Annotated in this window: 57 protein-coding genes (2 of these 57 cut by a window edge); 25 read left to right on the top strand and 32 right to left on the bottom strand. The window is 45.4% G+C overall.

Features of this window, described 5'->3' with window-relative positions:
* Positions 1–246, bottom strand: partial view of an aminotransferase class I/II-fold pyridoxal phosphate-dependent enzyme gene (locus tag AC1DFM_RS23295; protein WP_477079164.1) — the 5' end (the start) only. It extends 870 nt beyond the left edge of the window; 246 of the gene's 1,116 nt are visible here — the first part of the coding sequence; the start codon lies at positions 244–246; its stop codon lies off the left edge, out of view.
* A 78-nt stretch (positions 247–324) separates the two neighbouring features.
* Between AC1DFM_RS23295 and AC1DFM_RS23300 the strand changes: the two genes are divergently transcribed.
* Entirely contained in the window at positions 325–921 is a 597-nt protein-coding gene (locus AC1DFM_RS23300) for a MiaE family protein (RefSeq protein WP_291919000.1), read from the top strand.
* A gap of 137 nt (positions 922–1,058) precedes the next feature.
* Here AC1DFM_RS23300 and AC1DFM_RS23305 read toward each other — a convergent pair whose 3' ends face one another.
* Positions 1,059–3,329 (bottom strand): patatin-like phospholipase family protein, encoded by a 2,271-nt coding sequence (locus tag AC1DFM_RS23305; protein WP_477079165.1) that lies wholly within the window; start codon positions 3,327–3,329, stop codon positions 1,059–1,061.
* Positions 3,330–3,551: 222 nt separating this feature from the next.
* On the opposite strand from AC1DFM_RS23305, the gene AC1DFM_RS23310 reads away from it, so the two are divergent.
* Entirely contained in the window at positions 3,552–5,021 is a 1,470-nt protein-coding gene (locus AC1DFM_RS23310; RefSeq protein ID WP_477079166.1) for an MFS transporter, read from the top strand.
* Positions 5,022–5,132: 111 nt separating this feature from the next.
* Here the strand turns inward: AC1DFM_RS23310 and AC1DFM_RS23315 are convergent, their stop codons facing one another.
* From AC1DFM_RS23315 to AC1DFM_RS23365, 11 genes are all read right to left on the bottom strand, one after another.
* Positions 5,133–6,104, bottom strand: a complete 972-nt coding sequence (locus AC1DFM_RS23315) for a GSCFA domain-containing protein (protein ID WP_477079167.1) — start codon at positions 6,102–6,104, stop codon at positions 5,133–5,135.
* 9 nt (positions 6,105–6,113) lie between these two features.
* A complete protein-coding gene (locus AC1DFM_RS23320) occupies positions 6,114–6,965 on the bottom strand; it encodes a hydroxymethylglutaryl-CoA lyase (protein WP_477079168.1) in 852 nt (283 codons plus the stop codon).
* 128 nt (positions 6,966–7,093) lie between these two features.
* Positions 7,094–7,915 (bottom strand): 23S rRNA (guanosine(2251)-2'-O)-methyltransferase RlmB, encoded by an 822-nt coding sequence (gene rlmB, locus AC1DFM_RS23325; RefSeq protein WP_477079169.1) that lies wholly within the window; start codon positions 7,913–7,915, stop codon positions 7,094–7,096.
* A gap of 20 nt (positions 7,916–7,935) precedes the next feature.
* Entirely contained in the window at positions 7,936–8,499 is a 564-nt protein-coding gene (locus AC1DFM_RS23330) for an NUDIX domain-containing protein (protein ID WP_477079170.1), read from the bottom strand.
* Positions 8,500–8,560: 61 nt separating this feature from the next.
* Positions 8,561–9,001: an N-acetyltransferase family protein gene (locus tag AC1DFM_RS23335; RefSeq protein WP_477079171.1), complete on the bottom strand. Its 441-nt coding sequence runs from the start codon at positions 8,999–9,001 to the stop codon at positions 8,561–8,563.
* A 128-nt stretch (positions 9,002–9,129) separates the two neighbouring features.
* Positions 9,130–10,050 (bottom strand): DMT family transporter, encoded by a 921-nt coding sequence (locus tag AC1DFM_RS23340; protein ID WP_477079172.1) that lies wholly within the window; start codon positions 10,048–10,050, stop codon positions 9,130–9,132.
* Positions 10,043–11,458: a pyridoxal phosphate-dependent decarboxylase family protein gene (locus tag AC1DFM_RS23345; protein ID WP_477079173.1), complete on the bottom strand. Its 1,416-nt coding sequence runs from the start codon at positions 11,456–11,458 to the stop codon at positions 10,043–10,045. The genes AC1DFM_RS23340 and AC1DFM_RS23345 overlap by 8 nt, the downstream gene beginning before the upstream one ends.
* Before the next feature lie 220 nt (positions 11,459–11,678).
* Positions 11,679–12,164, bottom strand: coding sequence for a methylated-DNA--[protein]-cysteine S-methyltransferase (locus AC1DFM_RS23350; protein ID WP_477079174.1), 486 nt, complete (start codon positions 12,162–12,164; stop codon positions 11,679–11,681).
* Positions 12,165–12,173: 9 nt separating this feature from the next.
* Positions 12,174–13,082, bottom strand: a complete 909-nt coding sequence (locus AC1DFM_RS23355; protein WP_477079175.1) for a DNA-3-methyladenine glycosylase family protein — start codon at positions 13,080–13,082, stop codon at positions 12,174–12,176.
* A 56-nt stretch (positions 13,083–13,138) separates the two neighbouring features.
* Positions 13,139–13,579 carry a carboxymuconolactone decarboxylase family protein gene (locus AC1DFM_RS23360; RefSeq protein ID WP_477079176.1) on the bottom strand — a complete coding sequence of 147 codons (441 nt, stop codon included), beginning with the start codon at positions 13,577–13,579 and terminating at the stop codon, positions 13,139–13,141.
* A gap of 40 nt (positions 13,580–13,619) precedes the next feature.
* Positions 13,620–13,967, bottom strand: a complete 348-nt coding sequence (locus tag AC1DFM_RS23365; protein WP_477079177.1) for a SnoaL-like domain-containing protein — start codon at positions 13,965–13,967, stop codon at positions 13,620–13,622.
* A 96-nt stretch (positions 13,968–14,063) separates the two neighbouring features.
* Between AC1DFM_RS23365 and AC1DFM_RS23370 the strand changes: the two genes are divergently transcribed.
* Positions 14,064–15,494 (top strand): aminotransferase-like domain-containing protein, encoded by a 1,431-nt coding sequence (locus AC1DFM_RS23370; RefSeq protein WP_477079178.1) that lies wholly within the window; start codon positions 14,064–14,066, stop codon positions 15,492–15,494.
* 71 nt (positions 15,495–15,565) lie between these two features.
* Complete coding sequence (locus AC1DFM_RS23375; RefSeq protein WP_477079179.1) at positions 15,566–16,996, top strand: aminotransferase-like domain-containing protein; 1,431 nt, start codon at positions 15,566–15,568, stop codon at positions 16,994–16,996.
* A 240-nt stretch (positions 16,997–17,236) separates the two neighbouring features.
* Here AC1DFM_RS23375 and AC1DFM_RS23380 read toward each other — a convergent pair whose 3' ends face one another.
* The 3 genes from AC1DFM_RS23380 to AC1DFM_RS23390 form a co-directional block, all read right to left on the bottom strand.
* Positions 17,237–17,986, bottom strand: coding sequence for an SDR family oxidoreductase (locus AC1DFM_RS23380; RefSeq protein WP_477079180.1), 750 nt, complete (start codon positions 17,984–17,986; stop codon positions 17,237–17,239).
* A gap of 19 nt (positions 17,987–18,005) precedes the next feature.
* The gene (locus AC1DFM_RS23385) at positions 18,006–18,761 is read right to left on the bottom strand and encodes a glucose 1-dehydrogenase (protein ID WP_477079181.1); all 756 of its coding nucleotides are present in this window, start codon (positions 18,759–18,761) and stop codon (positions 18,006–18,008) included.
* A gap of 137 nt (positions 18,762–18,898) precedes the next feature.
* Complete coding sequence (locus AC1DFM_RS23390; protein WP_145673940.1) at positions 18,899–19,168, bottom strand: ArsR/SmtB family transcription factor; 270 nt, start codon at positions 19,166–19,168, stop codon at positions 18,899–18,901.
* A gap of 287 nt (positions 19,169–19,455) precedes the next feature.
* Here AC1DFM_RS23390 and AC1DFM_RS23395 point away from each other — a divergent pair, with 287 nt between their 5' ends.
* The gene (locus tag AC1DFM_RS23395) at positions 19,456–19,932 is read left to right on the top strand and encodes a hypothetical protein (RefSeq protein ID WP_477079182.1); all 477 of its coding nucleotides are present in this window, start codon (positions 19,456–19,458) and stop codon (positions 19,930–19,932) included.
* 116 nt (positions 19,933–20,048) lie between these two features.
* Here the strand turns inward: AC1DFM_RS23395 and AC1DFM_RS23400 are convergent, their stop codons facing one another.
* From AC1DFM_RS23400 to bla, 4 genes are all read right to left on the bottom strand, one after another.
* Positions 20,049–20,732, bottom strand: a complete 684-nt coding sequence (locus tag AC1DFM_RS23400; RefSeq protein ID WP_477079183.1) for a hypothetical protein — start codon at positions 20,730–20,732, stop codon at positions 20,049–20,051.
* A gap of 22 nt (positions 20,733–20,754) precedes the next feature.
* Entirely contained in the window at positions 20,755–21,084 is a 330-nt protein-coding gene (locus AC1DFM_RS23405) for a hypothetical protein (protein ID WP_477079184.1), read from the bottom strand.
* An 8-nt stretch (positions 21,085–21,092) separates the two neighbouring features.
* A complete protein-coding gene (locus tag AC1DFM_RS23410) occupies positions 21,093–21,830 on the bottom strand; it encodes a hypothetical protein (protein ID WP_477079185.1) in 738 nt (245 codons plus the stop codon).
* 149 nt (positions 21,831–21,979) lie between these two features.
* A complete protein-coding gene (gene bla / locus AC1DFM_RS23415; protein ID WP_477079186.1) occupies positions 21,980–22,912 on the bottom strand; it encodes a class A beta-lactamase in 933 nt (310 codons plus the stop codon).
* 76 nt (positions 22,913–22,988) lie between these two features.
* Here bla and proB point away from each other — a divergent pair, with 76 nt between their 5' ends.
* The 3 genes from proB (at position 22,989) to AC1DFM_RS23430 (ending at position 26,996) form a co-directional block, all read left to right on the top strand.
* A complete protein-coding gene (gene proB, locus AC1DFM_RS23420) occupies positions 22,989–24,035 on the top strand; it encodes a glutamate 5-kinase (protein WP_477079187.1) in 1,047 nt (348 codons plus the stop codon).
* 19 nt (positions 24,036–24,054) lie between these two features.
* Complete coding sequence (locus AC1DFM_RS23425; protein ID WP_477079188.1) at positions 24,055–25,305, top strand: glutamate-5-semialdehyde dehydrogenase; 1,251 nt, start codon at positions 24,055–24,057, stop codon at positions 25,303–25,305.
* A gap of 395 nt (positions 25,306–25,700) precedes the next feature.
* Positions 25,701–26,996 carry a hypothetical protein gene (locus AC1DFM_RS23430; protein ID WP_477079189.1) on the top strand — a complete coding sequence of 432 codons (1,296 nt, stop codon included), beginning with the start codon at positions 25,701–25,703 and terminating at the stop codon, positions 26,994–26,996.
* 165 nt (positions 26,997–27,161) lie between these two features.
* Here AC1DFM_RS23430 and AC1DFM_RS23435 read toward each other — a convergent pair whose 3' ends face one another.
* Together AC1DFM_RS23435 and AC1DFM_RS23440 are read right to left on the bottom strand one after the other, a co-directional pair.
* Complete coding sequence (locus tag AC1DFM_RS23435; protein WP_477079190.1) at positions 27,162–28,235, bottom strand: class I fructose-bisphosphate aldolase; 1,074 nt, start codon at positions 28,233–28,235, stop codon at positions 27,162–27,164.
* Positions 28,236–28,308: 73 nt separating this feature from the next.
* Positions 28,309–28,476, bottom strand: coding sequence for a hypothetical protein (locus AC1DFM_RS23440; RefSeq protein ID WP_477079191.1), 168 nt, complete (start codon positions 28,474–28,476; stop codon positions 28,309–28,311).
* Between the two features lie 287 nt (positions 28,477–28,763).
* On the opposite strand from AC1DFM_RS23440, the gene AC1DFM_RS23445 reads away from it, so the two are divergent.
* Complete coding sequence (locus AC1DFM_RS23445) at positions 28,764–30,485, top strand: hybrid sensor histidine kinase/response regulator (protein ID WP_477079192.1); 1,722 nt, start codon at positions 28,764–28,766, stop codon at positions 30,483–30,485.
* Here AC1DFM_RS23445 and AC1DFM_RS23450 read toward each other — a convergent pair.
* Positions 30,482–31,444: a terpene synthase family protein gene (locus AC1DFM_RS23450; protein WP_477079193.1), complete on the bottom strand. Its 963-nt coding sequence runs from the start codon at positions 31,442–31,444 to the stop codon at positions 30,482–30,484. The two genes, AC1DFM_RS23445 and AC1DFM_RS23450, sit on opposite strands and share 4 nt — an antisense overlap.
* A 186-nt stretch (positions 31,445–31,630) precedes the next feature.
* Between AC1DFM_RS23450 and AC1DFM_RS23455 the strand changes: the two genes are divergently transcribed.
* From AC1DFM_RS23455 to AC1DFM_RS23475, 5 genes are all read left to right on the top strand, one after another.
* On the top strand, positions 31,631–32,206 hold the full coding sequence (locus AC1DFM_RS23455; protein WP_477079194.1) for a histidine phosphatase family protein: 576 nt from the start codon (positions 31,631–31,633) through the stop codon (positions 32,204–32,206).
* Positions 32,207–32,275: 69 nt separating this feature from the next.
* Positions 32,276–32,992 (top strand): response regulator transcription factor, encoded by a 717-nt coding sequence (locus AC1DFM_RS23460; protein ID WP_477079195.1) that lies wholly within the window; start codon positions 32,276–32,278, stop codon positions 32,990–32,992.
* Entirely contained in the window at positions 32,976–34,334 is a 1,359-nt protein-coding gene (locus AC1DFM_RS23465) for a sensor histidine kinase (RefSeq protein ID WP_477079196.1), read from the top strand. The genes AC1DFM_RS23460 and AC1DFM_RS23465 overlap by 17 nt, the downstream gene beginning before the upstream one ends.
* A 109-nt stretch (positions 34,335–34,443) precedes the next feature.
* Positions 34,444–34,929, top strand: coding sequence for a hypothetical protein (locus AC1DFM_RS23470; protein ID WP_477079197.1), 486 nt, complete (start codon positions 34,444–34,446; stop codon positions 34,927–34,929).
* A 10-nt stretch (positions 34,930–34,939) separates the two neighbouring features.
* Complete coding sequence (locus tag AC1DFM_RS23475; protein WP_477079198.1) at positions 34,940–35,854, top strand: bestrophin family protein; 915 nt, start codon at positions 34,940–34,942, stop codon at positions 35,852–35,854.
* 185 nt (positions 35,855–36,039) lie between these two features.
* Here the strand turns inward: AC1DFM_RS23475 and AC1DFM_RS23480 are convergent, their stop codons facing one another.
* On the bottom strand, positions 36,040–36,738 hold the full coding sequence (locus AC1DFM_RS23480; protein WP_477079199.1) for a tetratricopeptide repeat protein: 699 nt from the start codon (positions 36,736–36,738) through the stop codon (positions 36,040–36,042).
* 132 nt (positions 36,739–36,870) lie between these two features.
* Between AC1DFM_RS23480 and AC1DFM_RS23485 the strand changes: the two genes are divergently transcribed.
* Complete coding sequence (locus AC1DFM_RS23485) at positions 36,871–37,545, top strand: TIGR02117 family protein (RefSeq protein ID WP_477079200.1); 675 nt, start codon at positions 36,871–36,873, stop codon at positions 37,543–37,545.
* A 364-nt stretch (positions 37,546–37,909) separates the two neighbouring features.
* Positions 37,910–39,676: a hybrid sensor histidine kinase/response regulator gene (locus AC1DFM_RS23490; protein ID WP_477079201.1), complete on the top strand. Its 1,767-nt coding sequence runs from the start codon at positions 37,910–37,912 to the stop codon at positions 39,674–39,676.
* Here the strand turns inward: AC1DFM_RS23490 and AC1DFM_RS23495 are convergent.
* Positions 39,661–40,605 (bottom strand): terpene synthase family protein, encoded by a 945-nt coding sequence (locus tag AC1DFM_RS23495; protein ID WP_477079202.1) that lies wholly within the window; start codon positions 40,603–40,605, stop codon positions 39,661–39,663. The two genes, AC1DFM_RS23490 and AC1DFM_RS23495, sit on opposite strands and share 16 nt — an antisense overlap.
* Positions 40,606–41,171: 566 nt before the next feature.
* Between AC1DFM_RS23495 and AC1DFM_RS23500 the strand changes: the two genes are divergently transcribed.
* On the top strand, positions 41,172–42,695 hold the full coding sequence (locus tag AC1DFM_RS23500) for a glycoside hydrolase family 43 protein (protein WP_477079203.1): 1,524 nt from the start codon (positions 41,172–41,174) through the stop codon (positions 42,693–42,695).
* A gap of 1 nt (position 42,696) precedes the next feature.
* Here the strand turns inward: AC1DFM_RS23500 and AC1DFM_RS23505 are convergent, their stop codons facing one another.
* On the bottom strand, positions 42,697–43,494 hold the full coding sequence (locus AC1DFM_RS23505; protein WP_477079204.1) for a hypothetical protein: 798 nt from the start codon (positions 43,492–43,494) through the stop codon (positions 42,697–42,699).
* Positions 43,495–43,770: 276 nt separating this feature from the next.
* On the opposite strand from AC1DFM_RS23505, the gene AC1DFM_RS23510 reads away from it, so the two are divergent.
* Both AC1DFM_RS23510 and AC1DFM_RS23515 read left to right on the top strand, forming a co-directional pair.
* The gene (locus AC1DFM_RS23510) at positions 43,771–44,304 is read left to right on the top strand and encodes a hypothetical protein (RefSeq protein WP_477079205.1); all 534 of its coding nucleotides are present in this window, start codon (positions 43,771–43,773) and stop codon (positions 44,302–44,304) included.
* Between the two features lie 129 nt (positions 44,305–44,433).
* Positions 44,434–44,847 (top strand): pyridoxamine 5'-phosphate oxidase family protein, encoded by a 414-nt coding sequence (locus AC1DFM_RS23515; protein WP_477079206.1) that lies wholly within the window; start codon positions 44,434–44,436, stop codon positions 44,845–44,847.
* An 85-nt stretch (positions 44,848–44,932) separates the two neighbouring features.
* Here the strand turns inward: AC1DFM_RS23515 and AC1DFM_RS23520 are convergent, their stop codons facing one another.
* From AC1DFM_RS23520 to AC1DFM_RS23545, 6 genes are all read right to left on the bottom strand, one after another.
* Positions 44,933–46,024 carry a redoxin domain-containing protein gene (locus AC1DFM_RS23520; RefSeq protein WP_477079207.1) on the bottom strand — a complete coding sequence of 364 codons (1,092 nt, stop codon included), beginning with the start codon at positions 46,022–46,024 and terminating at the stop codon, positions 44,933–44,935.
* Positions 46,025–46,072: 48 nt separating this feature from the next.
* The gene (locus AC1DFM_RS23525) at positions 46,073–47,533 is read right to left on the bottom strand and encodes a RagB/SusD family nutrient uptake outer membrane protein (RefSeq protein WP_477079208.1); all 1,461 of its coding nucleotides are present in this window, start codon (positions 47,531–47,533) and stop codon (positions 46,073–46,075) included.
* A gap of 11 nt (positions 47,534–47,544) precedes the next feature.
* A complete protein-coding gene (locus AC1DFM_RS23530; protein ID WP_477079209.1) occupies positions 47,545–50,961 on the bottom strand; it encodes a SusC/RagA family TonB-linked outer membrane protein in 3,417 nt (1,138 codons plus the stop codon).
* Between the two features lie 53 nt (positions 50,962–51,014).
* Complete coding sequence (locus AC1DFM_RS23535) at positions 51,015–52,022, bottom strand: FecR family protein (RefSeq protein WP_477079210.1); 1,008 nt, start codon at positions 52,020–52,022, stop codon at positions 51,015–51,017.
* 80 nt (positions 52,023–52,102) lie between these two features.
* On the bottom strand, positions 52,103–52,726 hold the full coding sequence (locus AC1DFM_RS23540) for an RNA polymerase sigma factor (protein ID WP_477079211.1): 624 nt from the start codon (positions 52,724–52,726) through the stop codon (positions 52,103–52,105).
* 72 nt (positions 52,727–52,798) lie between these two features.
* Positions 52,799–53,200, bottom strand: coding sequence for a DoxX family protein (locus tag AC1DFM_RS23545; RefSeq protein ID WP_477079212.1), 402 nt, complete (start codon positions 53,198–53,200; stop codon positions 52,799–52,801).
* Positions 53,201–53,384: 184 nt separating this feature from the next.
* Here AC1DFM_RS23545 and AC1DFM_RS23550 point away from each other — a divergent pair, with 184 nt between their 5' ends.
* From AC1DFM_RS23550 to AC1DFM_RS23575, 6 genes are all read left to right on the top strand, one after another.
* The gene (locus AC1DFM_RS23550; RefSeq protein WP_477079213.1) at positions 53,385–53,957 is read left to right on the top strand and encodes a Crp/Fnr family transcriptional regulator; all 573 of its coding nucleotides are present in this window, start codon (positions 53,385–53,387) and stop codon (positions 53,955–53,957) included.
* Between the two features lie 62 nt (positions 53,958–54,019).
* Positions 54,020–54,856 carry an SGNH/GDSL hydrolase family protein gene (locus AC1DFM_RS23555; RefSeq protein ID WP_477079214.1) on the top strand — a complete coding sequence of 279 codons (837 nt, stop codon included), beginning with the start codon at positions 54,020–54,022 and terminating at the stop codon, positions 54,854–54,856.
* 229 nt (positions 54,857–55,085) lie between these two features.
* Positions 55,086–55,640: a DUF6934 family protein gene (locus tag AC1DFM_RS23560; RefSeq protein WP_477079215.1), complete on the top strand. Its 555-nt coding sequence runs from the start codon at positions 55,086–55,088 to the stop codon at positions 55,638–55,640.
* Positions 55,637–55,798, top strand: a complete 162-nt coding sequence (locus AC1DFM_RS23565; RefSeq protein WP_477079216.1) for a hypothetical protein — start codon at positions 55,637–55,639, stop codon at positions 55,796–55,798. The genes AC1DFM_RS23560 and AC1DFM_RS23565 overlap by 4 nt, the downstream gene beginning before the upstream one ends.
* Before the next feature lie 139 nt (positions 55,799–55,937).
* Entirely contained in the window at positions 55,938–56,534 is a 597-nt protein-coding gene (locus AC1DFM_RS23570) for a DUF4304 domain-containing protein (protein WP_477079217.1), read from the top strand.
* 159 nt (positions 56,535–56,693) lie between these two features.
* Positions 56,694–57,671, top strand: partial view of an ankyrin repeat domain-containing protein gene (locus AC1DFM_RS23575; RefSeq protein ID WP_477079218.1) — the 5' portion only. It continues 213 nt past the right edge of the window; 978 of the gene's 1,191 nt are visible here — the first part of the coding sequence; it begins with the start codon at positions 56,694–56,696; its stop codon lies off the right edge, out of view.

Genomic DNA, 57,671 nt, shown 5'->3' on the forward strand with positions numbered 1-57,671 from the left:
TTCTACAGACATCACCCACTCATAATTTCCTGCCAGCAAACGCGATCCGGTGCTGCCATGCGCTGGATGCCGTTCTTCCATCAACCGGTGAATATCGGCGCGGACAGCGGCATTCCGGGTCAGACCGAGGTAGTCATTGGAACAAAAATCCACGTTACCTGCGGACAGGCGCAGCTCACGAAACGACTGCTGCACGCGGCGTTCATCCAGCAATGGTGTTAAAAAAGAGGCATCATCCTTACGCATAGATCTGCTTTTAGCGATGCACAATTTAAACTTTGCCGTTATCTTCGCAAAAAAGCGACCCGCTAACAGCTATTTCAAATGAGCAAAGTATCTATACTCGGACTAAAATTACCTACTGACCCACGATGGGTAAATCTGGCGGCTATTTCACTGCAGGACATTCTTACAGATCACGCCTATTGTGAACAAAAAGCTGCCTCTTCTGCCATTTCCCTGATCCAGCGCAACCCGGAAAGAACCCGGATGGTAGAGGAACTGGCGCCTATTGTTACGGAAGAATGGGGCCATTTCCGGCAGGTACTGGCAGAAATGAAAAAACGCGGCTTATCACTGGGCCGCCAGCGGAAAGATGACTACGTGAATGCACTGATGGAACGCCGCGTTAAAGGAGGTCACGCAGACGATAGCTTCCTGGACGCCCTCTTAATATTTGCCCTCATCGAAGCCCGCAGCTGCGAACGTTTCCGTTTGTTGAGTGAAGGTTTGGAAGATGAATACATGAGAGAGTTCTACCGCAAATTCATGATCTCGGAAGCGGGGCACTACCGACTCTTTATCGATCTCGCCAACGAATATTTCCCCGAAGAAAAAGTAAGAAACCGCTGGCAGGAATGGCTGAAAATGGAAGCAGATATCCTGGAGAATATTGAAGTACGCGGAGATAGAATGCACTGATAATTCTGAGCATAAAGCATAAAGCTGAAAGCAAAAAGCCATTGAAGCAAATGATCAAAGCGAGTAACCATTGCGGATATTATCCGCTTTGATCATTTGCTTCAATGGCTTTTTGCTTTCAGCTTTATGCTTTATGCTCAAAAGTTAAATCCCATATTTACGTAGAACTTCAGCCTCGCTGGCTGATCACTGTACATCACAGTTGCTTCAATAGGCCCCAAGCGGCTACTATAGCCTGCTCCCAGCCCATAGCCGGTCAGGTATTTATAACGGTTGCCTCCCGTTAACTCACCATCATACACAGCAGTACCTACTCTCGGAATCGCAAATAAATTACGGATAAATTCATATTGCCACGCTACCTGTACTGCTGCTATTTTCGGAGTAATCACTTCTCCTTCGTACAACCCTACAAAAGGCACCTGATTACGCATCACATTATTCATCCCTCCCACTACATAGCCGTTTACAACAGACTCTTTATAATGCAGATTGTAGCCGATGTTACCATCCAGCTCCAGCGCAGATTTACGCCCCATCGGAATATAATACTTCATATTCAGTACAAACCGCTGGTAGTCATCGAAGCGAACGCCTAAGCTATCCAATGGTAACTCCTGACCTCCAGAACTGAGTTTAATACCTGAATGCTGATTATAAACATACCCGGCCTCAAAATCCAGCTGCAAGCCCTTGGTAGGGTAAATTTTCTGATTCAGGGAATTAATGCCAAACGAAATATAGGTATTCAGCTGATTAGTGCTGCCACGTATATCTGTGAAATTGGAATACTGCGGTTTAAATTTAATATACTCCCAGCGGGTACCTGCACCAATAGACATGTCCCGGTTGATCATATATTGCAGATCCATATTCGCATTAGCGTATTTGCTGCGGTACGGCTGCAGCCGCGCGAACTCATCATCATAGAAGGTGAGACCATTATTCTCGTAATAGGTACTTAGTCCAAATCCAAAATCACGGCTACGTCCCAGATATTTGAAATATTGGGCTTCCAGTCGCGGATTTTCACTGATGGCCACTCTTACAAAAGAACGGGAGTTGGGCACAATAAAATTCCGTTGCGTCAGGTTCACAATGGCATTGGCGCCGGTCAGCGTATTATAGTTCAGGGCTACCTTCACATAAGTAAGCGGATTCTCTTCTACTGTAATATCCATGCGGCTTCTCCCATATCCCTCTGGCACCAGGTTGTAGGTAATCAGTTTATAAAAACGGGTGCCATATACATTCAGAATAGCATTTCTCAGTTGGGCAGCTGTATAACAGCCACCGGGCTTGAGGTGCAGCCGTTGTAGAAAAAATTTCTGATCGGAGTGTACCAATCCGCTTACATGAATGCTGCTCAAATCTATATCTGCCGCGAAAGGTAAGCGCTCGGCCACAAAGGATTCCTGGGGATACAAGGCATTGAGTGAATCGGCCAGATGCTTAAAAACCGGATATAACTCGTGTCCTTTTCGCTTCCCGGCTTCAATGATAGAATCTACACTTCCGAAGCTGGCAGCGGAGTAATTCTCCAGTTCTTTATTTATGGGAATATAAATATCACATTTTTTGATCGCTTTTTTAAAGTCATCCGCATCTTTATAAAACCCAAGCTGGTAAAGGATATCAAAGGGTGTCACCAATTGATCTTCTTTGCGCAAACCACCGCTTACATTGGCTCCTATCACAATATCGGCACCCATATCTTTGGCAGTGATCACGGGAAAGTTGCGTACCACGCCCCCATCTACCAGTTTGCGATTACCGATTTTAACGGCGGTAAAAATGGACGGGATGGCCATGCTGGCACGAAGGCTCGTTACAATTTCTCCGCTGTCGAGCGTTACTATTTCACCGGTGGCTACGTCGGTGGCAATACATTTAAAAGGGATGCTGAAGTCTTCGAATCTTTTTATATCTTTTACCGGCCAGCAAAGTTTTGCTAACTCTAACCACAACGCCTCTCCGGAGATAACACCGGAAGCCAGTTTAGGCTTGCCATATTCAAAAGGAATTTCTATAATATACCGGGCGTATTCTCTTTTTTCTTCGTAAGAAATATCATTGAGTACGGGTTGGTTGGTAAACAAACTATTCCAGTTGAGTTTGCGGGCGGCGGTTTCAATTTGTTTACCGGAATATCCCATGGCATAGAGGCCGCCGATAATACTGCCCATGCTGGTACCGGTAAGTAGATCTACTTTGAGTCCGGCGCTGTCAATGGCTTCGAGGATACCAATATGTGCCAGGCCGCGGGCGCCACCGCCGCTAAGCGTTACGCCTACTTTTGGTCTGCTACTGATAGTTTGCTGAGCCTCCACAGTATAGTGGCAAAGGATAGTAGCTAACAGACCTAAACATATTGCCTTGCTGATGTAAACGGATAGTCCCTGCTTCATGGTAAATTATTGGCCCTTAATTAAAGATAAGGCATTATCGACATTAAAGATGGGGCAACACCATAGTTTTTTACCCTAACATTTGTTCCCGACACAAATATTCATTATCTTATTCCCCTTTAATACAAAAGACATCTCTAACAGTCTATCATCCAAAAGCTAATAACAAAAAAGTAAGACTAAAAGCTTATAGCTAAAGGCTAGCAGCTACAATTAACACGTATGAAAAACGCTCTCCCCTCGCAAAACATCTGGCAGGTGATCATGGCCTCGTCAGCAGGCACACTCATTKAATGGTACGATTTCTACATCTTTGGCAGTTTATCCGCTATCATTGCCGAAAAGTTCTTTCCTCCCAGCAATCCACAACTGGCGTATATCGCCACGCTGGCTACCTTTGCAGTGGGATTTATTGTACGCCCTTTTGGCGCCATCGTATTTGGACGCCTGGGAGATATGGTAGGCCGTAAATACACGTTTCTGCTCACCCTCCTCATTATGGGCGGATCTACCTTCGCTATTGGCCTTATTCCCAGCTACCATACCATCGGCATGTTAGCGCCCATACTGGTGCTCCTGCTCCGTCTGGCGCAAGGGCTGGCACTGGGTGGTGAATACGGTGGTGCGGCCACTTATGTGGCAGAACACTCGCCCGATAACAGGCGGGGTTATTACACCAGCTTCATTCAAACCACGGCTACGCTTGGGCTCTTTGTATCACTGGGCGTCATCCTGGTAACCCGCATGCTCATGTCGCCGGACGATTTTAATAACTACGGCTGGCGTATTCCTTTCCTGCTATCTGTATTACTGGTGATCATGTCGTATTATATACGGATACGCCTGCACGAATCCCCTTTGTTTGCGCAAATGAAAAAGGAAGGTAAAACCTCCAGCAATCCTATTAAGGAGAGCTTTGCCAACAAAGAAAACCTGAAACTGGTGGCCATCGCCTTATTTGGCGCCGCTATGGGTCAGGGCGTTGTTTGGTACACCGGTCAGTTCTATGCGTTGTCCTTCTTACAAAAAACAATGAACATAGAATTTGTGCAATCCAATGTGATCATTGCCATTGCACTGTTGTTAGGCACCCCGTTTTTTATTTATTTCGGATCACTATCCGATCGCATCGGGCGTAAAAAAATCATGCTCACCGGCATGCTGGTGGCGGCATTGGCTTACTTCCCCATTTATCGCGCCATGGACAACATCGGCAATGTGAAACTGAAAACGGAACAAACGGAACTGTTTAAAATTGAAAGTAATACCGCCAGGAATGACGCAGGAGAATTGATCACCAAAACTACCCGCGTTCACAGCTACTCCGATGGCAGCACCCTGAAAGAAACCGGCGATAAAAAAGAATTGACGGTGAGTAATTTCAATGTGGCCTGTCTGGTATTGCTCATCTTCATACAAGTTATTTTTGTGACTATGGTATACGCGCCTATCGCGGCTTTCCTGGTAGAACTGTTTCCTACCCGTATCCGGTACACGTCTATGTCGCTGCCTTACCATATCGGGAATGGCGTATTCGGGGGCTTATTGCCTACCATCTCCACCATTCTGGTCACCAATACCAACAACCACCTGGCTGGATTGATTTATCCGATTGGTATTGCGCTCATCTGTTTTGTAGTAGGGATCATTTATCTGAAAGATAAAAGAGGAATACCGTTGGGAGAAGCATAAGGCAGAAAGCAGAAAGCAAAAAGCTATTGTAGCGAATGATCATTGCGTATGTAATATTCGCAAAGATCATTCGCTACAATAGCTTTTTGCTTTCTGCTTTCTGCTTTCTGCTCAACGAAAATGTTCCAACAAATCATCCAGTTTCAACTCCGGATGTGCGCCCATCAATGCATTGACTCTGGCAGCATAGGTACGCATAAACTGCTGATGCTGGCTGCTTTCCCGGATAAAAGGCCGGTGTGCGGCCGCCCGGTTAATATCTGCAATCTGGTGCAATAATGCCTGACTATCTTCACTGATACAAGCTTTCACTACCCGTTCCCATACATAGTTGATGGCCAGTTCGTTGGGGTGTACGAGGTCTTCTTTATAAAAACGGTAATCGCGTAAATCATCTATCACCAGCTCATATGCCGGGAAATAAAATAAGCGGTTAAATTTATTAACAAGATGATGTACTGCCTGGAGCAGCACCGCCTTACTCAGATTGTTTTCCACTACTCCATCGCGGATATATCTTACCGGACTAACGGTAAAGAGTATATTCACTTTCTTATTGCGGAAAAACAGGCGGTGCATCACGTTATCGAGCGCAGTCACCACCTCATCTACCGTGAGCAACCGTTTGTAGAAATTGCCCGCAGGTACTTTATGGCAGTTGCCCACCATGCGGCTGTTTTCTTTCAACACATAAGCATGCGCAGACCCCAGCGTTAAAATGAGCCAGTCGGTGGTTTCGATCGACTTTACCGCGGCCGCCTGCATACCATTGATATTTTCCAAGGTAGCTTCCGGGGTAAGACCAGAAAAACGACTATGATGATCCCAGCTATGCCAGGTATCGTTATGTTGAAATAAATCAGCGGTGGTGTACACTTTGCCATCCAGGTAGCTGGTCAGGGCGTTGGTAATACTGAGTGGGTTATATAGAATACCATGTGGATTGATCAGGGTATTAAACCGGTGCTCCTGCAGCTTCTCTCCTATTTCTTCTGCAAAACAGGAACCCATTAGCAACAACTCCTGCTGGTACTGTATATCAGTAGACAGGGGGGCCACCGGAAAATTCAAATGAAATTGCATGTATGACAATTAATCTTTAAAAACGGCATCTGCCAGTCGCTCGGCATCCACAAAGGAATGCATCGACAAGTTCACTGGTTCTTTGTGTTTTGAGCAAAAAGCCAGCATGTTTTCCGTGGCCAGGTTGCCTACCAGTTCATCTTTGGCCATCGGACAACCGCCAATGCCTCTGATAGAGCTATCGAAGCGTTTACAGCCTTCTGCATAGGCAGCGGCTACCTTCTCTTCCCAGTTATAAGGAGCCGCGTGAAAATGTGCTCCAAACTCTACCTGCGGATAGGCTGGTATCAGGTGTTTAAACAACCCGGTAATAGTAGCAGGATCTGCTACGCCTACCGTATCAGCGAGGGAAATAATGCCGATATCCATCTTCACCAGTTCTGACACCCATTGTAATACAATTTCCGGGCTGTATGGGTCCCCATAAGGGTTGCCGAATCCCATGGAAATGTATACCACCAGTTCTTTCCGGTTTTTGATACAGAGCTCCTGCATGGAATGCACCTGCTCAATAGATTCCGCAATGGTTTTATTGGTATTCCTTAATTGAAAAGTTTCTGATACGGAGAAGGGATAGCCCAGGTAGCTGATTTCATCAAATACCACCGCTTCCTCTGCTCCCCGTAAATTGGCTACAATGGCCAGCAGCTTGCTATAAGTGCCGGATAAATCAAGCCGGGATATCACCTCTTTTGTATCTGCCATTTGAGGAATGGCTTTGGGAGATACAAAACTTCCAAAATCAATCGTATCAAAACCAACTTTTAATAAAGCGTTCAGGTACTCCACCTTCTCATCTGTGCTGATCATCCGGTGCCATCCCTGCATCGCATCGCGCGGGCATTCAATTAATTTTAGCATAACAAACCATTTGCGCGAAACCTGTCTTATCCAGGATTAAACTGATTAAACTGATTTTTACTTTTATGATTTTTAAAGAAAATAAAAAATCAGTTTAATCAGTTTAATCCCGGACAAGACAAAATCCGCTATACATTTACTGTTCTTTGTTTCAGTGCTTCATACAAGATAATGCCTGCCGCTACAGATACGTTAAATGATTCGAAATTACCGGCCATAGGTATGCGGAACAGTACATCGGAAGCCTTTATCAGCGCGGGGAATACGCCCTTGTCTTCCGATCCCATGATCACCGCTACTGGTTCTTTCAGATCGCAGTCGTACAGCTTAATCTCGGTTTCCATTTCACTCGCCATTACTTTGATACCGTTGAGATGCAGGGTATCAATGGCTTTATTCAGGCTATTTACACGGCAAACGGAAATTTTTTCCAGGGCGCCGGCAGAAGATTTCATCGCTTCTTCATTCAGGGCAGCAATACCTTTGTCCGGAATGATGATGGCTTGTGCACCACAACATACCGCACTACGGGCAATAGCGCCAATATTACGTACATCGGTAATCCCATCCAGGATCAGGAACAACGGCGTTTCGCCCCGGTCAATTACATGAGAAATCACATCCTGTAAATCCAGGTAGGTAACATTTCCTGCAATCCCCACCACTCCCTGGTGATTGGCCTGTGTCAGGGCATTCAGCTTTTCTACCGGTACATAATTCACCGGAATATTGTTGGTTTGCGCCAATTCCCTTATCTGTGGGATATTTTCGCCTGTGGCAGTGCGCAGCATATAGATGCGCTCTACAGACCTGCCGGAGTTCAAAGCCTCCAGCATAGGCTGCCGGCCAATAATCATAGACGATTGCTTCGGCCGCTGTGTTGCATATTTTTTAGGGCCACCGTGGCCATCTCTTCTTTCACCTTTGAAAGCGTTAAATTTCCTTTCCATGTGCTGCAAAGGTAACGGGTTTATTTATTTAATAAGCCCTCATAGCTCATGAGCTTCACTTTTTGTATAGCCGCTACAGATAAGGAATCCGTGATTTCAAAGTCTTTCACCATCTGGTAGGCTTCCTCAAAAGGTACTTTTTTTATATATAACTGCTCGGTTTCCTCTGGCTCCGCTTCCCGCTGTTCCAGCCCCCTGGCTAAAAACACCACCCCTTCCTCGTCAGATACGGAGTTAGAAAGATCTATCCGCGTAATCACTTCCCAATGCGCCGCTACTAACCCCGTTTCTTCCAGCAACTCCCTTTTAGCGCCCTCCAACGGATCTTCTCCATGTGGTCCACCCCCTTCCGGGATTTCCCAGCTAAAACGCTGCAATGGGAAACGGTACTGTCCTACCAGGTAGATGTTCATATCATCATCCAGCGCCACCACGCCTATTGCCAGGTTTTTAAAATGTACCACCCCGTAGATACCGGGACCTCCTGCAGGATTCAACACATCATGATGCCAAACGCTGATCCAGTTGTTATCGTATCTCGTTTCCCTGGAATGAATGGTCCAGGGGTTTTTCGTTGTATCCATGCTGTATAATTGCGAGGAAGGGAAAGACTGCCGGCCTTTCCCTTCCTCTTCTGATTATTTTTTAAAGCGACTTATAATAATAGAAAGAATTCGTATCCTTTATAAACCCTTCTCTTTCATAAAGCGCCTGCGCATTTGTATTGGCGATATAAGTTTGTAACATCAGCCAGGCGGCATCTGTTTTTTTACCGTGCGCAGCTGCCGCAGCTATCAGGGCTTTGCCTGCGCCCTTACCACGGTGTTCATCCAGTACATATAAATCGTTCAACAGCCAGCCCCGCTTCATGCCGATAGAAGTGAAGATGGGATATAATTGCGTGAAACCCACAATTTCATCTCCTTCCAATACCACAAATATTTCGCTGTCTTTTTTTGCGATTCTTTCTGTAATAAAATCAAGTGCACCTTTGAAATCCGGGGCCTGGTCATAGTAACTGCGGTAGGCATCAAACAAAACCGCCACTTCATTGAGGTGTAACTCCGTTGCCTTAATAACTTCCATAAAAATATTTTATTAAATGCCTCCTCAATGTAACGCATTTCCCTAAAAAAAGAAAAGATGCCCGTTCCGGTAAACACCGGGGTGAACATCTGACTATTAACTTCTACCTTAAAAAAATATAGCTATTACTATTTTGTAGTCATGGCAAGACTTTCCTTATTCTTACTAATGGCGTTATTCACGAGGTAAACGCCGCCAACCGTGATCAGCGAACAGATACCGGTTAACCAGGTGAGTTGTTCATGCAAAATCAGCCATCCCAGCAACACCGCTACTATCGGGTTGATGTACGCATAAATGGATACCTGCGCCGGCGGCAGATTATTCAACGCAAACACATAGGCGGAATAAGAAAATACGGAACCCACCAACACCAGGTACAGCAGGCTTTCCCACAGGTCTGTGGTAAAAGTGCTGATCTCAATACGCTGCCCCAGGAAAAACGTGGCCACCAGCAACATAATAACACCGCTGAAAAACATCTGAAAACCGGCGCCATACAGGTAGTTCACCCCCAGTGCCCATTTTGCGGTGAGCACAGATCCCAATGCCCAGAAAATACAAGACACAAAGGCGATGAGGATACCAAACTGGAAGTCCGGATTCATTAAACTCGACAGGTAATTATAAAAGATACCTGCCACTCCGCCGAAGCCGAGGATCATACCAATGATCAGCTGTAAACTAAGCCGGGTACGTTGTACCAGGAAATAGCTGGTAATGGTAATCCAGATGGGAATGGTAGCCGCAATGATGGCGCCTAATCCACTGGGAATATATTTCATGGCCCAGGTAAGTAAGCCATTGCCACCACAAAGCATGAGGGTACCAATGATAAACAGCTTCGACAACACCATTTTCTCGGGCAACTTATACCCGCGCAATAAGAAGAATCCGGTTAATAACAATCCGGCGGTCCCTTGTCTTATGCCTGCCAGCATCACGCCGTGCATGTGCCTCACCCCTACACTGGATGCCAGGTAGGTGGTTCCCCAAAAAATACTTACAATGGCAAGCGCGATGTAAGCATTTGTCCTTGATTTACGCATAAGTATATTTATTCACTATTGTTTCTGCCAGCGCACGCATCGTGTTATACACGAGGGTCACATCTTTTTCACTTGTTCTCCAGTTCACCAACGCCGCGCGAATGGCCTGCCGCCCATCGTAAGTGGTGGCCGTCATACATGCTACACCAGAGGCATTCAGGAGATCCAGGTATTCTTTTACGGCTGCTGCTTCATCTGCCGCAGCTACGTTCAGGGTAAAACAAACCACACAGAGTCTTACCGGCGACAACAATACAAAGTTCGCGTCTTCCTCCAGCAGACTCCCCAACTGTTGGGCGAGTGCAATATTGTTTTCCACCAGCCACCGATACCCTTCTTTACCGTAGGCCATCAATGTAAACCAGGCCGGTAAGGCACGTTGCCGCCGCGAGTTTTCGGGTACATAATTGATGAAATTAAATTGTGCCGAAGGATCACCCAGGTAAGCGGCGCCGGCATTCTGAAACACCATGGATTGCAACTGCGGATGCCGGCAAAAAATCATGGCCGCATCATAAGGTACATTCAACCATTTATGTGCATCAATGGTGATACTATCTGCCTGCTCCCAGCCATTCAGCAAGTGCTTCCACTCATCGCTGCAGGCGGCAAAGCCACCGAAGGCGGCGTCTACATGCAGCCAGAAGTTATATTTATCCCGCAGCTTCACCAATGCGGCGATATCATCAAAGTCAACGGTATTCACCGTGCCGGCATTAGCTACATAAATAAAAGGACCTTTGTTTTCCTGCAGATACGTTTCCAATGCGGCGATGTCCACACTTTCCCGGCATTCGGGAACGGCTATACGAACCAGGTTATTCCGGCCCATGCCCAGCATAGACATGGCTTTGCTGATACTGGAGTGCGGCGTGCCGGACAATACTTTGATGCTCCCCAATGCTCCCAGGCCGTCTGCGGCAACGTCTACCCCCAGCTGTTGTCCCAGCCATTGCCGGGCTACTCCCAATCCGGTAAAGTTCGACATGGTAGCTCCTGTCGTAAAGCAGCCCAGGAATACGTCAGGTAACCCAAATAATTCTTTTAGTAAAGCGATGGTTTCCGTTTCCACATAAAAAGCGGCGGAACTTTTATCTGATGAATTCAAATCCATGGCAGCCGTGAGCCAGTCGCCCATCAATGAAGCAGGTGTAACCCCACCGGTCACAAAGCCCCAGTAGCGCGGCCCTGCGGCTGCAGTGATACTGTTGCCGTACTGTTGCCGGAACACTTCCAGGGTAGCAGCGCCTCCTAATCCCTTGCCGGGCAAGGACAAACGATTGCTGATGGTCACCTCTTTATCGGCGGCCAGCTTATCGATAGAAGACAAAAATTTGCTGCTGAAATCTTTGGTTAACTGTAAAAGCTGATCTGTATGTTTCAGATCATCCTGCAATTTCAAATCCATGGTTACGCGACGTTGATATGTGATCGGTTGTAATTCAGGATCAAAATTGAGACAATTATCAATGCCAAAACAGATGCAGTTTTGTAAATTTGGAGGATATCAGATGCGGAGGAGCGGAAAGCAAAAAGCAGAAAGCAAAAAGCGATTATAGCGAGTGCTTAAAGCGTATTATCATCCGCGACAATAGCTTTTTGCTTTCTGCTTTTTGCTTTCTGCTTATTCAAAGCAACCCTGTAAACAAATCCATCCGCTCATGCTCTATCAGCCAGCGTTTGCGCCATATGCCGCCGGCATAACCTGTGAGTGTTCCATTGGCGCCAATCACCCGGTGACAGGGCACAATAATGGCGAGCTGGTTTTTACCATTGGTAGTACCTACTGCACGAATACTTTTAGGATTGTGAATACGACGGGCCAGTTGCTGATAAGAAATGGTTTGTCCGAATGGAATGGCTAACAGCTGTTGCCACACGGATTGCTGGAAGTCGGTGCCGTCCTGGAAAAGTGGTAAATCAAACACTTTTCGCTCACCGGCGAAATATTCGTACAACTGCTGTGCACAATCAAGCAGCAGCGCAGGGGCCTGCGGGAAATCCACCGCAGGTTCTTCCGTAAAAGATACGGCGTTGATATGTTTAGTAGTGCCGCTAATCAACAGCGGCCCAACGGGAGTGTCTATACGTAAATGATATAATTCTTCTTCCATGCTGATAGTCTATTGGGGTAATAAGGACCTCCACAAATAAAAAGTGGCATATGCCGCATGTTCCTTCCAGGGCCGGGTGTATTCCTTTAAGGCGGTCATGGAAGGTTTACTTTCCAAATTTAATCTATTTTTTATAGCATTCTGCAAACCAACATCTTCCAACAGTACAGATTGTGGAAAACGCCGGTATTTCATCAGCGCATAATTGGCCGACCAGTTACCAATTCCTTTGATAGACACCAGTCGCTCCAAGGCTGCTTCATAACTCATCGCATCTAAAATAGCTTCGCTCAGATAACCGTTGACCATCTGCCGGGCTGTTTCCACCAGATATTTTGCTTTGCTACGGGAAAACTGCATGGGGGCTAATACTTCCGGCTCCAACGCCGCAATAACGGCTGGCTGCGGGTACAGATAAAAGTCGGTGTCATTTACCACTGCATGATAGCCAAAATGAGTAATAAAGCGCTGACGCAGTGTATACGCAAAAGCCAGGTTAATTTGCTGGCCAATAATAGGCCAGGTAATGGCTTCAAACAAATCGGGCATACCGATGAGTCGCAGGCCATGATATTCCTGCGCAAGTCCTTTCAATAATGGATCTGTAGCTGTGTAATCATAGAAAGGCTGCAAACTGGCATCCAGATGCAACCAATGGGTAATAAATTGTTTAATCGGTTCTTCGGCTACGGCTTCGTCTACCGGCGCCAGCACCGTTACTTCGAGGTATTCCGGCTTGGCCGCAGGTGCTATTTCCACTACCACCGGGGTACCTTCTGATAATAACATCCGTTGCACTTTTCCCTGTTGTATATAGTGCAAACATTCTCTATCCGATCTTCCCAGGAACCGCAAACATTCTTCGAAAGAAAAATGTTGCGGTTCATGAATGGGAATCCATATTTTTTGCAAAGCCATACGCAAAGTTACGCAACGCCCGCTTGCGATAACTGCGATTTCTTGCTGTTTTTTTATTATCCCAGTGGTTGGCTCCGGGAAGTGACTGCTACCCGGTTCCAGGCATTAATCACCACAATAGCCAGGGTGATTTGCGCTACTTCCTGTGGCGTAAATACCGCCAGGGCTGCATTGTACACATCATCTGGTACATGTGTGGAGCTTACCAGGGTAACCGCTTCTGTGAGCGCCAGTGCTGCACGTTCTTTGTCGGTGTAGTAAGGCGCTTCATGCCATGCATTCAGCCCATAGATACGTTGTTCGGTTTCCCCCATTTTACGGGCATCTTTGGTGTGCATATTTAAACAAAAAGCACAGCCATTGATCTGAGAAGCCCTGATTTTAACCAGCTCAGACAACGTTTTATCCAGGCCCATTCCATTCGTAAATTCCTGTAATGCCAGTAAGGCATTCAATGAACCTGGTACCAGTTTATAAATGTCCATTCTTGCTTCCATAATTGTATTTTTTTAGTTTAAAATATTGTTGTTAATGATTTTAGTAGAAGAATTGTTCACGGATAATTTTACCTTCTTTTAAATGATAGATACATAACTCATTTCTCGTTCGCCGTCCCAGCCCCTTTATCGTTACATCCATCAGCAGCTGTATGGCAAAGTAATCGTCGGCCACAATGGGATCGGATATTTCGAGCAGGTGCCGCTCCTCAATATTATCCAGAAACAGGCGCTCCTTAGCCATGATGGCAGGCAGTCCTGTGGCAATGCGGCCATCTGGCTCTACGTTTACGGCGTCTTCATGGAAAAGGGCGGCCTGTGCTTCCGGGAATTTCCACTCGCGGCATAGTTGTACTAAGGTGTGCGCCACTTGTTTTACGACTGTCATACTAGTGATTTGTGGATACAAAATAACAGCAAATACCACCACCAAAACAGATACAGAATAACGAATATTAAAGCATAACAGATTATCTTTGGTGAGATGAAAAAAAATAACGGGTTTCTATATCTGCAATTAGCGGAAAAAATCCAGCAAATGATTGGTGGTGGCTCGTATGCAGTGGGCGACAAGCTTCCGTCCGTGCGTACCCTGCATCTGGAGCATGGCATCAGTATCAGCACGGCATTACAGGTATACACCCATCTCGAAAAAACAGGTTGGGTAGAAGCGAGGGAAAAGTCGGGTTACTTTGTACGGTACTCACATAACCTCCGGCCTGCATTACCACCGGTATCTAATCCACTGCCAACGGCCTGCCAGGTGCAGGTCAATGAAAAACTGGCGATGTTCAACAAAACCAGCAGATCACAAAAAACTATTTCGCTGATAGGCGCTTCGCCGGAAACTTCCCTGCTGCCATCTGCCAAATTAAAGAGAGCCTTACAACTCTGTGCCCGTGAGCTGGATACTTCGTATATCCCTTATGGTGATATTTCCGGGTATGAACCTTTTCGCCGGCATATTGCCAAACATTGCCTCAACTGGGGACGGGCGGTATTGCCAAATGAAATTATTGTCACCAACGGCGCCATAGAAGCCGCGGTACTTTGTCTCCGCGCCGTAGCCAAAGCCGGCGACACGATCGCTATTGAATCGCCCACTTTTTTTGGATTGTTGCTGGGCATCGAAAGCTTAGGTATGAAAGCGCTGGAAATCCCTACTGATCCGGTAACAGGTATTAGTCTTGATGCACTCGAAGCCGCCTTCAAACAAAAGAAAGTACAGGCCTGCCTGTTCGTGACCAATTATAACAATCCCCTGGGTAGCTGCATGCCCGATAATCGCAAAGAGCAGCTGGCAAAGCTACTGGCGCAATACCAGGTGCCGCTGATAGAAGATGATGTATATGGCGATCTGCATTTTGCGCCGGAGCGTCCCCGCACGGTGAAATCCTATGATGAAGAAGGACTGGTCATGTATTGTTCCTCCTGGTCTAAATCCATTGCCGCGGGCCTTCGCATCGGCTGGGTAATTGGAGGCCGCTATCATGAAAGAATTGCGCAGCTGAAATTCATGACTTCTGCGGCGACGGGCATGTTGCCACAGCTGGTGCTCACCAAATTCCTGGACCAGCAACGACTGGATTTACATTTGAAATACCTACGGCAACAGCTCAGCCAGCAAACGATGCAGATGACGAGAGCGATACAGGAATATTTTCCGGCGGATACGCAGCTGACACGCCCTAATGGCGGCATCAGCTTATGGGTGGTGCTGCCGCAGCAGGTAAATACCTGGCGACTGCATGAAGCCGCCGTAGCGCAAGGCATTACGTTTACACCGGGCTCGCTGTTTTCCAGCCAGGACCGCTATCATAACTGTATCCGGCTTACTAATGCCAATCCCTGGGATGAAGACCAGGAATGGGCCGTGCAAACGCTCGGACGGCTAAGTAGTCAACAATTAAAATGATATCTCCCGAAAAAATAAAAATAAAACAGATGGCAAAATTGTAAATTTGACCAGATCAGATTTGCATTGCCATGATAAAAACCGCCGACCACCTGTATCTGCAGGTAGCTGATAACATAGAACAGCTGATAGAAAAAGATGTCATGAAAATCGGGGAAAAACTCCCGTCTGTGCGCATGCTCAGCAAGCAACAAGGGATCAGTTTAACCACTGCTTTCCAGGCTTATTATCACCTTGAATCAAAAGGATTAATTGAATCCAGGCCTAAGTCGGGCTACTATATCCGGTTTACGTCCAAACGTATGCCGGCCATGCCCTCTACCTGTGCGCCGGTAAAGAAAGCCAGTGAAGCTACGGTCAGCGATATGGTGATGGAAGTATTTAGCCAGATCCGCAACCCTAATTTTTTGAATTTCTCAGTAGCCACTCCGCCGCCGGAAGTATTGCCTGCGGCTAAAATGGCGAAGGCCGTCGTACATGCGTTGCGTACGCTGCCTAACAATGGTATTGGCTACGAGCCACTGCCGGGMAATGAGCTGCTGCGCGGACAGATAGCGCGGATGTCGCTCAGCTGGGGCAGCGCCTACACTGCAGATGATGTGGTGACGACCAGTGGCTGCATGGATGCGCTCACACTGTGCCTCACAGCTATCACACAACCAGGCGATACTATTGCGATTGAAAGTCCGGCTTATTATGGATCTATGCAGCTGGCGGAAAGTTTGGGATTAAGGGTGCTGGAAGTGCCTACTCATCCGGTATCCGGCGTAGACCTGGCCTACCTCGACAAAGCTATTCCCCGTCATAAAATCAAGGCCTGTCTTTTTGTGACTAATTACAATAACCCGCTGGGGTCTTGTATGCCGGATAAAAATAAAAAGGAGCTGGTAGACATGATGGTGAAGTATGATATAGCGCTGATAGAAGATGATATTTACGGCGATCTGTACTTCTCCAAACAACGCCCGGTCAACTGCAAAACCTTTGATAAATACGGGCATGTGCTGCTCTGCAATTCTTTTTCAAAATCGCTGGCGCCGGGCTATCGTGTTGGCTGGACGATGCCGGGCAAATACAAGGAAAAAGTGCTGATGATGAAACAGAATCACTCTATCGCGTGCGCATCGCTACCACAGGCGGCGGTAGGGCATTTTCTGGAAATTGGCCGTTACGAATTCCATTTACGGAATCTGCGAAAAATGCTGCATACACAGTGTTTACGGTATTCGCAGGCGATCAGCGAATACTTCCCGGAAGGCACCCGCATTTCGCGGCCACAGGGTGGCTGTGTGCTGTGGGTAGAGCTGGATGAATCCATCAATACATTTGAATTATTCCAACAGGCCCTCAAACACAGGATCAGCTTCTGTCCCGGCAGAATTTTTTCCCTGCAGAACAAATACAACAACTGTATGCGTATCAGTTTCGGTAACCCGTGGAATAAGCAGGTAGATGATGGATTGAAGACATTAGGTAAACTGATTAAAAAAATGAGTGCATAAAAAAGATAAAGACCGGAATAAGACTATTCCGGCCCTTTTAACTTACAACTTATTATATTTTGCACACTATTACAAGTTGCAGTCAGATGCTTGTATAGCAAGCAGCATCTGACTTGCAACCAATGGGATTAACATCCAAACAACCGTTAACTGTAATCAACAAAGAAAATCTTTTTGATGTCCCTGCTGCTGGTGCAGCATTTGCACAATGCTGCACACCGCAATGCCCAGGATCATTTATTAAGCGATCAACGGGTGTACCATCAGGCCACCGTCTACATTATATTCCGCACCTGTAATAAAGGACGCTTCGTCTGAAGCGAGGAAAGTGACCATGTTCGCAATATCTTCCGCCTTTCCTAATCTGCCTATAGGTGTGATGTTGCCGAGGTGTGTTTTGAAAACATCCGGCAGGCCTACCTTTTCCAGTAAGGGAGTATCAATGATACCCGGATTCACTACATTCACGCGTATTTTACGGCTGGATAGTTCTCTTGACAAGGTTCTGCCCAGGGAGTTCAATGCGGCTTTGCTGGCCGACAACGCCGAGGCGTTAACAGAACCTGAATAAGCATTCAGGGCCGACAGCAACGTAATAGAACCGCCGTCATTCAGGAGTGGTAATAATGCCTGTATGGTGAAAAAGGCGCCTTTGAAATTAACATTCATTAATTCATCGTATAAGTCTGGTGTAACCGTTTCAAACGGTGCCAGTTTCGCCACACCTGCATTTATAAACAAGGCATCAATCTTTCCAAATCTTCCCTGTACATATTCCGCTAACCGCTTTGCATCGCCTAAATCCRCCTGATCTGCTTTAAAACCTTCTGCAGGATGTCCGAGTGAGCGAACAGCTTCCTGTATCGCCGTCGGATTACGACCTGTTATCAATACCTTTGCGCCCTTTGCTAAAAATGATTGAGCGGTTGCGTAACCTATGCCGCTGTTACCTCCTGTGATAACAACGATTTTATCTTTTAATGATGACATGAATAATTGATTTGAGAAATTAGGCGATTAATGGGTGTACTGTCAGACCACCGTCTACATTGTATTCGGCGCCGGTGATAAAAGAGGCATCATCTGAAGCAAGGAAGGATACCAGTTTAGCTACTTCCTCCGGCTGTCCGATTCTGCCCAGCGGTATCTTCGTTGCCAGCATATCATGATTCAGGGCTTCTTTGGGTACACCCGCCTTTTCAAGAATAGGCGTATCAATAGGTCCCGGATTCACGATGTTCACTCTGATTTTTCTACCTGCCAGTTCTCTGGATAAAGTACGACCCAGTGAGTTCAAGCCGGCTTTGCTGGCGCTGTATACTACTGATCCTGGCATACCGGCGTATGCGTTAACAGAGGATAACAGGATAATAGTACCACCATCATTCAATAAGGGGAGTAAGTGCTGGACCGTGAAAAATGCGCCTTTCAGATTGGTGTCCATCATACTGTCGAATAATTCTTCCGTTACGTCGGCAAAGTTCCCAAATTTGCCGCCACCTGCATTTACAAACAGGATATCTATCTTTCCATAACGGTCACGCACATACTCCGCTAATTTTGCTGCGTCTTCTACCTTTCCCTGGTCTGCAATAAAACTATCAATTCCGTTGCCAAGTGCATCCACTGCCTGCTGTACGGCATCTGGTCTGCGTCCTGTGATTAATACCTTTGCGCCCTTCTCCAGAAAATCTGCTGCTGTTGCATATCCTATGCCGCTGTTACCGCCCGTGATAATAGCAGTCTTATTTTGTAACTGTGCCATCCTATTGATTTATTTAAGTTTATCAATGTAATAGTTTCAAAAAAAAGAGAATTTTCTTCTCTTTATACAAATTGATTCAAAAACTTCAATGTATTAATCTATAAAAAAAGCTGTTGGTAAACCCGCCCGGTAGTCCCTCAGCTTAATTGTAAAAAGAACATCGACAGTTGCTTCATCATCTCTTTATTGAGCGTTAACTCCACAATTCTGCCATTTTTTGAAGAATTCAGCACACCACTATCCACCAGGATCTTCACGTGATGCGACACCGTAGGTTGCGATAAACACGTAAACTCACATACATCACCACAAATCAGCTTGCCCTTCTTAACAACTTCCATTATAATAGATAATCGATGTTTGTCGGCGATGGCATTTGCTGCTTTTTCTATAACTGCTAAATCCATGCAACAAAAGTAAAACATTTTTCCAAATATCGAAATATTTCAATGGATTTTTTTTGACCTGATTTTTGCTTTTTCTTCACAATACAGTTAATAGCCGCCATGGAAGGGACATACAGCAGACCAGCAGCCACTAAAAAAATAAGTCGCCCCCCGGCGCTGAGGGATTTTGTCCCCTTTTCCGGCCACTGCTTAATAGTTGCACCCGGTATATTTTTACCTTATCTTGCGATTACCTGTGCCGGACCACCCGCAACAGGGCTATCAAAATATGCCAAACAACTATTGCTATGAAAACCATGAAAAAGCACCTCTTATTACCTGTAGCACTATTTACGCTTGCCGCCTGCCATGAGAGTAAAGTCGCCGAAGAACAAACCGCTACCGCCGCTGCACCGCCATCATCATCCGACGTACCAGCTGGTGCTGAAAGAATTTCACAACCTTGCGCCGTATTATATGCTCCTGACAGCATCCAACTTGAAAAGTTAAAGAAAGAAAATGGAGAAGAAGCCTTCTACACCATGGCGGATGATAACCAGAACTACATGGCAGATGCCCGTATCTTTCTGGAAGGGAAAGGCATAAAGGTGATGGCTCCCAATGGAGGAAAACTTCATTTCGAATCCAAATCAGGACACGCCACCACCCTCGATTTAAATGATCCTAAATACAATTGGGAAGCCTGGCTCTATGATGGCAATAAAGTGAATAAAATTGATCTGACAGATATTGAGAATGAGTATCTCAAGTATATGAAGAAATAGCCGAAAGCAGAAAGCAAAAAGCTATTAAAGCGAATGACCTGAGCGAGTATTTAATTTACTCATTTGCTCAGGTCATTCGCTTTAATAGCTTTTTGCTTTCTGCTTTCCGCTTTCGGCTATTCTTCAGCATATCTCATCGCCTCTACAGGCGGTTTGCCGGAAAAAATAAATTGATGATCCTTATTCGTAACGCTTATCAGCTTGTCTTTAAAAATCAGGAAGGCTTCCCGGTTAAACTGTAATCTCCCTAATCCTTCTCCTGGCGCAATCGTTAACTTATTGGCTTCTGGTGGTACCGGAAAATCAAAAAACGTTGTATCGTACATACTGTGAAGTACCTTCAAATGCCGGTAAACTGGTTGGTCCGCCAGTGCTTCAAATCCATTGGCATGTTCTTTTAACACCATCAGTGAATCCATAGATGGATGTGCAGAAAATTGACAKACAATGTAAGGGGCATGTTGATAGTTAAACGCAAACACTAACAATATCTTACCTGGTGGCACTGCTTTATCCTGCGCTGCCGTTATGTTAAACTTAGGCGCAGGCTTATCTGAATTCAGGTAAAGGGTATCGCCTTGTTGTTGCCAAACGCCTTTCGTAAACTGATCCGCGGCACCATAACTCATCGAATAAAGAAACCTGTGGTTATCGAAAATGCACAGCTCTTCTGCCATTTCCATCTGGCTGGCGGTGTAGCATCCAGTGGTGAGTAGGGTGTCCATATTTTTTGTTTGCGCAAACATCGGGGTGGCCGGTATGAGCAGCCAACACAACAACATGATTTGGGGATATTTCATATACCTGATTTAGCAGGAGGCATTAGTCTTGCAGCAGCCGCTTCCTCCTTAAATACTGTCTGATTCCTAAAGCCAGTACTATTGTAGCAAATATGCCTATCAATACAGGAAATAACCAAACGCCGCCTATATCATAGCAGAGCTTTTCGGTGCTGGTCATCCGGATGCGGCCGCCGGCGGCCTCCCAGGCCGATAATTCCCGAAACCTCATTACGGCAAAGGTATAAAATGCAGCACTAACCACCAGCGTTAATGCCAGTGTGGGCCATGCCTTTTTAGACATACCGTTTACATACTCATACTCACTATCGTGGTAAACGGGTTTCTTTTTGGGTGAAGGGGTTTGTTCCATCTTTATACTTATTTATCAGCGCGAACGATATTATAAACCCTGCCCGGAGAGCTTTGCGCCTCACGCGGCAGCCTGAAAAAATATTGATATTGATGCAGGCTTTTCAGGGAAATAATCACCGGAGCAGCGCTGTAAGTATTCGTTTCTTTTTCCAGATCCTCCCAGAAACCGGAAGTATAAGGATTGATGGGCTTATCGGCGGTGCCTGTCCTGCTGGCATTACCGGGAACTACGTAAATACTGTCGCCACTGATATTCGTTACTTTAAACAACGCATAGACATCATCTGTAGCCCTGGCGCTGTTGCCATCCACCACCAATCTACCTCCATTGTTGGCATAAAAAATATCGCCCACTTTAGGATCAGCTACAAGGGCAGCTACTTCTTTATCCCCGCGGTCTTTTTTAAACTTGGTGATTCTCGCAAATAGCGCCAGCACCAGTATAAAGGATGGAATAACAATCAGGCCCCGCCACAAACGCAGCGGCGTGCGGGTACCCGCTTTCAGCTCTTTGTATTTCGCGGTAATCTCTGGTGTCCATTTTGACGCCGGAATTCTTTCTCCATTGTCGCAGAAGGCAACTCCATACTTCAGGGAAGGCATCATGGGGCCTACGAACCAGATGTAGCGCTGCAATACTGCAACAGTCACGCCGGTGCCGCCACCATTGGCTGCAGGACATGCCAGGTCCGGATAATGTTTCCGGGTATGCTCCATGGATCTGATCTGGTAAACAATAATCATAAATATCTGGGTTATGGGTGATGGTTCTTCATGATGGTTTTATCGCAAGGCTACATGACACACAGGGCCGGGCTAAAAACGGGTATTACAAATCAGTTGCAATATTCCGGAATTCTGCACGAAACAACAAACAATGGCGATATTTTTTTCTAGTGGGCATAGCTATCCCATACCGCCCTGGCAATCTTTGCAATGGTGCCGTCACGGTCATCGTCGCCAGCGTTGGTATCAGATACAAATACGGTGATGGCTATATGTTTTCCGTTGGGAAGCGTAATAATGCCGGCATCATTATGCGCAGCAGTTAAGCCTCCGATGGTCCAGGAAGTGCCGGTTTTATGGGCTACTTCGGTGCCTGCAGGCAATAACCCTTTTAGTCTTTTTGCACCGGGGGTGGAGGTCGTCATGAGATACAGCAGGTAGTTACGACTGCTATCAGATAAAACCGGTTTGGTATAAAATATCTCCAGCAGCTGTGTCATCGCCTGTGGAGTGCACCAGTTGGTGTATTGCGTGCGCAGATTCGTCTTGCTTACCTGTGCTTCTTCGGTAGTGCTGATGGCAATTTGTTTGACACCCAGGTTGTGGATGGCTGCATTGACCTTTGCGGGGCCTCCCAGCAGTTTAAACAGGATATCACAGGCGCTGCCATCACTTTCGCGTATGTTGTAGTCCAGCAGCTCCCGCAGGGTGAGTGTCACATTACCTTCGGGATACTTTTGCCGCAGCGGACTGTGGCCGTCGGTGGTCAGATCCGATTTTTCAATCTTCACTGGCTGATCCAGCCTCATTTTGCCAGCATCTACCTGCTGCAGGACGGCAATGCTCACCGGAAACTTATATACGCTCTGCATAGGGAAATGACCGTCGCGGCGAAGCGACACCGTGTCTCCCGTCTCCAGTACTTTTACAAATACGCCTACTTTTCCTGATATATGTCCGCCGATATCCGCAATTTGCCGGCGAAGGGTTTGCTGTGCGGAAGCCTGGGGCATATACCCCACAAGGCAGGCTATGGTAGCCGTTATAAAGATAGGTGCTAATTTCTGCATACGTTTGCTGGTAAAGAATATTGCTGCCAATATAAAATTTTATTCGGCACCTGACAGGAATTTTACATTTAGAATTTCGCATTCTGAATATTAATTTAGGCGCCAAATGCAACCGAAATTGAGCAAACCCATACTTGTCATAAAATTTGGAACGGCCTCTATTACCCATCAGAATGGAGACCTGGATGAAACCGTGATTGCCGGCATTGCGCGGCAGGTGGCGGCTTTACATGCCGACTATCACATCGTGCTGGTATCTTCCGGCGCGGTAGCGGCGGGGAAACAATTTTTACGCCAGTACAACGGCACTATCAGCGAGCGCAAAGCCGCTGCAGCCGTAGGTAATCCACTGCTGCTAAATAAATACAGCCGTTACTTTGCCCCTTACAATATTGCTGTAGCACAGAGCTTGTGCGAACGGCAGCACTTCTCCGACCGGAACCAGTTCCTGCAGCTAAAACGCACCTACGAAGAGCTGTGGGCCAGCAATATCATTCCCATTGCCAACGAAAACGACGTGGTGAGCAGCCTGGAGCTGAAATTCTCCGACAACGATGAACTGGCCACCCTGATCGCCGTAGGCTTTGGCGCCTCTCTCCTGCTGTTCAGCACCTCTGTAGCAGGCGTATTGGACAGATCCGGACAGGTAGTACCGCAAATCGACGTAATCGATAAAGCCGCCCTGGGACTGGCCGACAAAGAGAAGTCTGCCCTGGGACTCGGTGGCATGGTATCCAAGCTCACCTTTGCCCGCCTGGCTACCAGGATGGGCATCCGGGTAGTGATTTTTGGTATTCGTACGGAAGATGGCATACTCAATGCCATTGCAGGTAAAACGGGTACCTTGTGTTTACCGCAGCCCTGCAGTATGCCTGCCCGCAAGAAATGGCTGGCCAGCGGCAGCCTGGTCACCGGCAGAATACAAATAGATGCCGGCGCCGCAGCAGCCCTGGAAAAGCGTCATAGCCTGCTGGCAGTAGGCGTAAAAACCGTGCTGGAAAAATTTGAATGCGGAGAAGTCATCGAAATCGTGAACGAAGATAATATCGCCATTGCCGTAGGCCGGGCGAAAATAGCTTCCGACCTGCTCGATGTGCAACATAAAGCACAAAACATCGAAGTAGCACACGCCGACGATATCGTATTGTTGTAGGCCTAATAAGTACATGATCATGCAAACTATACAACCTTTACTGGAAAAGGCACAACAGGCGGGCGTATCTATCCGTACCCTGCCGGATGCCCAACAACAGGCCCTGCTGCGGCGACTGGCGGCCGTGATCCTCATACAATCTGACAACATCAGCGCCGAAAACCAAAAGGACCTGGATCGTATGCCGGATGAAGACCCCAAAAAGGATCGCCTGCTGCTGACCCCTGCCCGCATCCGCGATCTGGCTTCCAGCCTGGAAGACATCGCCAACCTGCCTAATCCCGCTGGTGTATTGCAACTGGAAAGAACACTGGACAACGGTCTGCTGATACAAAAGAAAACGGTACCACTGGGTGTGGTAGGCGTTATCTATGAATCCAGACCCAATGTTACCATCGATGTAGCGGCGCTTTGTATCCGCTCTGGTAACGTATGCGTACTGCGTGGTGGTTCGGATGCCTTTCATACCAACATTTTCCTGGTACAACTGATACAGGAAGTATTGAAAGAATTTCAGGTAGATGCAAACACGGTACAGCTGCTTCCTACAGACCGTAACCTGGTGACGGAAATGCTGACCGCGGTAAAATATATCGATATCATTATTCCCCGTGGCTCCGAACAACTGATAGAGTTCGTGAGAGCCAACTCCCGCGTGCCTGTTATTGAAACCGGCGCCGGCGTGTGCCATACTTACGTGGAAAAAACAGCCGATCTGCAACAGGCCGCCAACATTGTCACCAACGCCAAAGTATCCCGCCCTTCGGTATGCAATGCGCTGGACACCGTGCTGGTAGACGAAGCCGTGGCCGCAGATTTCCTCGCCCTGCTGGCGCCGAAACTGCTGCCTTACGCAGTAAACGTATATGCAGATCCGTTAGCCTTTAGCCTGCTGCAAAAAAACAACTACCCACACTTACAAGCAGCACAACCGGAAGATTTTGGCCGGGAGTTTCTATCCCTCCAGTGCTCGGTGAAAGTAGTGTCCGGTGCACCCGAAGCACTATCGCATATTCAAAAGCATTCTTCCCGTCATTCGGAAGCCATCATCTCCCGCGACACTGCGATCAGTGAACGATTCCTGAATGAAGTAGATGCGGCCGCAGTATACGTAAACGCCTCTACGCGATTTACGGATGGCGGCGTATTCGGACTCGGTGCGGAGATTGGCATATCTACGCAGAAATTACATGCCCGTGGACCCTTTGCACTGGAAAAACTAGTGACGGAGAAATGGTTTATCCATGGGGATGGACAAGTAAGAGGGTAATAGCTGCGGATTTTCTCTGTGGACAGGATTAGACTGATTACATTCCTTGAGCTGATGCGAGATCCCACGTATTATATAAGGACTTTGTCTGGTATCCTACCGATATGTAGTAGGGTACCAGACGAAAATTTTGTCACTATTATTTTTTCCCTATCTTTACGGAAGTGTTTGCTCTAAATGAGCGTACTGTCCTTTCATCTGAGCAAATACTATTTTTAGTACTATAGAAAGAGCATGTGATCTGTATTCCTGGCACCCCAAAGCAACAATCTATATCTAATTAATTCCAAAATCATTGACGACAATACTCGTCCATTAGCAACACGCTATCTATCATTATCTGACCGGATTTTTAAGTCTCGAAATAATCGATTATTAACGCCCAAATCCATACTATGTTTAGATCTCTATTTCTGTTTCTTACCTGCGCAGGTATTACCTTCACTGCCAGTTCCCAATCCGTATTAATTAACTTTAAAACAGCCAAAGACACTATCAGTCGAGGTGATGAGGTGATATATCCTGTTACCGTTCTGGCTGACTCCATTAAGATTCACGCAGACTCGCTACCTCTTTACACCATTACCTTTAAACAGAATGACGCAAAGTCTACGTTACCAAAATCAGCCTACTCAATGGATTTTACGTCCACTACTTTGGACAAAATATCAAACGAATACACGTTCTATCTGCGGGTAAAAAAAGATCAGGATTCCGATCGGGACAGAGCTTTATTTCTGGATTTCGAGATCACCAAAGATGGTGAAAAGGTGAGCATCAATAAGGCTAAGGACAATACGGAACTGGAGTTAACAATACAGGGAGCATCGACCTTGAATAACCTTAACTACCTCGCTTACATTGGTACCAACTTCGATCTTGTAGACGGTATTAAAGCCCAAAACCTATTTTTCGCTACCAATATTTTTGTAGCTCCCAAACCAGGTAAAGACTGKGGCTTTACTTTAACATTGTATGGTAACAGAACCGTGACTACTACTGACACTGCGGCACAAACACGATATGTTGCCAGGGCAGTTCCCATTGGAGGCGATAAGGTCAAATACTATAGAAACCAAGCCACTTTTACCTCCAGCCGGGTCTCTGATAATCTTGGTGCATCCTTTAGTCCGCTGATCCGTTTGTGGAAATTAAGTGCGGCTGAAAAGACTTCGCAGCTCTATTATGCCCCACAATTTGAATTTATCTGGCGCAGAACCCGGATAACATCATCGAATTATGTCGTCGGAGAAAAGAACGATTCCTCTGATTCCTTTATCGCCGTGAACCCATCTATTAAAACCCCCATCGAATTTCCACTACCACCTAACGCTGTAATCCCTCTCAATGTCTATGACGTTTATCTGGGAGTCGTTGGAATCCTTCTCAATCATGAAAATAAATATATCAGTGTACGGGTACAGGCATCTGTGGGGCTTAATATTAGTTATACCAGCGGAACTGGAAACGTAACGAGGAGTATCGAGGCATTGTATAACAAAACCACCAACGGATTCTTTTTCGCAAGAACATGGATTACGGAACCATTATCCGGATTGACTTTCGGAGCCGAGGTTTCCAATACTTTCTGGAGAAAAAATAATGCGCGGCCATACTATAATGTGACGCTATCCAAAGCAATCAACCTTAATGTGCTGGCAGTAATTTTCCGGCCGGTTAGCGGCAGGTGATATTCTTTAATTGTTGGCTTATATCTTCGTTTATATTTAATGTAATTTAAAAAGATGAGCAAAGATCGTTGCAGACATCCGCGTCAATCTTTGCTCATCTTTTTAAATCAAATTATGCAATCATTATAATCAGTCTAATCCTGGTTCACAGACAGCAACCAGCACCTAGGCAATTGTAATCTGTTCATTCAGGTATACATCCTGAATCGCATTCAACAACGCCGCTCCTTCTGCCATAGGCCGCTGGAAAGCTTTACGCCCTGAAATCAATCCCATTCCACCGGCTCTTTTATTGATCACCGCCGTACGTACAGCTTCCGCCAGGTCAGCAGCGCCATCAGAAGCGCCACCGGAATTGATTAAGCCCATACGTCCCATGTAGCAATTGGCTACCTGATAACGGCAAAGGTCAATCGGATTATCAGAAGTCAACTCGGTATAGATGCGCTCATCCAGTTTACCATACGAGGAATTACCTGTATTCAGTGCTTTATAGCCACCATTTACAGTGGGCAACTTCTGCTTGATAATATCCGCCTGAATGGTAACGCCCAAATGATTCGCCTGCCCGGTCAGGTCGGCCGACAAATGATAATCCACATCTTTCTTAAATGCATCATTTCTCAGGTAGCACCAGAGGATGGTGGCCATTCCTAATTCATGCGCTCTTTCAAATGCCTGCGATACTTCCACCAGCTGCCGGTCTGATTGTTCAGAGCCGAAATAGATAGTAGCCCCCACCGCCACTGCACCCAGGTTCCAGGCTTCTTCTACAGTGCCATACATCACCTGGTCGGCCCGGTTGGGATAGGTCAGCAACTCATTATGATTAATTTTTACAATAAACGGAATGCGATGGGCGTAACTGCGGGAAACGGACGACAACACACCAAAGGTAGACGCCACCGCATTACAGCCCCCTTCTATGGCCAGTTTCACAATATTTTCAGGATCGAAATAAGCGGGGTATTTAGCAAAAGATGCGCCTGCACTGTGTTCCACGCCCTGATCTACAGGTAGTATAGACATATAGCCGGTACCTGCTAACCGCCCGTGATTCAACAACTGCCCCAAACTACGCAGTACCTGCGGATTACGGCTGGAAGGCTGATAAATTTTATTCACTGTATCCGGTCCCGGCAGATGCAGCATATCTTTGCTGATCGTTTTGCTTTCATGTTGAAGCAGGGTATCACTTTCCTTTCCTAATAGTTCGCTGATTTTTTCCAAGGATAACATAAGCATTACTTTTTTGGTACAACTAATGTAACGATTTAATGCCGCACTACCCGGCTATATCAAAGCAGACTGGTTAATAGGGCATTGGCCCTTTAGGACGGGGCTTATCATCCCGCTCTTCCGATACCATTTCGGTACCTTCAAAGGCGCCACCGGAACCATCATGGATAATAGGTTCTTCCACTGCGTTATCTTCCTTTTTTTCGGGCTTTTCTTCGTTCGGTTTGGTACTTTTTTCCATAGTAACAAATGTAGTGATAAGTTGGTAATCGGGATTGAATGCTGACGAAATTCAGAATTTGGTGGTTTCAATAAAAAATATAACTTTGAAAAAGTTGATGATGACTGTTATCATTAACATTCACTATGAATACCCGATAAAGACAGACAGGATAACCGACTAGACAACCTCAGAAGATCATTACTGTTCAAATATTAAACATTAGTACAAACCTACAACAACAAGCGTCCTTCTTTGCGTTTAAAGTCCACCCTGATGTCATTGCTACTAAAACACTGCTACGACTAATGAATGTATTGARAAAGATCCCGATAATTTCACGACTAATTAATGCAGGCACCACTTATGCCCAAAATGAGGAAGAACGAAAAGGTGTAGTGATTGTCAACTGCCTCAGCTTAAGTACGGCCGCCCTGGTGCTCTCTATCGGGTTGATCTTCAGCTACCTGCTTAATACCAGGCTGATTATTATTCCGGTAATACTTGAATTTCTGGCATTTTCCAGTCTTGTTTATTTCAACCACATTGGGAAAATTAAAGCAGTACGTGTAGCCATCTACGTATTACAATGTATTTGCGCTACCTACTTCGGTATGATCCTCGGGCCGGTCATTGAAATACAGCTATTGATTGTTTTCCTGATCATGGCTTCCTATCTGATCACTGACAGCACACGCATGCGAAGGGTTTATCTTGGTGTATCTATTGGTATGCTGGTATTAACCGAAATTAATTTCTACTATAATATTATCCCATACATACACCTGTCTTCAAATGTTAGCTTCTTTTTCCGTTGGCTGGCCATGACAGGAATCCTCACGCTAATTTTACAGGTCATTAATTTTTATGACCTGAAAAACAAAGCCTATCAGCAGCAACTGCAAAAATCGGATGAATCAAAATCTAATTTTGTCAAAGAGATTAGCCACGAAATCCGTACGCCACTTAATGGCATATTTGGTATTGTACAATTGTTAAAGGAAGATATTGCCCAACACCCGGAACATGAGCGATTAAATACCTACGTCAATGATCTGATAGAGGCCTGTTATGATGCGCGACTCATTGTAAATAATGTACTGGATCTGGCAGAAATAGAAAAGGGAAAAATGCATAACCTCCGCACCACTCCCTTTGAGCTGGCGCCCTGGCTGGAGAAGGTCATTAACATGCATCAATACATTGCGGCTTCCAGATTGATCACCATTACACTGGACATTGACCCTACATTGCCCGGCGTAATTATGGGTGACGAAGTAAAGCTAAAACAGATATTAAATAACCTGATCTCCAATGCCATAAAGTTTACCGAAAAGAAAACCACCATACAGGTAAAGGCTTCCCGCCAGCAAAACAAATGGCAGCTGTCTGTTCAGGATAATGGAAAAGGCATTAGCGAAGAAAAGTTGCAAACCATTTTTGAGCCATTTGTAAAAACAGAAGACCGGGAAATAGAAAGCACCGGGTTAGGATTATATATTACGCAACAATTAGCTAATCTGCTGGAAGGTAATATCAGCGTAAAGAGCAGCTCTAAAACGGGTACCACATTCATTCTGACACTCCCATTACAGGAAGGCACATTGGTCAAAGCCAAACCGGCAGTAGCCAATACAAATTTACGGGGGATAAAAGCCCTGGTAGTGGAAGATAATTCAATGTCTCAAAAGATATTGACCAAACTATTGGAAGGCATGGGTGCTGATACCAAAGCTGCGCAGGATGGGTTGGAGGGATTAACCGTGGCGAAAGAATTTTTACCCGACATTATTTTTGTAGATGCGCATATGCCGGTGATGAATGGAAATGAAACAATAACGTTGTTACGCCAGGATCAGCGCTTTTCAGACACGCTGATTATTGCGGTAACAGCAGATGGGTTTAATGAGGACGGACAAACAATGATCCGGGCAGGCGCTAATGAACTGATCCCAAAACCAATTGCTTTTGTGGAAGTAAGGGCTTTGTTGAATAAGTATTTAGCCACCCACCCGGTAGTGGAACACTAGTTGTTATCTTTTACTTTATAACGTAGTGTATCTTTCTCATACCAGGATTTATGTCCTGAGATGAGTAACCCAAGATGATAGATGAAGTTCTCCACCATTGGCTTAAACTCTCCAAAATGTTCAGGAAGGTTGTCCCGAAGCCTGATGAATGCTGCCACATCCAGGTCATGAATGGCTATTGCCTTCATATAGGCCTGTTCCAGTGTTACCTTTTCTTCTGCTTCGATAACGAGAATCAGATTCATTACATCTTTTCCCCGTTCTTTCTTCACACTAAAATAATCATTACACCACGCCAGAATACGGCAAACCAGTGCGGATATACGCTGGATATGCGGATGATAAAAAATATCATCTGGTAAAGCGGCACCAATCTGTAACTCTACGAGGTCAATTAAAGGATACACCAAAACTGCTTTTTCCCGGATCGCCATATAGTCCGCTACAGAAGGGTACTGCATCGTTGCTTTATAAGGAGCTTCCAGTTGCATCCCTTCAAATCCACGATCAATGCTTTCTGTATAGCGATTCATCCAGTAATCAGGCATTAAAGCCAGCATTTCATTTCGTTGTAATCTTAACTGATTGAACAGTTCATTGTCCGTTGCCTCCAGCGGATACCCCTTTAGAATAGCCACAGCGCGCTCCCGCAGGGCTTGTAACTGACTCATCGTGCAATCTTCGTAATAGTCATCATTTGACAATCCCCATAACAGGAAACGACAGATAGGGGTTAGCTGTTGAAAATCAGCCACAGGATACATGCGGGCGCCCATGTGCCCAACGTTGGTTTCCCAATACTTGTACTTCTTTTGTTTCGTCTGAAAATCGTACGGTAAACTGCCATATTCATCAGTAAGCCATTGCTTGGTGGCCGCCTCTATACGGTCGGCATGTGCATTCTTAAGATCAGGGAAAGGATACTGCAATCTTGGAACGGAGGAAATGATTGTCGACATAACAATTTGTTTTTGAAAGTGAATAAATAAATGATTAAGTGGAGATTATCTAATATATAAAATACATCTAAAGTGTTGAGCCTGACTTCATTTTTTTGTCAATTTTAGCTAAGGATCATGAATCCACAGCTATTACCCCGATCCGATTTATATATATTTGTCCCCCGAATGAATAACAGACAGATTATGACCCAAATCGCGATCATCCGCCATGGCACCACTTCCTGGAACAAAGCAGGCAAACTGCAAGGCCATTCAGACATCCCGCTGGATGATGAAGGCAAACTGCAGGCCCTCAAACTGGGACAGCGGCTCAGCGGCGAAACCTGGGACCTGGTATATTCCAGTCACCTGATTCGCGCCCGTCAAACAGCGGCCATCGTTGCCCAGGAATTAGGGCTGGATTCGGTGATAGAAGACCATCGGCTGGGAGAAGCCGGCGGTGGCCTCATAGAGGGCACTACAGAAGAAGAACGACAGGCTAAATGGGGCGCATCCTGGAAACTACTGGACCTGGGCATGGAAAGCAATGCATCCGTAGTAGCACGGGGCAGCGCTTTTCTAACCGACCTTCTTGTAGAAAATCCCGGCAAAAAAATACTCCTGGTCACACATGGCAGCTTTATACGGCAAATGTTAGACGCCCTGTTACCTGCCATGCATCCTACCCCTCCTATGAAAAATACGTCCATCACCAGATTGCAGTTCTCCGACGAAAACTGGCATTGTGAGCTGTTTAACTGCGTAACCCACCTGGAATAGCAGCAGTCATACAGAATGCCCCAGTTGTCAGAGCCTGTAATTCGTAATTCATAATTACCTTTACTGCTCATGAAACTATTATTGATAGAAGATGAACCGGCTGTAGTATCTGTTATCACCCGCGGGCTTTCCGAAGCTGGCTACGAAGTCAGCGTAGCGCCGGATGGTACCAGCGGGCTGCAAATGGCACTCAATAACCCATCCTTCCGGCTGATTATACTGGACGTAATGCTCCCCGGCATGAACGGCATAGAAGTATGTCGCTCCCTCCGTGCGGCCAAACAGGATGTTCCCATCCTGATGCTGACCGCTTTAGGGACTACCGAAAATATTGTCATGGGACTGGATAGCGGCGCTGATGATTACCTCATCAAACCCTTTAAACTACAGGAGCTGGAAGCCCGCATCCGTAGCCTGATGCGGAGAAAATCACCAGCTGATATACCCGTTCCCGTTACAGCGCCCGCCGTATTGTCGCTGGCCGACCTGGAACTGAATACCGATACTAAAGCAGCCAGCAGACAAGGGAAAAGCATTGCCCTCACCGCTACCGAATACCGGCTGCTGGAATATCTGTTGAAGAATCCAAGGAAAGTCCTCTCCCGATTGGAAATACTGGAGCAGGTATGGGGCATCGAGTTCAATATGAACACCAAAGTAGTAGACGTATATATTAACTATCTCCGGAAAAAAATTAATAAACACCAGCCTACTGAACTGATACATACGGTAGTGGGACTGGGTTATATGCTCCGGGAAAATAAAGCCGATGAAGATACGCACTAAGATATTACTGGTATTTGCAGGTTTAACCATTTCCACTATCCTCGGCATGAGTATACTGGTGTATTATTTTGCCAACCAGCACTCGTTTGAGGATTTCTATAAACGCCTGGAAATACGCGCCTATCTTACTGCTAAAGCTACACTCCCCTACTATGAATCCGATTCCGTTATCTATAACGAAATACGGGACGAACATCTTGAAAAATTACCATCGGAAAAAGAATATTTTCTGCCCATCGCCAGTGATGGCAGCATTCAGAAAAGTGCGAACCTCTCCCTCCCACACAGCTTTTACGACCAGGCAAAGCGGGAAGGCAAGGCCACCTGGCGCGAAGGCGATCGCTTTTATGAAGGGGTGCTTTATAAAAGCAAACAAGGATTGTACATCGTTATTGTATCCGCTATCAATCAGTATAGCGTGGAATACCTGGGCTGGCTGCGCAAAATATTAATCATCTGCTCCGTGGCCTCCAGCGTAATACTGGTGGGCGCCGGCATCTTCTTCTCCAAATATATTCTTAAACCCATCCGGCATATGATGGTGCAGGTGAAAAGTATCAGCTCCCGCAACTTACACCTACGCCTAAACGTAGATAGCAGCGGCGACGAAATCAATGACCTCGCCGGTACATTTAATAATATGCTGGACCGCCTGGAAACGGCTTTCGAAACACAGAACAACTTCGTCAGCAATGCCTCGCATGAACTCAGTACCCCGCTCACCGCTATCATCGGGGAAGCTGAACTGGCGCTGAATAAAGAACGTACTACCGAAAAATATGTGTACTCCCTGAAGAATATCCTGCATGAAGCCGGCCGGCTGGAACACATCACCAAAAGCCTGCTTCACCTGGCCCAGACCGGCTTTGACGGCAAAAAACAGGAATGGAGCCAGATACGCAGCGACGAGTTATTGTTTACCGTAAAACATACCATCGATAAGCTACATCCTGGCAATAAGGTAGCCATTGATTATAGCCTGTTTCCGGAAGAAGAGGATAAATTACTGATTCCCGGCAACGAACAACTCCTCGAACTGGCCCTTAGCAATATTGTGATCAATGCCATCAAGTATTCCGATAATCAGCCGGTATCTATTGCACTCGCAGCCACTGAAAAGAAAAATATCATTATCGTAAAAGACCAGGGCATCGGCATTCCGCCGGAAGACCTGCCCTATATCTTTTCGCCCTTCTTCCGCGCCTCCAATACCGCTACATTTAAGGGCTATGGTATTGGCTTACCGCTGGCCATGAATATTATCCGTATGCATAAAGGAGATATTGTGGTAAACAGTCAGGTAAACCACGGAACCGAGATCAGGGTGGAGTTACCACTGTAGCGTCTGCTTTTCTTACCAAATTCTTACCACATTCTTACCACCTTTTAACGCCGCTCTTACTGGTTACTTATTTCGCAGCAATAATTTTGTTGTTATAAAAGAACCAGACATGAAAAATATACTCATACCAACAGATTTTTCTCTTCGCTCCCTCAGTTATGTGCACAGCATTGTAGCACAACATCCGTACGAGCCGGTAAATATTATATTGATGCATGCGCTGCAGATGCCGGACTCTTTGTTTGACCTGATTACGTATACCCGTAACAGTAGGCACCTGGAACTGATTTCGAACGACTTCCAGGACGGTTGTGAAATTATCCGTAATAAATATTCTACCGCCATCCACCAGCTGAAGATTGAATTCTTCCACGGCAATACCCGTGCAGCATTACGCAACTTTCTGCTGGCACAAAACATCGACCTGATTATTCAGCCCGCAGATCACGACTTCAATGCGCCTTCCAAAAGAAGTTATGATCCGGAAAAACTGATCGCCAAATGCAATTATCCGAAAATGAAGATACAATTGCAGCGTCAGCCACTGGTAACAGGCAAATCCACCATATCAGCACTTTTGCTGGCCACTGAATAAAAGCAATTTTATGCTACTGAAGAAAGATATCCCTTTTAAATATGTATTTGGTAAGATCAAATTTGAAATTTTGCTGGTGACCATTTACACGTTAACCATCAACATTTTTTACTACCAATATGATTTCACCAATATGGTGATTCCTCTGTCCGTGCCCATGGTACTGGGTACGGTACTCTCCTTGCTGCTGGCGTTTCGTTCTAACCAGGCGTACGACAGGTGGTGGGAAGCCAGAACCATATGGGGGGCTATTGTAAATGATTCGCGTTCACTGACACGTCAGGTATTAAGTTTGATGGATGCAACTTATCAGTCGGAAGACCTGACACTTTTCCAGGAACGCTTTGTAAAGCGACAGGCAGCGTGGTGCCACAGTTTGGGACAATCGTTACGAAAGACAGATCCGCTCAAAGGTGTAGACAGATTATTATCAAGACGGGAACTTAGCTATTTGATGAAATATGATAACGTACCGGCTGCCCTGTTGCTCTTACATGGAAAAGACCTCAAATACGCAATGGAACAGGGCTGGATTAATCAGTACCAGCAGATAGCACTGGATCAGACGTTGTCGAGGCTCTGTGATTCCATGGGTAAATGTGAACGTATCAAGAACACTGTATTTCCGGCTACTTACAGCTTATACACCCATTTCACCGTTATCTTCTTTATACTGTTATTGCCGTTTGCCTTAATAGATGTGCTGGGCTTTATGGAAATACCATTGGTAGTAGCCATAGCCGCCTCCTTCCTGTTGATCGAAAAGATGGCGATCAACCTGCAGGACCCATTCGAAAACAAACCAACTGATACACCGGTAACCACTATTGCCAGGAATATTGAAAAAGACCTCCGGCAAATGTTGCACGAACAATACAGTGCACCGGAAGAACCAGTACAGGTACCAACCTACTACGTACTTTAAGTAGCTGTTAGCTTTTAGCCATTAGCTTTTAGATTAGCGCGAATATTTGCCTGATAGCCAGGGTTCAATCTTTGCCAGACTAAAAGCTAATAGCTAACAGCTAAAAGCTTTGTGTTAAGGCTTACTTCCAAAAGGGCCGTAATTTATAGCGTAAGACGATGGCTCCGGTTTCTACCGGAGCTTTTTTACATTCCGGCCAGTTCCTTCCTGGACAGCCATACCCATTTACGGATAGTACGACGGATATATCTTGGATGCAGGTCTATTTCCTGGCGGGTACGTTCAAATTGTGCTTTAGCTTCTGGTATTCTGTTTTGCTTCTTCAGCAGCAGCCCGTAATAATACATCGCTTCCAGGGAATGATGTACCTGTATTACTTTCTGATAAGCTTCTTCTGCCCTGGCAGCTTCACCTATGGCTTCCAGTGCCTGTGCATACAACAGCTCATCTTCCGCCTTACTCATTCTGACACCTTTGGAAGCATTTACTTTATCGAAGTAACTGATGCTGTTGGCATAATCGCCGCTCTGAAAATACAGTCGGGCCAACAATAGCAGGATGCCTGCGTCTTTGGTAAACGCATTGGCGCATTCTTCTGCCAGCGCAATGGCCTTATCGTATTGTTTTTGCTGGGCATAGGCTTCTGCCAGCTGCAATTTGTTGGTAACGGTATCTGATATACGTACTTTTTTCTCCCACTCACTGATACGCCCGTTTGGCCAGATAGCCCGCAACAGGTTTTCTTTCCAGTCGCCACTCAGCAGGTCTGGTAATAGTTCGCGGATCAGGTACACCGCTACTCCCAACGCCGGAATAAATACAATAAAATACAACCATTCTCTTCTGCCGGATTTTAAGGCATGCACCACACAAACAATCTGCAAAACAATAACAAGATAATAATAGTTACTCCAGAAAGGGAACATAAAACTGACACGAATCAGGGTTAGAAAAACTGATCAGGGCGCAAAATAAGAAAATATACTAATTTGTGCTATCGACTAAAAGTACTGGCATTGAAGAAATTATTAAAAATAACAGGATATACCTTATTAGCTTTTTTCCTGTTCATCGGCATTTATCTGTTATCTGCGTATACCCTTTCCCGTATGAGTACCCAACGTGAAGTAGTGAACGATGCAGATATTACGATTTACATTCTCACCAATGGCGTGCATACTGATCTTGTGGTACCGGTACGTACACCACAAATCGACTGGAGCCGGTCTATTCCCTTTAAGAATACGGTGGGCAACGATACTACCGCTACCTTGATAGCTTTCGGGTGGGGCGACAAAGGCTTTTACCTCGAAACCCCTACCTGGGGCGACCTGAAAACCAGCACAGCACTGAAAGCCGCTTTTAACCTGAGCACTTCTGCCATTCATGCCACTTATTATCATGGCCTGCGTGAAAATGAAAGTTGTCGGGCTATCCTGATTAACAAAGATCAATATGCCCGGCTGATCGGCTATATCAATAATAGTTTCCGCACCGGCGCCGATGGACAGCCGGTGAATATCGTGACGCACGCCAATTATGATAAAAATGATGCGTTTTACGAAGCGAAGGGTAGCTATAATCTGTTTCACACCTGCAATACCTGGGCAAATAATGGGTTAAAAAGCTGCGGGCAGAAGGCTTGCCGGTGGACTATTTTTGATACAGGGATATTTTATCAGTATCAATAAGATATTTTCCGGATCATACTGCAGTGATATTGCAGTATCAAATGGCTCAGAACTGCACAAAAACAGATCAAACATTTAGGTTTCAGCAGACATAAATATTATAAATTTATAAATGTAAATTTTACACCCGTTGGGTTTTACTGTTAAATAAACATTGCCTATCTTAACATTGAATTAACACTCATCATAACTTAGTTAGCTAGCTTTACCCGTAACAATAGCGTGGTAATAAATATGAAGAATACCCTGGAATAGCTCTGAACATTTGTCAATACAATAGATTGATCACTGATACATTTCCCATGCTTGTCCTGTTTTTTTGGAAACCTTAGTTATTTCACTGTGACCCTCGTAATAATCGTTTATGGAAACTAAAAACTCTACATCTGTTCGCTTATTAAAGGAAGTATTGTTTGCACCTTTTTTTGCGGGAACAAAAGCCTTAACTAAAATTGAAGAAAAACGCCCGGTAATTGTCGTGAATGCAGTGGCGTTCCTCATGATATCCATCGTTTTAGTGGTGGGTTCCTATTTTTACGTGTTGAAACACTCCCAATTTTTTCTTGTGGGTGTTCCACTGGAACTACTTTGTTTTTCCGCTGTTATTGGTCTTAATTACCGTAAAAAGTACTTTCAGGCAACGGTATCAATGTTGGTGATAAATGTCATCTTTGTTACCTATTGGAGTACTGTACTTGGAGCTGGGATATCGACAGAAATGTTGATGATATTCATTTCTCTTATTGTCTTTCATCTAAGTGGTTCCCTCTTTTTGCATAAAGAAAGGACATTAATATATGCCTGTTTATTTGTTTCCCTGTTATTGATAGCTGGTGTAATAATAAACTCCCATTATCACCTGATTAAGCCGCTTGACCTGGAGCCAGCTGTTGCTGCCACCATGAGAGGCTATACTACTACTGCATTATTCCTGCTTATCATATTTGTGATGTCAACCTATGTATCACAAATTAAATACCTGCTTATGTCAGAAAGAAGACTAAAAGAGGTATCTGAAAGGAAGAGCATTTTTTTGAGAGAAACCTTTCATGAATTAAGAACGCCGCTGAATGCGATCTTTGGTAACGCACAATTATTCCACAGGAGAAAGGACGATTATAGTGAGTCAGAACAATTAGAAATAGAACAACTATTTGCCTCCTGTTATCTGGCGCGCAACATTGTGAACAATGTGCTGGATATGTCACGAATTGATTCCGGTAAATTCTATAACCCAATCAAAGAACCGGTTAATCTAAAAGAATGTATCGCACATTGTGTAACGATGAACAGTTACGTTGCCGGCTCCAGGGAAATAACCATTAAACAGTCTTTTGATGAACAACTTCCGACCATTGTCAACAGTGATCAGCTTGTTCTCACCAAGATTATCAATAATGTGCTCTCCAATGCAGTAAAATTTGCGCCGGGTAATAGTCATGTTCTATTTAGCGCTTCCAGGAAGGAACAGCAGATAGTTCTTAAAATTCAGAATAAGGGTGTTATTGCCCCCAGCATCAGCAGTAAGATTTTCGATCCTTTTATTTCCGAAAGAAGCGAAATGGCAGAAGGAACGGGACTTGGATTAGGAATTACCCGACATCTGGTAGATCTATTTAAAGGTGTTATCAGATTGGAAACAGATGAGGTTAATCAGACGACCGCTATTGTTATTGAAATTCCTTTAGAACTCAGCAAAGGCAAAATATCCGTTCACGATCCCATTCAGTTCAGGAAAAATTGTTTTGCCGGTTCGTCAGTACTCATCATTGAAGATGAACTTTTAAGTGCTACCCTATTAACCAAAATTCTGAAAGAAATGGGTGTAAAACCTATTTTATGTGCTGATTGGGAAAGTGCTACAGCCGCTTTAGTACAGGAAAAACCAGACGCTATTATTTCTGACCTGAACTTACCCGGTATGTCTGGTAAAGAATTATTGCTACGCATTCGTAATAATATCCAACTAAAAGACATCCCCGTACTGGTTGTTTCCGGAGATGCCTTTAGCTCAATAAAAGACGAAATGCTGGAAGCAGGTGCAGATGCATTCATATCAAAACCTGTTCATTTTAAAGAACTGTACTTCGAATTATCTAAACACCTACCGCAATATCATGCACTCTTATAACGGCCGGAATCTATCATAGCCCAGTCATCGTAACCTCTTACCATGGTATACAAGCCCTGTATATAAAGGTCCAATTTGGTGTTAATTCCTTTTCCCCAATTTGGAATCTGGGTAAGGCAATGGTCAAGTTTACGGAGATACTCGGTGTGATAATCAGACACATACTGCAGCGCATCTTCAAAAGAAAGATGCAGTTCTCTTTGTGCAATAAAAATTAAATTAAAACCATTTGCGTCTAGCACTCTTTCCCGTTCTGCCGAATGCAAATCATTTGAAAAGCAGCCAAGCATATTTAATATTAACTCTATTTCTTTGACTACTTCATGCTCGTATACGTATGAAGGCAATTGTAGTCTGTCGAAAATTGCTACCAATGGGAACATAATATAAAATCCTCCGAATGGTCTTACTTCAAAATACTTTTCCTTTGATGGTATATAGCTATTCAGCTGCATATCAATTTCAAAAAAACATTCTTTTAAATAATCAACCATATGCTTGCAAAATACCCGATACAGATAAGGCGAACTAATGCCGCGGAATCTTGCTTGAATATCTGCAAGCCCTATACTCAAACTATTCGATGAAGCCTCTCTTTTATCCTCCAGCATGTCAATAAACTCATATAACATTGCTTTCATTTCGATAGCGGCATCCGCTCCGGCCGAGCCTCTGTCGCAGGTATCATCGACTGTAAATAACCAGGTGAGTAAATCACCTGCTAAACAAATCTGGTTAAACGAGGCATTGGGATATTCGCGGGCAGCCTGTAAACCAAATCTCGCTTTGGTATACCAGCCAAGTGATTTGAACTGCGGGGCCAGATCAAATCGTTGTACCCAATTCAGGGTGTTTAATTGCACTTCTTCGGAAAAAGCATTAATTGCAGGTTGACCTGGCAAGGCGCAGGCATACACATTCATTGACATAACTGTAGTTTTTAAGTGTTAGAAAAAAGGGACTGATTAGTTATATTTTGGAATAGGAATTTTGCATTACATAGGCGGTGAAAAGCCCTCTTTAACACCATAAACTATACGTAAGTAACCTTCTGGAAGCGTAGGAGAACCGGTCTTTAATGTTATTATCTCGATACAATCTAAATAAAGTTGGCAAAAAAAGCTAAAATGGACAAAACTATTTTTGCCCGGAAATAAATTAGTGCATTCACAGCATTCGTATGACAGTAAAGGCTTTCACCGCGGCATAAACACACCGCAGCGTAATGGTTGGAGCCTTCAAAAAATGCCCCGCACGAACATTCATATATGCATTCCCGTAGTAATACCGTATAGCTGTTGCCGGATGATACGATACTGCAACATGATTGCCCTCGCGCGTCAAGGCACGTGAAATAATTACATCTAAAATAACTGTTGTCCCGCTAAAAAGTTTATAAATCTGATAATGAGATTATTTAGCKAACAATTGAGATGCTTTGACGAACCACCAAAGAAGGAACGGGCTATTTTTGTTGTTTACCACCATGATGAAGATGAAATGTAAACTTATAGTGGCAGTGGGTATCGCGCTATGCATGACCACAGCTACTTCCACGGCACAACAGCTCAACGCAAATATTCCCGGCGACTTTGCCGATCCCTCCGTTATCAGGCAGGGTAATACCTATTATGCTATTGGTACCTCCAGCGAATGGGGGCCTCAGTTCCCCATCTTCAGATCCGAAAATCTGCAACAATGGGAACAAACCGGCTTCGTGTTTGATACAGCACCCACCTGGACTACCTCGTCTTTCTGGGCGCCGGAATATTACTATCATCACAACACCTACTATGTTTACTACACGGCTAAACGAAAAAGTGACGGCGTTTCCTGCATCGGCGTAGCCACTTCCTCTTACCCCGATCACGGCTTCAAAGACCATGGCATCCTCATTGAATACGGTCGTGAAGCCATCGATGCCTTTGTATTCAACGACAATGGCCAGCTATACATCACCTGGAAAGCATACGGCCTGGATAAAAGACCTATAGAAATACTAGGCAGCAAACTGGCAGACGATGGCCTTTCTCTGACAGGTATGCCTTTTACACTACTAAAAGACGATCAGCATCAGGGTATAGAAGGACAAAGCATCCTCAAAGAAGATCGCTACTACTACCTCTTTTACTCGGCTGGCGCCTGCTGCGGCGCGTCCTGCAACTATAACCTACGTGTAGCCAGGGCCACGGCTATTACCGGTCCCTATACGGATTACAGCGCCAATCCGATCCTGACAGATGAAGGCGACTGGAAATGTCCGGGACACGGCACCTTTGTACAAGACCCTAAAGGCAACTACCGGTATGTTTACCACGCCTATAACAAAACCAGTAATATATTTACCGGCAGAGAAGGGATGGTAGCGGCTTTGTCCTGGAATAAGGAACAGTGGCCGGTTCTCAGTCATACTATAGCTACCATCAACACACAGCCGCCCGCTTCCCTGCACTATGACTTTGCGCATTCTGGCCGGAAAATCTTCTGGCAATGGGACTTCAGGAGTATGCAGCCAGTAGTGAAGGAAGCAAACGGACAACTACAGCTATCCGGCAAATACAGCGAGCGTAACCCCGTTGGCATAGCCCTCGCGGTACGACCTTACAGCGCCGCATATACCATTAGTACAGCGGTTGTCAATCATAATAAAGCCGCCAAGGGCCTGATCATTTATGGAGATGCCAATGCCGCCATAGGCATTGATGTGCAGGATAACCAGGTAGTAGGTTGGATATCTGGAGATGGGAAAAAAACGGTGTTGTCCGGCCAAACCATGGAACGCCCGGAGGCGCCGGTGGAGCTGAAAATGATCGTATACCCGGATTTCACGTGCCGGATGTATTGGAAACAGGGTACTAACTGGAACGAACTAACGCCGAAGCAGCAACCCTACCCTATTGGCTACCTACCACCCTGGGACCGTGCTCCAAGACCAGGACTACATTTCCAGGGGGCAGCAAATGAAATGGCAGCCTTCAGCTACTTTGATATTACTTACCATACCAACGGAAAACCATAACTTAACGATAGCGGGGGTTGATGACTGATATCAGCTCCTGCTTATTCACTTTATATCCCACCAGAGATGGCCCCTGCCCCAATGCATAATGTGCAAAATTGAAAACAACCGCATCTTTCGTTATAAAGAAGTCAATACGACTCAACCCATAAAAACTCCAGGGATCATTGCTACTGTGTTCGCGTAACTCCTTGAATTCTCTATCCATCAATCTTATCAAGAGGCTGGAATCACTACTGCTTTTTATATTGAAATAATCGTTGACTTTAATCGATTGCTCGCTTTCTTTATCGTAGCTCACTGTTTTAAAATATCTGATGGGGTGGGCTGCTCCGCTGGTGTTCACCGACACCGCATATCTGACACTCACCATGCGCTGATCCTGGTAATAGTTAAGTGGAAAGGCTTCAAATCTATTTAGCCCATCCTCACCGAGAAGCGGATTCGGTTCTGCATCCAGCGGCCCTGATGCCAAATCCTTCCGGAATTCCTGTAATGCAGTGTCTACGGCACTGTTCACCAGGTCGTTATATCTTTTATCCGCTGTAACGGCGTGAATAACAGCGATATCAAGCTGCAGCGCACTATCCACAGCATGAACAGTATCTAGTCTAAAACCCGGTGGTACATAAGCATCTTCCGCAATTCCCAGAGGTTCATCATCCCCTTCATTTTCAGATGCACTATGTGTAGTAGTATCAATAGCTGGCGTATGTGAAATTGGYTTATCAGGTGTACGATGCCCGTTATTACAGGCGAACAGCCAAATGGCAATAGGTAGCAGGATAATGTATTTCATGAGGTATTACTGAGGCAGCAATATAATATTAATCCTATTCACTGCGTAAAGCCCTGCTTATAATATTTATATTTTTTGTATATTAGAGCAGCATGTTCTCCAGATCCTATATTCAATCTATAACACCCCTAACAATATCAAGGTCAGCCAGACAGATATTCTCTACTATAGCTCGTTTATGCAACATAAGATGGTTTCGATTGATTAAAAATCAAATTGCTTATTCACCACGCACACAATTAAAACAGGTGCCTTTCCTTTAAACCTCAAACTCACATGAAAACTTTAATCAACTCTGGCATAGCTATGCTTACCGCTTGCCTGGTAATGCTCTCCTCCTGCAAAAAAGGAGATACCGGCCCTGCAGGTCCCGCAGGTACAGCCAATGTAATCTATTCCAACTGGATGGATACCAATCCCTGGGTGGCCTCTACTACTTCTACCGGCGCGGGGAAAAAGACTTACTATTTTGATATTGCCGCACCAAAAGTGACACAGGATATCATCGATAAGGGTACCGTACTTGTGTATGTGCAATTTATTGCTGATCCTGACGGTCCMGGCATCTCTAAGCTTCTGCCCAGCATCTATTACAATATAGGCGGAGCTGATATCCAATACCGCTTTCAACAGGGACTATTTCTCAATAAAATAAGAATCATCTGTGATATCATTCCTAATGGTCTCCCTGCCACTAACAATAAATTAAGATATCTCATCATTCCAGGTGGCGTACCAAACGCCCGTAAGGCCGACTATACCAGGATGAGTTATGAAGAAGTTTGCCGTATGTTGAAAATTGAACCATAGCACTACCCGGCATATCTTCTTCCAAGAATATTTCAACAACGATTGTCAGCTGTAATGATGAATACCACTTCATTACGGCTGATTTTTTTTCGCGTAAAACGGAGTAAATTTACAGGGAAACCCAACAGTATGACCACCGCATTTCTATATGATTTCATGCGTAAACACCTCCTGGCAGTCGTAGCTACTGTAGACGAAAACAACCGCCCGGAATCTGCGCTGGTAGGCATTGCTGTAACACCATCGCTGGAAATAATTTTTGATACCTCCGCGAACTCAAGGAAAGCCATCAACTTAACTCACAACGCGCCAATTGCATTGGTGATAGGCTGGGACAATGAACAAACGCTGCAATATGAAGGTACTGCTACGCAGCTAGCTATCGCCGATTCCGCAGACCTCCTTGAAATTTACTTCGCCGCTTTCCCAGATGGCCGGGAGCGATTGCAAAACATGCAGGATATCACTTACTTTCTGGTAAAACCAACATGGGTCAGGTATTCAGACTTCAACAACTTTGAGATCCATGAACAACATTTTTAATCGCTGCCAGGCGTCGTCCGAAAAAAAGGGCTGGCGCTGTCATCAGCGGCCAGCCCATATGGTTGGTGGATAGGTCAAAATAAAATTACCATTGGATCTCCGCCAGCTTTTTTGCCAGCGCTTCTCCACGTAAATTAGAGGCAATGATTTTTCCGTTTTTATCAATCAGATAATTCATAGGAATAGCGGAAATCCCATATAAACGAGCCGCTTGATTGCTAAAACCTTTCAGGTCTGATACATGTGTCCATGGCATACCATCTTCGGCAATCGCCTTCTCCCACTTTACTTTGTTATCATCCAACGACACCGCCAGTATTTTGAAACCTTTGGCGGCATATTGGCTATACATCTTCAGCAGGTTGGGATTCTCTCCGCGACAAGGACCACACCAGCTGGCCCAGAAGTCGATCAACACCACCTTACCCCGGAATGACGATAATGCCACGATGTTATCATTACGATCCGGCTGAACAAATTCCGGAGCGATAGCCCCAATAGCCGTGCTCTTCAGACCACTGATACGGTTTCCTACCATGCGTCCCACGTAGGATGCTTTTACGCCCGACGATACCGGCTCATACAAGGCCATCAACTCAGGCACCGACACGAAATATGACAGATCCATCAGAAAGAAAACGCTGTTGACATTGTCAGGATGTGCCTTGATAAAAGCCTTTTTACGCTCTCGCCCGGCTGCTTCATTTTTCCGCAGCGCTGCTATCAAAGACTTCACCCGGATACTGTCTTCCTTCGCCTGCTTTATTTGCTTCAGGAGCTCATCTTCTTCTTTCGCCAGCACACCTCCATCCTGGATAAACTGATAGTGCAGGTCATTAGATAGTGTGCCTTTGGGGAATATCCAGCCAATAGAATCCTTGCTACCTTGAATGTTGATAGTGCCGGGCTCCAGTACCAAACGCATTCTGAAAGACTGATCTCCATTTAGAATGGCTGCCTTCATCACATCTTCCTTCTTAACAGTTCCTGTGAACGTAAATTGACCATCTTTACTGAAAACAGAATCAGTTCTTACCTGTTGTTTATCCCCCTGTGTACGTTCCAGGTATAACCACTGATCCGGCAATCCCTTGATATGACTCTTCACGGTAAATGCCTCCTGAGCTACTGCCGGCAAAGCTGCCAGGCATAACAATGCCAAAATTGTTTGTTTCATAAACACCTGCTTAACATAGCTTTTCCTACGGGAACGAGCCTACGTTGATTATTGATTATTTTGTTGTAACAATGGATTGGATGATAGTTCATCTTCCGTAATCCGCATCACCACTTTGGGATCTGTAGCGGCTACCCGTCGAATATCTTTTTTTACATTGGCCGATGAATAATTGCGAATCATGTCTTTCCCATTGCGGAAATAATCAAACGCTGCATGTCCTTCAAAAGCCAGTTCTAACCTGCGCTGTAATAATATTTCGTCCATCAATGCGGCTCCACTCAGATCTACGGCTGGTAACCCCGCACGCTTCCTGATGATGTTGACATCCTCCAGTGCTGCGGCAGTATTCCCCAGCTTCGCATTGGCCTCCGCACGATTCAGGTATACTTCTGCCAAACGTAAACAGATAAACGGCGCATTGTTGAATGTGACGCCATCGCCCACATATTTCAGAATAGTGTTATCTGGTTTGATAAAATTCTTACGTAAATCTCCTGCTGACAATAACGCAACATAATCAGGCGATGCCTTTAGTTCTCCCCGCTGACTGGCCGGACGATCCTTTACAAAAAACTGGTAGAAGGAAGATGAATTATACCGATAGTCCAGCGCGAAAATAATTTCTGTATTGCTGGTGGTATTATTCAGGTTGAAGAAGCCGGCATACTTCACCGGGTCCTGCACCAGTGATACACCTGCCGTATTAATCACGGTGGTAGCGTATTTTACGGCGTCCTTGTTGGCCTGTACCGCAGGGGTTGCCGGCGTTCCCCCCCTATACAGGTATATTCTCGACAACAGCGCCTGTGCTGCTACCGGCGATACGTAGTTATTCGTGGTTTTATCACGTAGTTCCAGCAGCGATTGCTGCAGGTCGGCGATAATAAAATCGTAGGTTTCTTTTACGGTGCTACGGGGCAATCCTTTCTGATCATCTGTTTTCTTGAGCATAATACCCGGATTTGTTTCAGCCGACTGGTAATAGGGACGACCAAAAACATTCACCAGGTTGAAGTTGAGTAAGGCGCGCAGGTAGTGCATTTCGCCACGCATCTGCAGGTATACCGGGTCCTGTGTATCTTCCGGGATGGCTTTGAGAATTTTGTTAATGCCTACAATGATGCTGTAGGTAACACGCCACACCGTATAACTCATCGTTTGTTTGGCCTGGCTGCTGTTTACATAGTAGTAGGCATCTTCCTCACGGTCCTTATCGTTACCCGGCGGCTCTACTGCATATACCACATTATTGCCCCTGAATTCACTGATGTTAAGAAAGTTATAGTAGTAATCGTAGCTGCTGTTGCTAAGCGTGGGCGCATTCACCAAACTGGTGTAAATACCATTCACGGCCTGTTTCAGCCCTTCTTTGTTTGCCAGCAACGACCCTTCAAATACCACATTGGATGGTTTTAAGCTGTCGAACTGTTTATTACAACTGGTGAAGGCCAATAGTAAGGCGCTCCCCAGTAAACTATTTCTTATATAACCGCATGTATGTTTCATGTTATTCATCATTAAAAGTTAACGGCAATACCTGCCAGTACCTTACGGGGAAGGCTATACGTATAAGTGGTGCCGCTTCCTGGCACTGCACCGCTGATTTCCGGATCTATGCCAATGAAATTGCGGGCAGTAAACACATAAGGATTATCGGCGCTCAGATAAACGGACGCGTTACGGATGCGCAATGCCTTACAGGTGGCCGCGGGCAGCTGGTACATTAACCTGATATTATTGATGCGCCAGTAGCTGCCATTCATGAGGTTAAAGGTGGAGGTATTGCTGTAGGTTGGCATGAAATCAGCGTCCGCATTGGGCGCCGGCACATTGGCGATATCACCGGGGTGCTTCCATACATGCTGGGAAGATTTAAACGCATACAGATTGCCTGTTTTGGCATTTCCCATGCTTTGTTTCGCCAGTGGCACATCTGAGAATATTTTATTGCCGTATACAAAGTTGGTGGCAACAGACAAGGTCCATTGTTTGTATCGGAATGCGGTGTTGAATCCGCCAATAAAAGTAGGATTCACACTACCGACTACCTGTTGCTGCGCATTGAGTCCGCCGGCAATCACATTGTTATAGCCCTCCCGTACTTCCCATTTCCCGGCAGCGGCATTGTAATATTCAAAGAGTGCATTGCCATTGTCCGGGTTCACGCCCATATATTTCACGGCTTTTATCACCCCCATGTCTTCTCCCTTCTTCACATAATAATTACCGGAATAATAGCCTAATGGTGTAACAATGGAGTCCTGGTAAATATTACCCAGTCTGTTTTTGTTAAAGCTGATGTTGAAGGCAGTGGTCCAGGAAAAATCGCGGCGCTGGATATTCACGGTATTCAGCGACAGTTCAATGCCCTTGTTGATCAGCTCTCCGATATTACTGTACAGCACAGGTGCGCCGGCAGCAGCGGTGGGCTGGGTTTGTTGTATGAGATTATGACTGCGGCGGTGATATACATCTACAGTCACGTCTATACGTTTCAGTAAGGAAATTTCTATGCCCATGTTCATGGTGTTGGTAACTTCCCAGCGAAGATTCTCATTCCCCATTTGCGTGATATAGGCGGCGGTATTGCCTCCATAACCATTGCTGGTAGGAGTAATCACGTAAGAAGTATAGTTGAGGAAATCCTGGCCGGCTTCTTTGCCGGAAGTACCATAACTGGCGCGCAGACGAAGATTATCAACCGGTTTGCGGAAAATGCTGTTCTGGAAGAAATCTTCGCCTGACAACAACCAGCCGGCACTCAAGGCGTAGAAATTACCATAACGGTTGTTACGGCCGAAGTTAGAAGATCCATCGCGGCGGAAGGAGGCGCTGGCCATATACTTATTCTGGTAATTATAATCTGCCTGTGAGAAGAGGGAGAAGGCCAGCTTCTGATAGTTATAGCCTAATATCGGTGGCTGTCCGCGTCTGCCGGTACCCACCCTTGCTGCTGCCAGAAAAGAGCGTTCCCCTGCACGAATATTGCTCATCCCGATAGTGGTAACGGTAGCCTTATTATCGCTGTATTCATGACCAGCCAATACACTCAGCTGATGCTGTCCGAAACTGCGTTTAAAGTTCAGGAGATTAGAGGTAAGGTAGCCGGTAGTTTTAGTGGTAGTTTGTGTCAAAGAGCCCAGTTGCCTGCCATCCGGTGCAAAGGTGATATTCACCGCCGACGCATTGCGTGTAACATAAGTCCGTCTGTCGATATACTCTTCATTTTGATTATCCCGTACAATACCGCTATTGGTGGTACTGAAGGTCAGCCAGGGGGTAATGGCATAGCTGAGTTTCAGACCGCCATTGTAATATTTTGCAGTGCCAATAGTACTGTTGTATTGCATATCATACAAAGGATTGGCGGTAACAGCGGGTCCTCTGAAATTCTTATAGGCAAAAGTATCTGCGATACTGCCATCCGCGAAGTAAGGCGACAGCCAGGGATAGTAGGAAGTCAGCTCCTGATCCAGCCCTATCGCTGGGTTGAGCGTATTGGAAAAGCTGGCGCCCAGGGTAAGTGCCGCGGTTAAACGGGGCGTGATGGTGAAGTCCAGGTTAGCTTTTCCACTGGTGCGTTTAAAGCTGTTCACGTCGCGGGTGCCATCTTCCCGGTAATTATTCAATGCAATGAAATAGGATACAGCCTTATTGCCGCCGGTAACAGAAAGATTAATATCATTCGTTAATCCGTTGCGGCGCAACAGAGAGCCCCAGTCAGTATTTGTTTGCAAATCCTTTTCACTGATAAACTGTTTCGCCTGCAGGAAATCGCCCAGCGTGGGCCAGGTGGTTTTGTAGCCAGGGTTGCTGTTGTAGGCGTTTGTCAGACCTGATTGTACAAAATCATATAGCTCTTGCGAGTTCATGGGCCGCATTTTGCCATAATTGGGTATGGCCATGCCTCCTTTTACAGTCAAGCTTACCTGTGCTTTATCGGCGTGTCCGCGACGGGTGGTGACTACAATAACGCCCTGCGCCGCCCTGGAGCCATAGATGGCGGTGGAAGCTGCATCTTTCAGTATGGTGATGCTTTCTATATCGTTTACATTGGCAACTTCGCTGAGGTCGCGGCTATTGGTGATCATGCCATCGAGTACAATCAGTGGTCCCATTGGAGAAACAGTGCTGCCATCGTTGGCACCGCTACCTGAAATAGACAGGCCTGATTGTCCACGCAGCAGCACTTCTGATTTTCGTGTAGGGTCGCCACCGTTACCGTTGGCGGCTACGTACATACCGGTGACTTTACCTTTGAGTAGGCTGATAATATCGGCAGAGGAGGCGCCGCTGCGGAGGTCTTCGCCAGAAATTTTCTGTACGGAGCCGGTGATTTCACTCGCTTTTTTGGTGGTATAACCGGTGACTACTACCTGTTGCAGTTTGCCGGCATCTTCTTCGAGGACAAAGTTAGTATTGCCATCTTTTATGTCTATCCCGAGGGCTTTATAACCAATAAAAGAAGCCATAATCCGGTCACCTTTCTCTGCTGCTATGGTAAAATTACCGCTGGCATCCGCTTTACCCCCCTGGTGGGTGCGGCCGTTGATAATGGTAGCACCAGGCAGCGGTTGTCCGTTTTTATCGGTGACGGTACCTTTCACAAGCAGTTCCTGCCTTGCAGGAAACTGCACGCTGACCTGATTTTCGGCCCGTGCAAAGCGGATATTGGTGACTGCAGTAATTACCTGCAGCAGCTCATCGATGGTATACGATTTAACAGGAACGGTAATACGAACCTGTTGATTCACCGCAATAGCATTATAAATAAATTTCACCTGGTATTTTTCTGCCGCCTGGGAAAATACCTGCGACAAAGATTGATTGCTGAAGCCTATGGTATGCGGAGCCGTTACCTGGGCTTGTAGCGCGGAAAAGGCGCATAGCAACCATAGGCATAAAGACCACCGCAGCAGCTTAAAACGTTTCATGCAGTAAATAGATTTAATGGTTGATGGTATAGTGGCTTGAAAAAATGGAATAGTTAGTGAAAACGAACATATACAGTATCATGAGCAATCGTATAGTGGAATCCCGCGCTGAAAGCCAGCAACTCCATGGCACGGGAAAGTGATTCTTCTTTAAACTCGGCATTGATAGCGGTATTGGCAGGTGGTATACCCGATACCTTTACGGGAATATGATACCAGGCTCCTAATTGCTGCAGGGCCGTTTCTACCGGTGTGTGACTGAATGTGAGTTGCCCATTTACCCAGCGACGCAGGGCCAGCGTATCTACAGGATGCTTTTGCAAAGACCCATCCGTCATTTCTCCGGGCAGCAGGATGACTTCCCGCCCATTGGCCACGTTGGTGACCCGGACTTTACCGGTAACCAGTGACACCTGCGGCGCGGATTCGTCCGCGTAAGCGCGGACATGAAATGTAGTACCCAGTACGGTAACCGCCAGTTGCGATGTGTTAGTGATAAACGGATGTACCTGATCCGGCGCCACATCAAACCATGCCTCCCCCTGCAACAGCAAGCGACGCTGTCCCTTGCCATAGTCTGCCGGCACCTGCAGCGACGATTGACGGTTAAGTATTACCTGCGTACCATCGGCCAGTTTGATGTGTTTACGCTGCTCTCCCTGATTTTGAATCAGTGTATAAGTAACCGCCGGGATACTTCGCTGTTTGTAAAAATGAAGGCCTGCAATAAGCGCTGTTGCCAGCAAACACACCATACTTACGGACATTAGCCACCGGCGCAGGTGACGACGAGGAGCAGGCGTTGGCTCCTCCCCCGTATGCGAGATAAATAACTGCTTGAAATGTGCCAATGCGGTTTGCATTTCCGCTTCTTCACGAAGCGAACGATTGAAGTTCAGCAACAGGCTTTTTGCCGATGCCACCAGTGGACGCTTGTCGGGCTGCTGCAGCAGCCAATGCTCCCACTCGATGATGTCGTTAACATCCGTCTCAAAGCAATAGCTGATAAAACTCTCATCCGCCAGCAGTGCTTCTATAGTATGATATTCCCTTTTCCTCATCTCCACTGATTATACCTTAGAGAGCATGATGCTCCCCTTTTTTACCCGGGTAGATCACCGTTTTTTTTAAAAATATTTTTTTACTGGTTGCTGGCCAGCTCCAGGAGCAGCAGCAGCAACATAAAAGAGGGAGGATAGCCGGCTGTCATACCGGAAGGAAGTGATTTACGCAGACGTTGTAATGCCTCATGCGTTTTATTATAAACAGTTCTKATACTTAAACCTGTGCGTTCAGCAATTTCTTCATAGCTCAGGTTTTCATAATATTTCATACGCAATAGCTCCTGCTGTCGCGGACTTAACGCCGACAAAGCATGACGCAAGCGGCTGGTTACTTCCAGTTGCGTTTCTGCCGTAATTTTTTCATACTCGGCAGAAGCTTGTCCAGGCATACTTTCCAGGTCCTGTTCTAAGCTGGAGTGCCCAAACTGCCGTAGTTTTTTATCTTCATACAACAACATCCGGCGGAAAGATACAACCACATAGGCTTTGATATCCCTTGGCGTACTCAGGGTAAGGTGCTTATCCCACAGATACAGAAACAACTGGTTGATTACATCTTTCGTTAATTCTTCATCACCTACCAATACCCGCCCATACTGCAACAAACCAGTGTACAGCTCCTGGTACAAGCCGAACAGCCCCTCCCGCTCATGACGGAGGAGCTGTTCCCAATATTGCTGCAGCTGGCTGTTTTGTGTCATATTACCCGGAAAACTGAATCCCGCAAAAGTAGCGAAAAGATCATAATCCCGTCATCAGCAGCATTTTTTTCGTCAATGCGCCATCACTACCGCCGCGTTATACTGTGCCGGATATAATTTTCTGAACATACTATAGGCAATGACCAATACACTAAAAGCAATGATCGCATCTATAGTAGCTGGAAATCCCAGTACGCTTATTTTAGAGAAGAAGGCAAAAATAATGTCGAAGAACATGCCGGCAAATACCCATTCTTTTAAGCGTAAAAACCGGTTAGGTATTAACAGCGTGATGATCCCTGAAATTTTAAACACCCCCAGTATATAAATAAAGTGCGAAGGATAACCCAATTGCTGCGTAATGCCCCATACAATCGGGTTCTTTGTCAGCTCAAAGAAGCCGCTGGCGCCAAACCAGAGCGACATAAAAATAACGGCAGACCAATAGATAATTTTTGTGGTAGTAGTTTTCATTTTCATAATTTTTATGAGTGATAAAATGTGGTTAGCTGTTTGCTGCATCAAAAGTAGCCGGCTTTTATTTCCGGCCAGGTCATCAAACAGCTGAGTTGGACAAATCAGGGGCTGAATTCGTCTTTTCCGGAGGCGAAAAAGTGAGCGATTACTATTATCTTCATTTCTGATACGCAACAACACCATGACTCACCTGCTCACCTATATCCGGTCGCTGGCGCCTTTCTCCGATCAAAGCTGGGAAATACTCTGTACGCATGTTACCCGGGAGGAATATCCCAAAAATGCCTGGCTGACGAAAGCCGGAAAAGCCTGTAACAGTTTATTCTTTATTATAGAAGGCTATTGCAGCACCTCTTATGAGCAGGACGAGCAGGAAATTAATACCGGCTTTTATTTTGAAAACGACATTGTTACTGATATCAACAGCTTTCATAAAAACGAACCAGCTACGTTGTCGATCCGGGCTTGTGAAGCCCTGACAGTGGTGCGTTTCGATAAACTCCAACTAGCTCTTATCAATAGTTTATCTCCAGAAAATGAAGTGATAGGCAGAAAGCTGATGCAGCTGGTAGCGGCCAAACAGGAAGAACAAATTAAATTATTCCGGTTACCCACCGTACAACAACGCTACGAGTACCTGGAAGCACATCATACTACGCTATTACAGCGGGTTTCGCTCACCCAATTATCTTCTTACCTGGGCGTATCCAGGGAAACGCTCTCCCGCATGCGGAGCAAAAGAGGACGCTCCTGATTTTGTGACAATTATCACGGTGGCATTCGCGGATAAAGGATCAATTTTATTAAAAAAATAAAATGACACTGCTCCTTTTGATATCCCTGCTACTGTTGGGCGCCTTTATTCTCCTGATTTACCTGGGCTTTCGCCGCCCGGCTTTTAATAACCCGCGCAGCTTTCTGAAACATCCTCCACAAACGTCCCGCAAGCACCTGGTGCTGTTTGGAGATAGTCAAACTCATAGTACCCTTAGCAGCGATTATGCGTCGATGTTACGGACTGCATTGGATAATTCCTTTACTATAATTAATGCCGGGCAAAATGGCGATACTGCTGCCGGCTTGCTACGGCGGGTGCAAAAAGACGTTTTACCTTGCTTGCCGGACCTGGTGGTCATATACGTTGGCACCAACGATGTAATGCGAAAAGTACCGCTGCCAAACTATTCCAACGATTTATCGCAGGTTATTCAACAAATAAAATCCGTGAAAAATATTCCGGTTGCATTGGTAGCCTTCCCGCCGTTGGGAGAAAACCTGCATAGCCGGATGAATGCGGAGGTAGATTTGTTTAACCAGTCATTACTCACACTGGCAATGGATTTGAACATCACTTATCTGCCATTTAATGAAGCACTGAAGACTTACTTAAGTGACAAACACATCACTGATCAGGAAGAGTTTTCCATGAAAATTTCACGGTTGCTGCTTGCTGCATTTAAAAAATATTATCTCGGTCAAAGCTTTCAGCAAATTTCACGGGCTAACCAGTTGCATGTGTTGTCGGATGGCATTCATTTGAATGATGTGGCAGGAAATATTTTGGCAGATATGATACGGCGTTGGATCTGCGGATCATCGCATGTTGCTCAGGTGGCATTGATGGCTTCATCCGGGAAATCCAGCGTCCGATAATTTACCTAATCCTCGTTATCTCTTTGTAATAATTTATATTATTTTAACTATTAAATTATTAAACATTAAATATTAACAATCGAATAACTCGATTTAAGTTGTTTTTAGCGATTAATATCACTTTATAGTTGTGTCTAAGTGTTAACTTTGGTAAGTTGAATAATGTGACGCCTGACAAGAAACAGATTCTATTTACATAAGTAAGATAATATTCACATATTCTTATCTGATGGCATTTGATAAAATCTACGAAGTAGATGAAATTATACAGAAGCAAGCAACAAAATATTTTTTTATTAGTAGTGGGAATGTTGATATTGTGAAGGCGGTTGAATATCAGTATGTTCAGGATTTTGGAGAATATCCGCTTTTTAATCTTGGATTTGGCGACTATGACCTCGAAACAGACGTTACATTGGATAAAACAATTAGCAATAATGGGGATACATATGCTGTATTCCATACCGTTCTAAGCACTGTTCCGCGTTTTTTTGAGGCGAATCCCAATGCAGTAATGATGGTTCAAGGCAGTGATTCTAGTAGTGAATTTTCAGAAAACTGCAAGAAATCATGCCGCAAAAAATGTGATAAACAATGTAAAAATATTAATCGGCGGATAAACACATATAGATGGTATGTCAATAAAAATTTTGATGACTTAAATAAAACATATACCTTCTACGGCGGTTTGAAAAGTGAAAATGGAATGATAATTCCTGAGGAATATGACATAGGAAAAGAATACGATTCTGTATTTTGTAAAAAACAAACAAATCATAAATGAAAACTAAGGAAGAAAACAACACCGAAAAATTGGTACAGATACCAGAGAAAGGTTTACTGTCTTTAGTTTCAAGTAAACTAAAAGACAGGATATTATTTCCGCAAAAACTCGAAGATGCCAAAGAGTATCTCAAAAAAGTGACTATTACCAAAGCCTGATTTCTTTATCAATATTTGTGAGGTGTGCTTTCGGGCACACCTTTTTTGTTTAATCATATCTCTTAATTTTCATTCCCCAAAAAAATATTTATTACAAACAAAGATTATCTAAATTGGCTACCTGACTGATAACATACACATGAAAACTTCACTTGACCTACTGATAGCGGATACCATAGCCCCCCTGTTAAAGCAGCATGGATTTAGCAAAAAGGGATTGAATTTTTATAAGACGACCAACGGCCTGATTTTCTTAATTAATCTTCAAAAAAGCCAGAGTAGCCACCTTAAATTCTATGTCAACTGTGGCATTCACTCCACTGAAATAGACCGGGTTATTGGCGATAAAGAAAACGGAGCACCCAAAGAATACGAATGTTATTACCGGGACCGGATCTCTGATATCACACAAGCTACCACCGATGGCTATACGGCGGAAACGATCACCGCTGCAGCAATAACGAGCGATCTGCAACAGGTGCTGGCCTTGTTTGACAGCATTACTACGCCCGATGAGCTGGCGCAGCTGATGATTAACAAAAACGGGTTAAATAACTACGAAGAACTATTTACCTATCTGTTGCTAACCGGCCAGGAGCAAGCCATGAAATCATTTGCGGCACAACTGTTCCGTAACTTTGGATCGGAAAAAAGGTGGAGCTTCTTTGAAAATCAATTGAACGACATCTTACAAAATAATAAAAAAACATATCGGGTATCAGACCTGATCGGATAGCGCTGATATGCCAGCAGGCGGCATACAAACCAAAATTTCATTTCTTCATGTCAGTATTCCTGCTTATTTTCCACCTTTGAAAATGCAGGCAAACCATATTTACAGGGAAAACCCCTACCATGCCACTGCGAACCATTAACCCAAACGTAACAGGAAACGATGTACGAAGTAAATGAATTGACCCAGGCCCTAAGAAGAGGAAATGTGGACGAAGCCCGTCAAAGACTGGCACAGGGAGAAAAGTTACCCGCTGATCTGGCCGACTATGACCAAAGACAAATAACAGATACCCTCTTGCGGGCAAAAGCCTTTGATATCATCGATCAGCTGATCAAGGGCCGGTTTGTGGAAACGGATATTTATGAATATGATAAACTGGATGGCAGCATCTATGCGGCTGTATTCAGGAACCTCGGCACCACACCGGAAGAACTGGCCTTTTGGGAGTCCTTGCTGGCGAAAACAGATAATATCAATGATGCCCCCGGCGATGTTACACTACTGGAGCTGGCCTTCAAAACCAATGCTCCCCTGCCACATATCGAATTGCTGATAGCCGCCGGCGGTGATATTCTCCGGAAAAACAACTACGAAGAAACCTATCTCTATAAAGTTATCCAGGAATTTAATATCAAAGAAAATACAGGCCTCGTTTATCTTGAGTTCTTAATCAGGAACGGCGTAGACCCCAATGCCGGCAATATTGTAGGCGAAACGCCCCTTCATCTGGCGGTAGGGAAAAGACAAAAAGCCTATATCAGCTTCCTGTTGGAACAAGGCGCAGATCCAAACCAGGCCAACAAAAAAGGAGAATCCCCTTTTTACGCCGCCATTATTCACCAGGTATGTGATGAAGAATTATACCGGCTCTTGTCCGCCCAAACCACACCTGATTTTGATACCATCACTCAAAGTGGTGAAACCATTATCGGTGGCGCCTTACGGATGCGGAGACGCGGTGGTGACGGAGAAACAAAACTCATCAAGGCACTCATCAACGATGGCGCCGATGTGTATCAAACCTCTCTTTGGTATTCGGCCGATAAAGCCGCCCTGGACTGGACCGCCGAGCATCATGCCGACATCCTCGAGGCGATACTCGACACTGGCACTGTGGAACTGGATCGCCGCGATAAT

The sequence above is a fragment of the Chitinophaga sp. 05T412 genome (assembly GCF_056396465.1).

What these genes read in the sequence shown, in the direction of transcription:
- AC1DFM_RS23300 (WP_291919000.1), top strand. Translation starts at nt 325, where the DNA reads ATGAGCAAAGTATCTATACTCGGACTAAAATTACCTACTGACCCACGA.
- rlmB (WP_477079169.1), bottom strand. Translation starts at nt 7,915, where the DNA reads ATGGAAAGGAAATTTAACGCTTTCAAAGGTGAAAGAAGAGATGGCCAC.
- AC1DFM_RS23370 (WP_477079178.1), top strand. Translation starts at nt 14,064, where the DNA reads ATGAAAAAAAATAACGGGTTTCTATATCTGCAATTAGCGGAAAAAATC.
- AC1DFM_RS23475 (WP_477079198.1), top strand. Translation starts at nt 34,940, where the DNA reads ATGCTACTGAAGAAAGATATCCCTTTTAAATATGTATTTGGTAAGATC.
- AC1DFM_RS23350 (WP_477079174.1), bottom strand. Translation starts at nt 12,164, where the DNA reads ATGGAAGAAGAATTATATCATTTACGTATAGACACTCCCGTTGGGCCG.
- AC1DFM_RS23520 (WP_477079207.1), bottom strand. Translation starts at nt 46,024, where the DNA reads ATGAAACAAACAATTTTGGCATTGTTATGCCTGGCAGCTTTGCCGGCA.
- AC1DFM_RS23465 (WP_477079196.1), top strand. Translation starts at nt 32,976, where the DNA reads ATGAAGATACGCACTAAGATATTACTGGTATTTGCAGGTTTAACCATT.
- AC1DFM_RS23490 (WP_477079201.1), top strand. Translation starts at nt 37,910, where the DNA reads ATGGAAACTAAAAACTCTACATCTGTTCGCTTATTAAAGGAAGTATTG.
- AC1DFM_RS23500 (WP_477079203.1), top strand. Translation starts at nt 41,172, where the DNA reads ATGAAATGTAAACTTATAGTGGCAGTGGGTATCGCGCTATGCATGACC.
- AC1DFM_RS23495 (WP_477079202.1), bottom strand. Translation starts at nt 40,605, where the DNA reads ATGTCAATGAATGTGTATGCCTGCGCCTTGCCAGGTCAACCTGCAATT.
- AC1DFM_RS23435 (WP_477079190.1), bottom strand. Translation starts at nt 28,235, where the DNA reads ATGTTATCCTTGGAAAAAATCAGCGAACTATTAGGAAAGGAAAGTGAT.
- AC1DFM_RS23450 (WP_477079193.1), bottom strand. Translation starts at nt 31,444, where the DNA reads ATGTCGACAATCATTTCCTCCGTTCCAAGATTGCAGTATCCTTTCCCT.
- AC1DFM_RS23345 (WP_477079173.1), bottom strand. Translation starts at nt 11,458, where the DNA reads ATGGATTTGAAATTGCAGGATGATCTGAAACATACAGATCAGCTTTTA.
- AC1DFM_RS23385 (WP_477079181.1), bottom strand. Translation starts at nt 18,761, where the DNA reads ATGGCACAGTTACAAAATAAGACTGCTATTATCACGGGCGGTAACAGC.
- AC1DFM_RS23340 (WP_477079172.1), bottom strand. Translation starts at nt 10,050, where the DNA reads ATGCGTAAATCAAGGACAAATGCTTACATCGCGCTTGCCATTGTAAGT.
- AC1DFM_RS23405 (WP_477079184.1), bottom strand. Translation starts at nt 21,084, where the DNA reads ATGGAACAAACCCCTTCACCCAAAAAGAAACCCGTTTACCACGATAGT.
- AC1DFM_RS23335 (WP_477079171.1), bottom strand. Translation starts at nt 9,001, where the DNA reads ATGGAAGTTATTAAGGCAACGGAGTTACACCTCAATGAAGTGGCGGTT.
- AC1DFM_RS23390 (WP_145673940.1), bottom strand. Translation starts at nt 19,168, where the DNA reads ATGGATTTAGCAGTTATAGAAAAAGCAGCAAATGCCATCGCCGACAAA.
- AC1DFM_RS23330 (WP_477079170.1), bottom strand. Translation starts at nt 8,499, where the DNA reads ATGGATACAACGAAAAACCCCTGGACCATTCATTCCAGGGAAACGAGA.
- AC1DFM_RS23470 (WP_477079197.1), top strand. Translation starts at nt 34,444, where the DNA reads ATGAAAAATATACTCATACCAACAGATTTTTCTCTTCGCTCCCTCAGT.
- AC1DFM_RS23305 (WP_477079165.1), bottom strand. Translation starts at nt 3,329, where the DNA reads ATGAAGCAGGGACTATCCGTTTACATCAGCAAGGCAATATGTTTAGGT.
- AC1DFM_RS23530 (WP_477079209.1), bottom strand. Translation starts at nt 50,961, where the DNA reads ATGAAACGTTTTAAGCTGCTGCGGTGGTCTTTATGCCTATGGTTGCTA.
- AC1DFM_RS23570 (WP_477079217.1), top strand. Translation starts at nt 55,938, where the DNA reads ATGAAAACTTCACTTGACCTACTGATAGCGGATACCATAGCCCCCCTG.
- AC1DFM_RS23395 (WP_477079182.1), top strand. Translation starts at nt 19,456, where the DNA reads ATGAAAACCATGAAAAAGCACCTCTTATTACCTGTAGCACTATTTACG.
- AC1DFM_RS23455 (WP_477079194.1), top strand. Translation starts at nt 31,631, where the DNA reads ATGACCCAAATCGCGATCATCCGCCATGGCACCACTTCCTGGAACAAA.
- AC1DFM_RS23410 (WP_477079185.1), bottom strand. Translation starts at nt 21,830, where the DNA reads ATGATTATTGTTTACCAGATCAGATCCATGGAGCATACCCGGAAACAT.
- AC1DFM_RS23355 (WP_477079175.1), bottom strand. Translation starts at nt 13,082, where the DNA reads ATGGCTTTGCAAAAAATATGGATTCCCATTCATGAACCGCAACATTTT.
- proB (WP_477079187.1), top strand. Translation starts at nt 22,989, where the DNA reads ATGCAACCGAAATTGAGCAAACCCATACTTGTCATAAAATTTGGAACG.
- AC1DFM_RS23535 (WP_477079210.1), bottom strand. Translation starts at nt 52,022, where the DNA reads ATGAGGAAAAGGGAATATCATACTATAGAAGCACTGCTGGCGGATGAG.
- AC1DFM_RS23440 (WP_477079191.1), bottom strand. Translation starts at nt 28,476, where the DNA reads ATGGAAAAAAGTACCAAACCGAACGAAGAAAAGCCCGAAAAAAAGGAA.
- AC1DFM_RS23550 (WP_477079213.1), top strand. Translation starts at nt 53,385, where the DNA reads ATGACTCACCTGCTCACCTATATCCGGTCGCTGGCGCCTTTCTCCGAT.
- AC1DFM_RS23555 (WP_477079214.1), top strand. Translation starts at nt 54,020, where the DNA reads ATGACACTGCTCCTTTTGATATCCCTGCTACTGTTGGGCGCCTTTATT.
- AC1DFM_RS23460 (WP_477079195.1), top strand. Translation starts at nt 32,276, where the DNA reads ATGAAACTATTATTGATAGAAGATGAACCGGCTGTAGTATCTGTTATC.
- AC1DFM_RS23565 (WP_477079216.1), top strand. Translation starts at nt 55,637, where the DNA reads ATGAAAACTAAGGAAGAAAACAACACCGAAAAATTGGTACAGATACCA.
- AC1DFM_RS23525 (WP_477079208.1), bottom strand. Translation starts at nt 47,533, where the DNA reads ATGAAACATACATGCGGTTATATAAGAAATAGTTTACTGGGGAGCGCC.
- AC1DFM_RS23365 (WP_477079177.1), bottom strand. Translation starts at nt 13,967, where the DNA reads ATGACAGTCGTAAAACAAGTGGCGCACACCTTAGTACAACTATGCCGC.
- AC1DFM_RS23315 (WP_477079167.1), bottom strand. Translation starts at nt 6,104, where the DNA reads ATGCAATTTCATTTGAATTTTCCGGTGGCCCCCCTGTCTACTGATATA.
- AC1DFM_RS23545 (WP_477079212.1), bottom strand. Translation starts at nt 53,200, where the DNA reads ATGAAAACTACTACCACAAAAATTATCTATTGGTCTGCCGTTATTTTT.
- AC1DFM_RS23515 (WP_477079206.1), top strand. Translation starts at nt 44,434, where the DNA reads ATGACCACCGCATTTCTATATGATTTCATGCGTAAACACCTCCTGGCA.
- AC1DFM_RS23425 (WP_477079188.1), top strand. Translation starts at nt 24,055, where the DNA reads ATGCAAACTATACAACCTTTACTGGAAAAGGCACAACAGGCGGGCGTA.
- AC1DFM_RS23360 (WP_477079176.1), bottom strand. Translation starts at nt 13,579, where the DNA reads ATGGAAGCAAGAATGGACATTTATAAACTGGTACCAGGTTCATTGAAT.
- AC1DFM_RS23320 (WP_477079168.1), bottom strand. Translation starts at nt 6,965, where the DNA reads ATGCTAAAATTAATTGAATGCCCGCGCGATGCGATGCAGGGATGGCAC.
- AC1DFM_RS23560 (WP_477079215.1), top strand. Translation starts at nt 55,086, where the DNA reads ATGGCATTTGATAAAATCTACGAAGTAGATGAAATTATACAGAAGCAA.